The sequence below is a fragment of the uncultured Granulicatella sp. genome (assembly GCF_963528315.1).
Classification (GTDB): domain Bacteria; phylum Bacillota; class Bacilli; order Lactobacillales; family Aerococcaceae; genus Granulicatella.
In genome coordinates this window covers 1-57333 of record NZ_CAURVV010000008.1, presented here as the reverse complement: position 1 = coordinate 57333, position 57333 = coordinate 1, and the positions used below count along the sequence as shown (strand labels likewise).

Sequence of the window (57333 nt, the reverse complement as noted above, 5' to 3'; positions counted from 1 at the left end):
TGATTCAACCAACAAATGTACTATATGTAGTTGGATTTATGATTGTGGTATTAGGGATTGCATTAACGATTGCCAGTGTGAAAACATTTAGTAAAAATCCTAAAGAATTATTAATGGATGTTGAATAGAAGGTTAAAATTACGGGAGAAAAGTTTGAACTTTTAGAAAACAGAAACTGTAAAAAGCACCCCAAAAGTTAGATTTTTTATGTCTAACTTTTGGGGTGCAGTACATTCCAAAAGCTTTTTTAATGTTATAAACTCATTAAAACAACTCCCAGTAAGTTGTGGAATGTTTTTTAGTCTGTGTCATATAAAAATAAATAAAATGAATAGCTATAGCTAGAGCTAAAATTGTTGTAATACTCACTACTATTATAGGATTAGAAGCAAAGATTAAAGAGAGCATCAACGCAGCCAGATAAAGTGTCTCTTGGACACAGTAGAAACTTTTCGAATAGCGAAGATAGTGTTTGTTATAAGGCCCATTTGCTAGGACAGCAACTTGGAAGAGGCCAATTCCGATATAAAAGAAACTGGTTGCAAAGAGAAGATTAGCTCCAGGATCCAGAAGGAAACTCATCGAAACAGTCATTATCATAAGTCCAATGAAAATAGGATAGTGACTGTAAATTAGAAATAGTCCCTTTTGATTAGATTTTTCATCAATAGCATGGTCGAATTGACCAAAATAAAACAAGAACAGAGAAAGCATAATAATGAAATAAAGAACCGAATAAATCGAGAAATTCTCGATTGTAAAGAAGTTAGTTAGCTCCATAATCATCTCTCCAAACGTAATAATGACAAGAAGGGAGATGCGCTCGATTAAATGGGGGAGATTTACCTGGTAATGCTTATCTTTACTAAACAAGAAAATTGGTATAATAAATGTTAGCAGAATATTAGCATAAAGGATATAGACTCCAACGTAAATAGGAAGAATAGCTGCTAGATAGACTTCTAAACTTCCTAGACCTGTTATCCATAGAAAACCTTTGATACTTTCCCGATAAACATTATCGGTTGATTTTCTAAAAAACTCAACCAAATTTTGAAAAAATAAGGTAAGGTTTAATGTACCAACAGCCCAACAGATATAATGAAAATATTGTTGCCAATCATTTTCAATCATATTGGATATAAAGAGTAAAAGTCCCATATTGATAAACATGATTACCATGTTAAATAAAGAGTTCTTTCCATAGCGATTAGTATAAACGGTTTGAATCATCCAGACATTGATGAGAAGCAAGACAGACATGAAAAAATCGAGGAAAGAATTCCAAGTCAAAATACCGTTATGAAGATGGTGAATTAAAGCAGTTGCTTTTGAAATCGCAAAAACAAAAACTAGGTCATAAAAAAGTTCTGAATAATTTACACGTTTATGTTTAATAAGAGTTGTCATATTAAGTCCTTTCAATTTTAGAAATATAATTTATTTTAACAGAAAATGTCAATGAGAGAAAAGGAGATGCTTAAATAACTTCATGTGGCGCGAATTGTAAAATGACAAGGACAGAAATAAGAAAATCATTTATAATAAGAATGAGAGGAGATGAAGCTGTGAGAATTTTAATGGTCGAAGATGAAGCACCAATTCGTGAAGGAGTCTGTGATTATTTAAGTGAATGTGATTATGAGATGATTGCTGCAAGTGATGGACAAGAAGCAATCGATTTATTTGATTCAAGTGAAGTACATTTAGTGCTATTAGATATTCAATTGCCGAAAAAGAATGGATTAGAAGTTCTAGAATATATTCGAAGAAAAAGTTCAATTCCTGCATTAATGTTAACGGCTTTTAGCGATGAAGAATACCAATTAAAAGCTTTTAGTCAATTAGCAGATGGATATATTGAAAAGCCATTTTCCTTACCTGTTTTAAAAGCGAGAATTGATGCTTTAATGAAACGGTATTATCCAGATACAGAAGTGTTTACTTATCAAAATACGAGTGTGAATTTCTCTAGTTATACAGCAACTCTTTTTGGTGAAAAAGTAGATATGAATGCTAAAGAAATTGAAATTTTAAAATGTTTAGTCGATCATGAAGGGCAAGCATTAAGTAGGCAACAAATTATTGATCAAGTTTGGAAAGAAACAGACGAAATTCCTTATGATCGAGTGATTGATGTCTATATGAAGGAATTACGTAAAAAATTAGCATTGGATTGTATTATTACAATTCGTAATGTGGGATATAAATTGGAGAGACTATGAAATCATTAAAAATATTTCCAAAAATTTTAGCGACTACTTTTTTTATTTTAAGTATGTTAGTCATCGGTATTCATGTTTCGATTTATTTTATTTTTCCCAAGACTTATCTTGAAACGAAACAACAGGAACTAAGTATAAAAGCAGACCAAATTTCGTCCAATTTAAACTTAAAAGAAGAAAGTCAAATTATGGATTTTGTGAACCTGTACTCGAAAGGAAATGATATTACTTTGATGGCAGGAGCTGAAACAGTCTCTAATGAATTTGAAATTAGTCAAGGGATACCAGCTGATTTTTCAAGTTATACTAATTCTTTAGTCATTGAAGAGCGACAAATTCAAACAAAAACTGGAGATAATTTAAACTTACAATTTATTACAACGACTGATTTACAAAAAGAAGCGATTTCTTTAAGTTGGAAATTTTTACCGTATACATTGTTCCTATCCTTTGTAATGTCATTGATGATAGCTTGGATTTATGCGAGAATAATAACGAAACAAGTTCAACAGATGAAAAAGACAATGAGAAAAATGAAGGAATTGGATCGTCATGCATTGTTAGAAGTTCAAACGACTGATGAGATTGGAGAATTAAAAACGCAAATTAATCAATTGTATATTAATTTATTACAAGTGATTGATGATGTAGAAGAAAAGAATGAAACGATTCTTCAATTAGAAAAAATAAAATATGAATTTTTCCGTGGACGTTCGCATGATTTAAAAACTCCTCTAGCAAGTTTAAAAATTATTTTAGAAAATATGAAATATCATGTTGGAAAATATAAAAATCGTGATTATTATATTGATGAATGTATTCAAATTGTGGATGGTCTTACAGAAAAAGTAGTGACACTATTAAGAGAATCTAAGGAAGCTCTAGGAGAAAAAGCAAAATGGATTTCCCTCGAAGAGGAAATTCAAAAAGTTACTCAGGATCATCATTGGATTGCAATGAAGAGAAATTTAACAATTCATAGTCATATTGTTTCAAAGCAATTATTAATCGGACAGGAAGCTTTTAAAATAGTACTATCCAATATTTTTAGTAATGCCTATCAATATGCTAAAAAAGGTTCTATTATTCGAATTGTTTCCGATGAAAATTGCCTCATCATTCAAAATGAAGTAAATGATGAGATAGAAGAAATGAATGATCTATTAGAAGAAAATCAAAAGAAAACAGGCATTGGTTTATTAGTTGTTCAAAATTTATTAGAACATTATGGGTTTAAATATCGGCTAAAACAGAGCGAAAAACAAGTAACGGTTACAATAGTGTTTCCAAAAATTATAGAGTGAACGTTGAAGTACATTTCCAACTATAAGGAAGTGTACTTCTTTTTTATGAGAATAGTTGCGTTTCCTTAAAAGAGTTAGTAAACTAATTTTATGAGAATAGTAGGTGAGAGAATGAAAACAAGTTATGCAGTAGTGGATTTAGAAACAACGGGGCCTAAATTTGAAGAAGGTGGAAGAATTTTTCAATTTGGTTGTTCCATTATTGAACAGGGAGAAATTGTTACTCAAGTAGATTTGTATATAAATCCAGAAACAACGATTCCTTATGAGATTCAACAATTAACAGGAGTCGATAAGAAAGAAGTGAAGCAAGCCCCGTATTTTGATGAAATTGCCTCAACTATTTTTCAATTATTGGAAGGAAAAACATTTGTAGCTCATAATATCAGTTTTGATTATTCCTACTTAGTAGAAAGTTTTAGAGAATTAGCAGGAATTGAATGGAGTGCTCCCTGTGTTGATACTGTTCAATTAGCGCAAATTTGTTATCCAACAATTGAAAGTTATCGCCTGCAAGATTTAACGCAATTATTAGAGATTCCACATCAACAAATTCATTCAGCAGGAAGCGATGCGTATGCAACTGCTCAATTATTTTTAAACTGTTTAGAGGAATTAGAACAATTACCCGCTCCTACTTTACAGCAAATGTCTTTATTTGCGGATAGTTTAATGGCTGAAACTGGGCAAGTGATTCATGATTGTTGTCAAAATACTTCATCATCCTTAAAAGAATTTTCTTTTATAGATGGCTTTGCATTGAATCCTATTGTTGAAAAAGAGGAAGATGATGAGCAGATACAAAAATGGAATGCTCTGGAACTTTATCATCAATTAGTCGAGAAAAAGGTTATTCAGCATCAACCTTTACAAGTACAATTAATCGAATTTATGTTGGAAAGATTAAATTATGGACATTCGATTAGTTGGGTAGAGGCGGAGCCTGGACTTGGAAAAACATTAGCTTATTTACTAGTTTCTTTACAAGTACAATCACAAAATCATCCAATATGGATTGCCACTTCGACGATTTTACTACAACAGCAATTAGTAGAACAGGAAATCAAACCATTAGAAGAATATTTAGGAATTTCACTCCCATTTGCAACTGTCAAAGGACAAGAGCATTATCTTTCATTGTCAGGACTAGCTGAAGTTTTAGAAAAATATGAACAATACCAAAATCAGAAAAGTGCTTTAACAGTGATTGCTTTATTAAAATGGCTAGCATATACAACTTCAGGAGATTTATCTGAATGTAATTCGTTATTTTACCATCGTGAAATATGGGAGAAAATTACTAGAAAAGAAAGACAGTTCTCTAAGATGGATTTCTATCGTAGAGCGATACGACATGCGAGAAAGGCTAAAATGGTAATTACTAACCAAGCATTTTTAGTCCAATATTTAAAACAAGCTCCTCAAAGAGAGAGTTTTGATAAACCAATTGTGATAATGGATGAAGTACAACAATTGGAGCAAGTTTTAGAAAGCCAAGAACAAAAATTATTGGAATTTGATGCATTATGGCAACTACAAATGGAGTGGAACGAATATCATTTAGAAAGTTATTTAGAAATGTCGAGTGCTCAAGAACATCAATCTAGACAAATTAATCGTCGATTACTGGAGATTTGTGACTTATATGAAGAATGGATGCAAATGATTCGAAAAGAAAGTTATCCTACTTCGGTAATATTGCTATCTGCAGAAGAATGGGAGAAGAGTATCCATCATCAAACATTAGCAGCGGTAAAATCAGCTTGTATTGATTTATTAAAACGAACATTTGATTTTAATGGCAATGATGAACTGGTTCAAAAAACTCATACTTGTTTACAAAAACTTGTACAAGAAATGGTTCTCTTATTAAAACAAGAAGAGGGATATGTAGCCGTTTCTTATGTGTTGAAAAAAGGGCAATATAGTTTACAACTAGAAAGTATGAAATCTGCATTAAAAATGTGGAGAGAAATTCAATCCTATATCCATCAATTTATAGGGATTTCTGCAACTATTCCAATCTTCACGCCACTATTTCATTCAATCATAAAACAAGAAGAAGGATTATTTTTACCAAAAACGTATCAAAATTTTGAACACCATATATTGATACCGACAGATTTACCGACTCCTTCCATTATTGTGACACCTGAAAGAGTGGAATTATTAGCGAGACAATTACTAGATATTTATCAAAGAAAACAAGGAAGATGTCTAGTGTTGGTTCATTCCATTGAAATGCTAGAGGAATTGGAGCAAGTGTTATTAGAACATCCTGATATTCCGTTATTAGTCCAACGAACGAATCAGTCGAGCAGAAAGGTTCAGCGGAAATTTCAACAACAAGAATCTGTCTTATTATTAGGTGTGTATAGTTTTTGGGAAGGTTTTGATAGTGGAGCGGTATCGATTGATCAATTAATTATTCCAAAATTACCTTTTCCAAATCCAACACAATTACAGCAAAGAGTCATTGCTGAGGAAATGAAATTACAAAATCGTCATTATTTCCAAGATTATGCTTTGGAAAAAATGTTACAACAATTTTATCAAGGATTAGGAAGAATGAATCGTCCGCATCAAGAAAAAGCAGAAATATGGATTTTAGATACACGTTCTATCAATTCTCCTTATGCAAATCGAGTGATGGAATGTATTCCAAATCGAGCAAAGATTTATTCTCAAACTTTTAGAAAATTAATTCAAAAAACAATGAAAGAATAGAAAAATCAAAAAACGGCAGTCGTAAGGACTGTCGTTTTTATTGTTCCTGTAAAGTTCATTAAAAAGTAAAAAACAAAACAATATTATAGTTTAATTTGTGATAAATAAGAGTATAATAGGAAATAATCAGTGAATTTTATTTCAAACTGATTAGATGCAAGTTCCTATTAACCTAAAAAGGAGAATGATGATGAAAGTTCTATTTATCGCTGCAGAAGCATCCCCTTTTGTAAAAATTGGCGGACTAGGAGATGTGATTGGATCACTTCCCAAAGCGTTACAAGCCGAAGGAGTAGAAGCAAGAGTAGTATTACCACTTTACTCAAGTATCAATCGTGAAAAATTTCCTTTAGTATATAAAAAACATATTTTTGTTCAATTAGGCTGGAGACAAGCTTATTGTGGTATTTTTGAGTGTAATATCGATGGAATTACGTATTATTTTATTGATAATGAACAGTATTTTAATCGCTCAACGGTTTATGGACAAGAAGATGATGGTGAGCGTTTTGCATTCTTTTCAAAAGCTGCATTAGAAATTTTACCTCATATTGATTATCAACCTAATATTATTAATGCGAATGATTGGCATACAGCATTATCCATTATTTATTTAGATGATTTCAAATCAAGAGAAATGGAATTTTATAAAGGAATGCAAACGGTATTGTCTATCCATAATATTGAATTCCAAGGAAAATTTAATCCGTATAGTATGGGAGATTTATTTGGATTAGATAATAAGTATTTTGATGCATTGATTTATAATGGTGATTTGAACTTATTAAAAGGAGCGATTCAATTAGCAAATCGTGTGAATACAGTCAGTCAAACTTATGCAAAAGAAATTTTAAATCCATATTTTTCATACGGTTTAGATAAAATTTTACAAGTGGAGCAAGGAAAATTAGTAGGAATTGTGAATGGACTAGATACAGATACATTTAATCCAGAAACAGATACTCATTTAGAAAAAAATTATTCATTATCCTCAATCACTAAAAAAGTGGAAAATAAATTAGCGTTTCAAAGACAAATGGCCTTAGAAGAAAATCCTCATAAGATGATGGTAGGAATGGTTACGCGATTAACGCATCAAAAAGGAATTGATTTAGTATTAGAGGTAGCAGATCAATTGTTAGACTTAGGAATTCAGTTGGTAATTTTAGGAACAGGTGATGCACACTATGAATCAGCCTTACGTTCATTAGAATATCGTAGACATGATGTTGTTCGAAGTTTAATTATGTTCTCAAGTGAAATGTCTTCGAAAGTCTATGCTTCCTGTGATGCCTTTTTAATGCCTTCTAAGACTGAACCATGTGGGTTATCACAATTAATTTCTATGCGTTATGGAACAGTTCCAATTGTTCATCGTGTAGGTGGATTATATGATACTGTTCAACCATTTGATGGAGTTCATGGAACAGGATTTACATTTGAAAGTTTTAATTCTGGAGATTTATTAGATGCAGTAAGACGAACAAAAGAAGTTTATGATTACCAAAAAGAAAACTGGGCTTCAATTGTATCTCAAGCAATGAGCAAAGATGTTAGTTGGAATCAATCTGCGAAGCAATATGTTTCATTATATCAATCAATTTTATAAAAAGGGTTAAGGTGATTTTTGTGAATTCATTAAATTTTCAACAACGTATAGAACAAACATTACAAATTCAATTTGGTGTAACAATTGATCATGCTAGTAAACGTCAAGTATACGAAGCTATGATGAGAAGTGTTCGTGAGATTTTATCTCAAAAGAAATTTGGATATGAACAAGAATTAAAAAAACGTAGAGTAAAACGTGCATATTACATGTCCATGGAATTTTTAGTGGGAAGAACGTTAAGAAATAATTTATTTAATTTAGGAATTGAACAAGAAATTCAAACATATTTAAATAAACATCATATTTCTTTAGATGAAATTTATCAAATTGAACCTGATCCAGGTCTTGGAAATGGTGGGTTAGGTCGTCTAGCTTCTTGTTATTTAGATGCATTGACGAGTCAGGATTATCCAGTTACAGGATTTTCTATTTTATATGAATATGGCATTTTCAAGCAAGTGATTAATAATGGTTGGCAACAAGAGTTTCCGGACCACTGGTTAGATTTAGGGAAATATGGTTTAGTCTATCGTAGCGATGAAGAAGTAGAAGTTCGTTTCTATGGAAATATTAAAGAAGAAATGACACCAGAAGGATTCCGCGTGACTCACGAAAATTATACGGCGATTCAAGCGGAACCTTATGATTTATTAATTTCAGGATATGACACAGATACAGTTAATACGCTAAGATTATGGGAAGCAAAAGCGAAAACTGGATTTAATATGAAATTATTTGAACGTGGAGAATATTCTCGTTCTTCAGAAGCAGAAGCAATTGCGTCTTCTATTTCTAAATTATTATATCCAGCAGATAGCACAAGGGAAGGAAAAGAATTACGAATTAAACAACAATATTTCTTCATTAGTGCTTCACTACAACAACTAGTGAAAAATCATTATCGTGAATTTGGAACTTTAGAGAACTTCCATGAATACGCAGCACTTCATATTAATGATACTCATCCAGCAATGGCAGTAGCAGAATTTATGAGATTATTAATTGATGAATACCATTATTCTTGGGAAAAATCATGGGAAATTACAACAAAAACATTTGCTTATACGAACCATACTATTATGTCTGAAGCATTGGAAAAATGGGCTGTGGATTTATTCCAACCAATTCTTCCAAGAATTTATTCTATTATTGAAGAAATAAATCGTCGCTTCTGTCAATGGGTCATTGATATGGGCTATGAAATGACCTTACCAGAAACAGCTATTATTTATGATGGCATGATTAAGATGGCGAACTTATCGATTGTTGGTAGCCATTATGTTAATGGTGTATCGAAATTGCATAGTGATATTTTAGTCGATTCTACTTTCCGTGCGTTTTATGCTTTATATCCAGATAAATTTGGCAATGTGACAAATGGTATTGCACATAGAAGATGGTTAGGACAAGCCAATCCTGAGTTAACGAATTATTTAGAATCTTTAATTGGTATTGATTTTGTAAAAGATTTATCTAAAATTTCTAAGTTATTAGAGTATAAAGATGATGAAAAAGTTTTACATGAGTTAAAAAATATTAAACATCAGAAGAAACAACAATTAGCAGCTTATATTCAAGATACATTAGGAATTACAGTAAATCCTAATTCAATTTTTGATGTACAAGTGAAGAGACTTCATGAGTATAAACGTCAATTATTAAATGCTTTGCATATTGTTTATTTATATCAAGCCATTAAATACCAAGGATTAAGACCTACTCCAAGAACATTTATTTTTGCCGCTAAAGCTTCATCAGGATATGATATGGCAAAAAATATTATTAAGTTTATCCATTCAATCTCTCAATTAATTGAATGTGATGAATTAGTAAGAGAATATATTAAAGTAGTCTTTATTCCAGATTACAAAGTAAGTCTTGCAGAAATTATTTTACCTGCAGCGGATGTGAGTGAACAAATTTCTCAAGCAGGTAAAGAGGCTAGTGGTACTGGTAATATGAAATTAATGTTAAATGGAGCAATTACATTAGGAACATTAGACGGTGCCAATGTTGAAATTTTAGAAGCGGTTGGTGAAGAAAATATTGTTATTTTCGGATTAAAAACAGAAGAAGTGAATCAATTAGTTGCAGAAGGGTATAAACCTTGGGAATGGTATAATCGTTCTGAAAGAGTGAAACAAACACTTGATTTCATTCGTACAATGACTGTTGGCGGTATGAACTTTAATTTCTTAGTAGATTATTTATTAAATGATGATCCATTTATGTGTTTAGCAGATTTTGAATCGTATATTCATGCGCAACAACAAATTGAAGAAGCTTATAATCACGAAAAACAATGGCAAAAGATGAGTTTAGTCAATACGGCAAAAGCTGGTATTTTCTCAGCGGATCGTGCCGTAAAAGAATATGCAGATAGAATTTGGCACATTCAACAAGTGAAATAGAATAGAAATGGACTTCTTTGAAGTAGCGAAGGACGGCAGCAGCCCTGTACTAGAAGCCGATGTGGCTTCTAGTACTAACGCTACTGCGATAATTCCTTTCTATTTTGAATGTAAGCTTATGAGGGAGTAACTACGACTTGACTTCTCTGAAGTAACGAAGGACGACAGCAGTCGTCTTTTTTTTGTACAAAAAATTAAGAGATAAGACTTGACAAAAGCTGAAAAAAAGGTTATTTTATAAAACGTAATATTTACGATTTAAAAAGGAGATAAATATGAAGCCAACTAGAAAACAACTTTGGATGGCAAGCTTAAGTAGTGTGATTGCACTTAGTACAGCAGCTTGTGGACTATTTCAAGGACAAACAGATAATAATTCTCAACAACAAGTTGAAGAGACAACTGTGTCAAATGCTCAAATGACTAAATTTGAAAAACTTGCAGAAGAAATTAAAAATAACAAACCAAAAACAATTGTGGGAGAAGTATTCGAAAATGGATACTTAAAAAAACATGGAGATCATTACCATTTTGTATACGGAGCTCCACCAGCAGATGCTATTTATGAACAAAAAACTTCTGCAACTGCAATTAGTTCTGCAGATGATGGATATGTTTTTAATCCAAATGATATTGTAGAAGAAAATGAAATGGGATATGTTGTTCGTCACGGAGATCATTTCCACTTTATTTATAAAAATAATGCTCAAAAAACGATTGCTACAACAATGGCTACAAATTCAGTAGCGCATGAACATCATGAAGAAGTTGAAGATGGTTATGTTTTTGATAAAAAAGATGTAGTTAGTGAAACAGAATCAGGGTATATCGTTCGTCATGGCGACCATTTCCATTATATTTATAAAGATAAACAAGGAAATCCAGTAGTAACTACAGAGCACCATGAACACGATGGCGAACACCACGATCACGAAGAAGAACACCATGATCATGACCATGATGGCTATGTATTTGATAAGAAAGATGTAGTGAGTGAAACAGCAGAAGGTTATGTAGTTCGTCATGGCGATCACTTCCACTTTATTTACAAGGATAAAGATGGGAAACCAGCAGCTAGTGCTGAACACCATCATCATGAAGGAGAACACCACGATCACGAAGGAGAACACCATGATCATGATGGAGATAAACATGATCACGAAGGAGAACACCATGACCATGATCATGATGGCTATGTATTTGATAAGAAAGATGTAGTGAGTGAAACAGCAGAAGGTTATGTAGTGCGCCATGGCGACCATTTCCACTTTATTTATAAAGATAAAGATGGGAAACCAGCAGCTAGTGCTGAACACCATCATCACGAAGGTGACAAACATGACCATGAAGGTGAGCATCACGGCCATGAAGGTGACAAACATGAGCACGAAGGAGAACACCACGACCATGATCATGATGGATTTGTTTTCAGAAAAGAAGACATTGAAAGTGAAACAGAATCAGGATATGTCGTTCGTCATGGAAATCATTTCCACTTTGTTTATAAAGATAAAAATGGAAAACCAATTTTAGACAATCACCACCATGATCATGACGGAGACAAACATGAGCATGAAGGAGAACACCACGATCATGATGGAGATAAACATGAGCATGAAGGAGAACACCATGATCATGACGGAGACAAACATGAGCACGAAGGTGAGCATCACGACCATGATGGAGATGACCATGTTTCTACAATTCCAAACGAAAAAGATTTAACAGAAAAATCTCCAGAAGTTCAAAAATATTTAGACTATATTACTTATGCCTATGGAGTAGAAAGAGATACGATTAAATTAGAATCTGCATATAAAGATGGAAAATATGTTGGAAAAGTATTTGCTTTCCAAAATATGGAACAAGGTCAAGATAAAACACATATCCATCCTTGGGCGATTCCACTACGTAATTTTGAAGTTCCAAGTTCAGATGAATCAATTGACCCTGAATTACGATTTGCTCAAGAAATTGCTTCACTTGCAAAACGTATGGGAATTTCTGTAAAAGATATTCGAATTTTAGGCGATAAATTTGAAGTACCACATGGAGATCATAGTCACTCTCTAAAAATTCAAAATATTGAAGGTGCTAAAAAATATGTTGCGAATAAATTAAAAGAAATTACACCAACATATATCGCAGGAGATTTAGATACTAAAGCAGTAGAAAATCAAATTGAAGCTTTAGCGAATAAAGCATCTGAAAAATATAAAACTCAACCTGTTGAATTAAGTCGTATCCTAACAAGCTTAAGAGAAATTAAAGAACGTTTAGATGAAAAAGGAAATTCAACTCAAGGATATTTAGAGTTATTAAAACAATTTGATGAAAAATATATTGAAAAAGCATCAACAGTAACAACACCAGAACTTTCTAAAGAAGAGAAAGCTCTAAACGCATTACATGAAAGTATTATTCGTACAATTAATGATTTAGAGTTGAATGATTATAATGTTACAAAAGATGAATTAAGAGCTGCAGCGAATAAAGCAATTGAAGCAAAAGATATGAAAGCCTTAGAAGCTGTAAGAGACTATGTTCAAGCTTTACAAGATGCGAATAAACGTCTTGGAATTGAAGGAATGAAATATTTATACTTCTTTACGCAACATGTTAAAGATAAACCATTACCTTTTGAATTAAGAGAAAAAGTTTCTGGTTTAATTGCGAAATTATCAAAAGCTAAATTCATTCCTGGTGAAACAGAAATTACTGAAGGATTAATTAGTCCATCATACTTTGCAACAAAAGAAATCAAAAAAGCTCATGAAAATCCATCAGAAAAAGTGGATACAAAAGTTGGAGAAAATTATAAAGCCATTGCGAAACCAGATGATGAAGAATCTATGAGCAAATTAGATGAAATGAAAGAAATGGCTGAAATTGCTTTGGATTCAGAAGATAAAGATAATTCAATCCCAACTTCAGATTTCACAGAAGAATTATCTGAAGAAGGGAAGAAAGATTTAGCAACACCAAAATCTAAAGATAAAGCGACTTCAGAAAATGCAACAACTCCAAAAGTAGAAGAAACTACTGCTCCTGCAGCAAGTACTACAACTGAAACAGTAAAACCAGTGGTTACTGACAAAGCAGAGGAAACTGTAGCACCTGCTACTGCAACAACTGCTTCACAACCGGCTGCATCAGCTAGTGAACAACCACATGCTTAATTTGTCGATAAACTGATAGCCAAACTACTTGTAGAACATACATATAGTGGCAATCGAAAAAGAACCGAATTTTCGAATTCGGTTCTTTTTTTATATAATCATTATAATTATTATAAATTAATGAAAAATATTGATTTTATAACAAAGAAAGCGTATTCTGCAATTGGTTAAATATTATTTTAATCATAAAAGATTCTTTATAAAAGAGGGGATAGCTATGAATAAAAAAGTTAGTAAGACATTATTATCTACAGTCCTTATTGGACTTGTGTTATCTCAACAAGCTGTTGAAGCTTGTTCTGCATTTATTATTGGTAAAGGTCTAACAAAAGATGGTTCTTTCTTGTATGGACGTACGGAAGATTATCCATCTTACCATCCAGATGGTACACAACAACATACTCATAATAAAAATTTTTTTGTCAATCCTGCTAAGGATTATAAAGAAGGCGAAGTTTTATTAGATAGAACAAATGGAACTGAATATCCTCATTTAAAACATGAGTATAAATATACAGTAGTAGCCGATGATTCAAGAGATACAGATGCTGGTATTTTTTCTGAACATGGTTTTAATGAACATGGTGTTTCAATGACTGCAACAGTAACTGCTACACCACGTAATGAAGTTGTTGGTGGAAAAGCACCAAAAATTGCTGCTGACGGAAGACCATTAGAAGGACCAGAAAATGAAATTGATTATCCAGCAATTGATCCATTAGTTGAAACTGGAGTTAGTGAAGCTATAGTAACAGATTTAATTTTACCGCGTGTAAAAACAGCTAAAGAAGCAGTTGAATTACTAGCAAAAGAAATTGATGAAAAAGGATCTACTGAAGGAAATATTATTGTTTTTGCCGATGAAAATGAATTATGGTATGTGGAAATTTATTCTGGACATCAATATGTAGCCTTTAAATATCCAGATGATAAATATTCTGTATTCCCTAATACTTATTTCTTAGGTAAAGTCAATATTAATGATAAAGAAAATATTATTGCTTCAAAAGGAATTATTGAAACTGCTAAAAAGGCAGGAGTATTTGTTGGAGATGAAAGTAAAGGGGAAATTGATTTAGCAGCTACTTATGCGCCACCTTTAGAAAATGGGGACCGTTCTCGTGTGTATGCAGGAATTAAGTTACTAAATCCATCTTCTAATGTAACCTATCAAGATAAACGTTATGAATTTTTACAAGATAGTCCAAGGAGAGATTTCACTGTATTAGATGGACTAAATGTTCAAAGAAATCGTTTCGAAACATTAAATGGAGAATTAGTACCTGATGATCAAGTTCCAGGTTATGATACTAAGAAAGATTATTATAGAAAACAAGCAGATCCATCAGATCCAAACTATGGAAAATATGCTTATGCTCCAGGGAACGAAAATGTAATCGATCCACACGTTTATCAAATTAATCAAAAATTACCACAATCATTAGGTGGAGTAATGTGGTTAAGTTTAGGTCGTTCTCGTAATACACCATATGTTCCTTATTTTGGTAGTATTAAAGATACATTTGAAGCTTATAAAGTAAGAGGAGACAGATATAAACCTGATTCTTGGTATTGGGTAGCTACTAATATTGATACAATGGTAATGGATCATCCAGAATTATTTGGAAAATCTATTCGTACGAACTGGGAAAAAATGGAAGCATTACTAATGGATTATCAAAACCAATTAATTGATGAATATACAGGTAAATCTGATGATTATGTAAAAGAACATGCTGATGAATATACTGCTAAATCAATTGCAGTTGCAAAATCTGTCTTCCAATTAATGAAAGATGTAGAAGCTAAGATGGAAAAAGCTGTTGAAACAAAAACACCATTAGTAAGTCCATTTATCGATGTGACACCATTAAAAGAAGTATTAGATCGTCTACAACCTACTGCACCTCAACCAGCTGAACCTGCTGAAACAACAGTTGCACCAACGACAAATACGAATACTTATGTTGCTTCAACTAACAACTCTTCAGCATCTTCTAATACGACTCAAACAACAACTATTAAAAAGAAAGGTTTTGATGGTAAACATTATATTAATGAAGAAGGGCAAAAGGTAAGCAATCAATGGGTTTATGATGTGACTTATCAAAGTTGGTTCTTTATTGATTCTAATGGAGAATATGTTGAAAATAAATGGGTTGGAGATTATTATGTAAAATCTGGTGGATACATGGCGAAGTCAGAATGGATTTACAATCAGAAATCCAATACTTGGTACTATGTAAATTCTGAAGGAAAATATTTAAAAAATACTTGGGAAAAAATTGGTAATAAATGGTATTACTTTAATGGCTCAGGTAAGATGGAAAGTGATTGGGTATTCTTAAATGGAAAATGGTTCTACTTAGAAGAAAGTGGAGCAATGAAAGAAAACCAATGGTTTGAAGTCAAAGGAAAATGGTACTATGTTGATGCATCAGGTGAATTATTAGTAAATACAACAACTCCGGATGGATATCATGTAAATGAAAATGGAGAATGGGTATAATTCTTAAGTGAAAATAAGGAATCCATTAGAATTGCTAAATTCTAATGGATTTTCTAGTTTAATAGGGGTATACTTGTAGCAGTATTGCTATAAGGAGCTAGAACAAATGGGTGTTATCATAAATGTTATCGCTATTGTGATTGGTACAATTATTGGACTACAATTAAAAAGAGGAATGTCACTAAAAATGTCTACGCATATCATGCAGGGATTAGCATTAAGTACGTTTATTATCGGATTAAAAGGTGCTTTAGTAGACCAAGATATGATTTTGATGATTGTATGTATTTCTCTTGGAGGTTATCTTGGGGAAATGATGCAATTAGAGGAGAATATTCGAAAATTTGCAGATTGGATTCAAGAAAAATTTTCCAAAGAAGGGTCTCAAAATCAATTAGCAGAAGGCTTTGTGTCAGCTGTACTAATCTTTTGTGTTGGAGCAATGGCAGTAATGGGTTCTCTTGAAGCAGGACTTCGAGATAATCATCAAATTTTGATTACAAAAGCGATTATTGACGGAATTGCTTCTATTATTTTAGCGACGACAAAAGGAGCGGGTGTCATGTTATCCGCATTAGCCATTCTTTTGTATGAAGGTGGAATTATGGTTCTAGCTCAATTTGTAGCACCGTATTTAAGTGAATCGATTGTCTATGCAATGTCTGCAGTTGGTTCATTATTATTGGTTGCATTAGGATTGAATTTATTAGAATTAACGAAAATAAAGGTCATGAACTTTTTACCGGCAATGTTTTTACCGATTGTGTTAATTCCATTATTTAGTTTTATTCGTGGATAAGATAAAAATAAGAGAGTGAAAAGGATACAAACTGTATTTCTATTCACTCTCTTTTATAATTTGAAAATTTTATGCTAGTTGAATGGCTCCAAAACTATTTGGTCCAACTACAATTCCGTAAGGAGTAGGGTAAAATTCTCCTTTTTGGTAACGAATCTCTCCTGAATAGTTTGCAATAAAATGCGCAGAATCATCTAAATTGATGATACATAGTAATTTGCCACGTTTATAAGCAATACAGCCATCTGTTACTTTAATGATGTCACAGTCTGCTTTAAAATCTTCTTGATATTTATGTCGGAAGTTTGTTAATTCTTGATAGAAAGCTAAAACTTCATCGTCTTTATCTTTAAGGTTGAAAGTTTGACGATTATAAGGATCTCTAAAACCATACATACCAATTTCGTCTCCATAGTAAATACATGGAACGCCAGGAAGCGTAAATTGGATAAAGGATGCAATATAGAATCTGTCTTTTGCTAATTGATACTCACTGGCAGTTAGTTTATAATCTGGACGTTTTTCAACAGGGAAGTCTTCAGGATTATCAAATGCTAAAACTGTTAAAATTCTCTCTGTATCATGACTTGATAATAAGTTCATTAAAACATCTAATGCAGGTTTTGGATAGTTTTCTAGTAATTCTAATAAAGCTAGAGAAAACTGATGGGCATCTTTTTGTTTGACATAGCGAATAATCGCATCTCTCCATGGATAATTCATGACACTATCAAATTGTTTTCCTAGGAAATATCTTCTACGTGTATTATAAGAGAATTTTGTGGTTGCATCTTCCCATACTTCTCCTAGTAAGAAGCAATCTGGATCTTCTTGTTTTGCAGTTTTTCTTAATTGATCAATGAAACAATCAGGGAATTCATCTGCTACATCAATTCGCCATCCACTAATTCCCAATCGTTGCCAATAAGGAATGACTCCATTTTGAGGATGGAACATAAATTCTTGATATTCTTTGTTTTCTTTTACAACAGTTGGTAAATTTGTAAATCCCCACCATGATTGATATACATTTGGAAACTCATTAAAAGTAAACCAAGGATAGTAAGGAGAATCTTGAGACTGATAAGCTCCTAAACTGTCATAATGCCCATAACGATTGAAATAAATACTATCTGCACCTGTATGGCTAAATACTCCATCTAAGGTAATACGAATATCCTTTTCTTTAAACTCTGAACATAAATCTTTAAAGTCTTGAACAGTTCCTAAATAAGGATCTACATTAAAATAATCAGAAGTAGAGTAACGATGATTTTCTGGACTTTCTACAACTGGGTTTAAGTAAATATTATCAATTCTTAATTGTTGGAAGTAAGGTAATTCTTCTTGAATCCCTTTTAAATTTCCCATAAAGAAATCTTGAGCCCGATAATTTTCATGAGTAATTGATGAATAAGGGATCTCATTCCAATGCTCATGTCTTACTCTAACATCTTCATTAGCAGCGACGGTTGCTGTATATTGTGGACTCTTTTTAAATCGATCTGGGAAAATTTGATACATAATACTTCCTTTCATCCATTCAGGAGTTTGGAAATCTGCATCATAAACAGTTAATTGCCAAGAAGCATAGGATTGTTCTTCCATTGTAAAAACGGCATCGAATTTATGTTTTTTCAAATATCCTATAGAGTCATCAAAAGTAATTTCAAAATCATAAAAATATAATCCAGTTTCTAATGGTGGAATAGTCACGATATATTTACGAGATTGAGCGCTTAGAATATTTGTAGGTTCTAACGTATAACTAGTTTTTTCATGCGTAAAATCATTTAATAAAACTAAAGAAATTTGTTTAAAATAAAAATCTTGGTGTACCCATACTTCAAAAAGAATATCTTGAGAAGAAGAGATTGCACCTTTAGGGTGTTTATCTTGAAGAGGATTAAATTTAAGCATGTTTTATCATCCTTTCTAAAATTGTTTTATCAATATAATTGTAGTATAAAATCCGAAAAAAAGAAACTATTTGTGAAAGAAATATTTTACTGAAATAAAATAATAAAACGCTTTATATTTTTTGAGAAAAATTGAAAAAAATATACGAAAATAATCAAGGATATGCTATAATTAAGCCATAAGTAAACGGAAATATGCGATTAAAAGCTTTTTATTGCACAAAATAATGAAAACGCTTATCGTAAAAAGTAAAACGGATTGATTTTGGAAGGGAGGTATGCGTATGGAACATACTTTGGACAAATATTTGTTTCATGAAGGAAAGAACTTTCATGCATATGAATTTTTAGGTTCATTCCTTGAAGAAAATCAATGTACGTTTAGAGTTTGGGCCCCACATGCACAACAAGTATTTGTTACGGGAGATTTTTGTGGGTGGAATCCAACAGCATATGAGTTAACAAGAATAACGAATGAAGGGATTTTTGAAGGGATTGTACCCAATGTTCACTCCTATGATGCTTATAAATATGTCATTAAGACTTCGGATGGAAGAATGTTGTGGAAGTCAGATCCTTATGCAAGACATGCACAAACTCGTCCTGAAACAGCTTCTAAAGTATATGAAAATCAAAATTATAGTTGGAATGACGAGAATTGGGTTAAAAATAGAACAATTCCTTATCAACAACCGTTAAATATTTATGAGGTTCATTTAGGTTCATGGAAGCATGGAGAAAATGGAGGATTTTGTAGTTATAGACAAATTGCAGATACTTTAATCCCCTATGTAAAACAAATGCATTATACGCATATCGAACTTCTTCCTATTACAGAGTATCCTTATGATCCGTCATGGGGATATCAAGTAACAGGATATTTTGCAGTAACATCTCGTTATGGAACTCCAGATGATTTTAAATATTTAATTGACAAAGCACATCAAAATGGGATTGGTGTGATATTAGATTGGGTACCAGGTCATTTTACAAAAGATGAATTTGGGTTATATGAATTTGATGGACAGTGTTGTTATGAATACTCTGATGAACGGAAGAAAGAACATAAATCTTGGGGAACACGAGTATTTGACTACGGACGTGGTGAAGTTTGTTCTTTCTTATTCTCGAGTGCTAATTATTGGATTGAAGAATTTCATCTAGATGGATTACGAGTAGATGCTGTTAGTTCAATGCTATTTTTAAACTACGATCGTCCAGAGCATTTAGCAGCTAAAAATATTTATGGTGGAAATGAAAATTTAGAAGTATTAGATTTCTTCAAAACTTTAAATCAATATGTAAGAGAAAATTATCCAGGTGTCATGATGATTGCGGAAGAAGCAACAGCATATCCTAAAATTTCCGCTCCAGTTGAAGATGGTGGACTTGGATTCCATTTCAAATGGAATATGGGATGGATGAATGATAGCTTGGATTATATTGAAACGAATCCAGTTTATCGTCAAGGATGCCATAATAAATTAACATTTTCAATGTGCTACGCATTTGTAGAGAACTTTATTTTGCCGATTTCTCATGATGAAGTTGTTCATGGGAAAAAATCATTATTAGATAAAAATCCTGTTTCTTATGAAGAAAAATTTTCTAATTTTAAAACATTTTTGGGATATATGTTTGCACATCCAGGAAAGAAATTAACATTTATGGGAACAGAAATTCCACAATTTATTGAATGGGATGAGAAACGAGAACTAGATTGGTTTTTATTAGATTATCCTCTTCATCAAAAAACGCATGATTATGTAAAAGAATTGAATCTTTTTTATAAACAAACTCCCGCATTTTGGCAACAAGATGGTGGTTGGGATGGTTTTGAATGGCATGTAGTAGATGATGCTGATCATAATATTTTTGCTTTTTCAAGAAAAGCAGAAAATGGGGAGGAAATTTTAGTTATCTCTAATTTTTCTGGAGTAAATTGGAATCAATATTGGATTGGATTTAATGATGAACGACGTTATCAATTAGTGTTAAACTCCGATGAAGATAAATTTGGAGGACAAGGAAATCAGGTTGAACAGTTAGAAACAATTGAGCAACGTTGTGGGGAATTTCCATACACACTTCAGATAGATATACCAGCTTTTTCAACAATGTACTTTGAAAGAATAAAATAATAATGTGGGGGATGTACATATGGCAAGAAAAAAAGAAATGGTCGCAATGTTACTAGCAGGAGGACAGGGCACTCGTTTACAAGTTTTAACTCAAGATATGGCTAAACCAGCTGTACCTTATGGTGGAAAGTATCGTATTATTGATTTTCCATTGTCTAATTGTGCAAATTCTGGAATTTCAACAGTTGGGGTTTTAACACAATTCAAGCCATTAGAATTGAATTCATATATGGGAAATGGACAACCATGGGATTTAGATAGAATGGATGGGGGATTGTCTATTTTACCTCCTTATACTGCTGGTAAAACAGGGGAATGGTATAAAGGTACAGCACATGCAATTTACCAAAATATTAAATATATCGAACAATATGAACCTGAATATGTTTTAATTTTATCTGGGGATCATATTTATAAAATGAATTACAACAAGATGCTTGAATTCCATAAGGAGAAAGACGCAGATTTAACAATTGCACATATTAATGTTCCAATGGAAGAAGCTCATCGTTTTGGTATTTTAAATACAGATGAAGATTTAAGAATTGTGGAGTTTTTAGAAAAACCAAAAAATCCAATTTCAACAAAAGCTTCAATGGGTATTTATATATTCAATTGGAGAGTTTTACGTGAATATTTAATTCGTGATGAAGCGAATCCAGAAAGTGAAAAAGATTTTGGAAAAAATATTATCCCAATGTTACTTGAAGAAGAAAAGAAAATATATGCATTCCCATTTGAAGGTTATTGGAAAGATGTGGGTACAATTGAAAGCTTATGGGAAGCGAATATGGATTTAATTAAAGCTCGTGAAGCTTTTGATATAGATGATAAAACTTGGAGAATTTATTATCGTCATGAAGGTAGACTTCCACAATATTTAGGGGAACATGCTGATGTTCAATCATCTATGATTTCAGATGGAACTTTAGTATTTGGTAAAGTAAAAGATTCAATTATTTCTTCAGGAGTCGTTATTGCAGAGGACGCTGTTGTAAAAGATAGTATTATTATGCAAAATGCTACAATTGAAAAAGGAGCTAGTGTCTATCACTCCATTGTAGCTGAAGGAGCCGTTATTAAAGCAGGTGTATCGATTGGACATGAAAAAATTGAATTAGGAAAAGATTTGATTACGGTTATTGGACGCAATGAAGTCGTCACTGAACCGAAGAAAGCGGGAGGTTGCTAAAATGATTAAAGCTTTTGCGATTTTATTTGCGGATAACTATAGACAAGATGATTTACATGGTTTAGTTCGTTCAAGAACGTTAGCATCTCTTCCTGTCGGTTCCAGATATCGTTTAGTAGACTTTATGTTATCATCTTTAGTAAAAGCAGGAATAGACAATATCGGAATTTTAACAAATCATAATTATAAATCATTAAGAGATCATGTTGGTTGGGGAAAAGATTGGGATTTAAATAGAAAAAATAGTGGATTAACATTACTAACACCGTTATCGAACTATTTATCTACTCGTATTCCTCAAAATAAAATTGAAGCATTAGTGAATACAATGGTTTATACAGAAAATTTAAAAGAAGAATATTGTATTTTAGCAGATGCGAATATTATTGGAACTATTGATTTTAAAGAAATGTTCCAATATCATGTTGATACTGGTTCAGATATTACAGTAGCTTATCATTACCGTAAACCAGAAATTGGGGAATCTCAAATTATTTTTGATAAAGATTATAAAGTATATGAATCTTTATATCACTTTAATGGTTCCAATGAAACTTGTGCTACACAAGCAAAAATTTATATTATGACAAAAGAATTGTTAAATGCCATTATTAAAAAAGGAATGACTCTTGGATGGGAAGATATCTTAAGAGATTATGTTTCTAAAAATTTGGATACTTTAAATGTTTATGCATATGAAATTAAAGGATATTCAAAAGTTATCAATAGCGTAAAAGATTATTTTGATTTTAATCAGGATTTATTAAAGCCAGAAACTTTAACGACAGTATTTGATAGTGGAACAGATATTTTAACAAGAGTTCAAGATAGTGTGCCTACGCATTATGGGGAACATTCTAAAGTGAAAAATTCACTTTTAGGAGATGGTTCAATTATCAATGGAACAGTTGAAAATAGCATTATTTTCCGTGATGTTATTATTGAAGAAGGAGCTGTTGTAAAAAACAGTATTATTATGGCTGACTCCATTATTAAAAAAGGTGCTAAATTAAATTATGTTATTACAGATAAAAGTGTTGAAGTTCCAGAAGATAAGGAATTATCAGGAACAAGTGAATGCCAAGTAATCGTTGAAAAAAATAGATGTGTTTAATCTTTAAGATAGCTTCCTATTCGGAAGCTATCTTTTTTCTTCAACTTTTATAAAATACTGGTGCTTTTTACTGGCTTATCGTATAATAAAGCTATCTGAATTTAAAAATTAGAAAAGGTTGTGCATCCATGAGAAGACGTACGATGTTGCTTTTCGTCTGCACGTTTTTAGTAATATTTTTTGGAGCTGCTCGAATTTTTTATTTAAGCCAATCAGAAAAATTAAAGGCTAAAGATTTAGCAGTAGAAATTGCTGCACAAAAAGTTCAGTTCACTAAGATTACAGATTTTTATTGGTTTAATACAGAGGAAACTTATTATTCATTAGCTGGAATTACGACTGAAGGTCAAACATTATATGCGATTGTTTCTCCAGATAAGAAAGAAGTGACCATATTACAACAGGATGCTGTTATTAATGAACAAGAAGCACGCTCTATTACAAAAGAAGCGAAACATACAGATGAGATTTTAGAAGCAAGATTGGGAATGATAAAAGACGAACCAGTATGGGAAGTCAATTATCGAACAAAAAATCAACGTATTGGATATTATTATATTTCTGCCAAAAATGGCCAATGGATTAAAGATATTGAAAATATTTAAAGGTAGGTTATTATGGTAAAAATCTCAGAACGTGTCTCTAAAATACTTCCTTCGGGAACTTTAGCGATGACACAAAAAGCAAGAGAATTAAAAGCAGCAGGACAAGATATTATTAGCTTATCAATTGGTGAGCCAGATTTTAATACTCCAGAAAAAATTACACAAGCAGCAATTGAATCACTATTGAAACATGAAACAGATCATTATACGCCTACTTTAGGGCTGGATGAATTAAAACAAGCCATTAGTGATTTTCATTTAAGAAAAGATGGTGTGAAAGTTTCAAAACAACAAGTAGCTGTTTTTGCTGGAGCAAAGTTTGCATTATATTCGGCATTTCAAACATTAATTGACCCAGGTGAAGAAGTGTTAGTTCCAGTTCCATATTGGGTGAGTTATGCAGAACAAATTACATTAGCTCAAGGGATTCCGGTCTTTGTTGAAACGAGTGAAGAGAATGCCTTTAAAGTAACAGTTGATTTGTTAGAAAAAGCTTTAACAGATAAAACGAAGTTATTAATTTTGAATTCTCCATCGAATCCAACCGGATTAACGTATTCAAAAGAGGAATTATACGAAATTAGTCAATGGGCATTAAAACATGAAGTGTTTGTCATTGCTGATGAAATTTATTATGAGTTAGTTCATGATGTGCCAAGTATTAGTGTGGCAAGTTTATCTGAAGAAATCCAAAATAATACATTAGTTATTAATGGATTATCGAAATCAGTTGCGATGACAGGTTGGAGATTAGGATATGCTTTCGGACCAATTGAAGTGATTCGTGCATTAAATGATTTAACTAGTCATACAACGAGTAATCCAGCTGCAGTCGTTCAATATGCTGCGATTCGTGCTTTTCAGAAAGATTTACAAGAAGATAAAGAAGCGATGCGTCGTCAATTCCAAAAGAGAATTGAATTATTCCATGCGCTCATTCAGGAAATTCCAGGTATGTCATGTGTAAAACCTGGAGGAGCCTTTTATCTATTTGTCAATATTCAAGAAGCGATGAAGATAGTTGGAGTTGAAACTTCAGATGCATTTGCATTAAAATTATTAGAGGAAGTTGGAGTGGCGACTGTATCAGGTGAAAACTTCGGTTGTACTGGTTACTTGCGTTTAAGTTGTGCAAGTAGTGAAGAAGAACTAAAAAATGCTGCTCAAAGAATGAATCAATTTGTTAGAAATTATTTGTAGAAAGAGGGATTATTTTGAAAAAAATCAGAATGAACCAAGCAAAAGATTATGTTGGACAAACAGTCTTAATTGGAGCTTGGGTAGCTAATAAACGTTCAAGTGGGAAAATTGCGTTCTTACAATTACGTGATGGAGCAGCTTATTTCCAAGGAATTGTTGTAAAAAGCGATGTTCCGGAAGAAGTATTTGAAATTGCTAAATCATTAACACAAGAAACAGCTGTTTATGTAACAGGTGTAGTTCAAGAAGATACTCGTTCAAAATTAGGGTATGAATTATTAGTAACAGGATTAGAAGTGATTGGGGAAAGTCATGAATATCCAATTACTCCAAAAGAACACGGTACTGACTTCTTAATGGATCACCGTCACTTATGGTTACGTTCTAGTAAACAACATGCGATTATGCAAATTCGTAATGCGATTATTTATGCTTCATATGAATTCTTTGATCAAAATGGATTTATTAAATTTGATAGCCCAATTTTATCTGGAAATGCAGCAGAAAATACAACTGAATTATTTGAAACAGATTATTTTGGAGATCCAGCTTTCCTATCTCAATCAGGTCAATTATACTTAGAAGCTGGTGCAATGGCATTCGGTCCAGTATTTGACTTTGGTCCAGTATTCCGTGCTGAAAAATCAAAAACTCGTCGTCACTTAACAGAATTCTGGATGATGGATGCTGAATATCCATTCGTGACTCATGACGAATCATTAGATTTACAAGAAGCTTATGTAAAAGCATTAATTCAAGGAGTGTTAGACCGTGCTCCTCATGCTCTTGAAACTTTAGAAAGAGATGTAGAATTATTGAAGAAATATGTCAGTGAACCATTTAAACGTATTTCTTATGATGAAGCAATCGATTTATTACAAGCTCATGAAGCAGATGAAGATACAGATTATGAACATTTAGAACATGGAGATGACTTTGGTTCTCCACACGAAACTTGGATTTCAAACCATTTTGGAGTGCCAACATTCGTTATGAACTATCCAGCTGATATTAAAGCATTCTACATGAAGCCAGTACCTGGTAATGAAAGCCGTGTACTATGTGCAGACTTATTAGCTCCAGAAGGATATGGAGAAATTATCGGTGGTTCTGAGCGTGAAGTAGACTATGATAAATTATATGAAAAAATTAAAGAGAATGGCTTAAATCCAGATGATTATGCATTCTACTTAGATTTAAGAAAATATGGTTCAGTTCCTCATGCTGGATTTGGACTAGGGTTAGAAAGAATGGTAACATTCGTTGCAGGAACGAAACATATTCGTGAAGCAATTCCATTCCCACGTTTATTAAACCGTATTTTCCCATAAAATAGACAATTTCAAACCGATTTTTAGAGTTTCTAGAAATCGGTTTTTATGTCAGAAAAAGAGGTGAAAATTTTGGAACAAACATTTCAACAATTTTGGATGTATCAAGGAGGAACGACCGTTCCAAATCCATTCATCCGATATTATCAACAATTACAATTAACGGCACAAGAATGCTTAATGCTTTCTTGGTGGTTACAACATTCAACTTCCGAATATTTCCCATTGAATGTCGAAGAAGTCTGTGATGTTTTTTCGATTTCTGAAAATACTTTATTTCAAATTATTCAGCATTTATTAGATCGACAAGTGGTATCCGTTACTCAAAAAGAAAATGAAGAAGGAAAAAGAGAGGAGTATTATAGTTTGGCTCCTTTATTCCAACAATTAGAAATTTTACATCGACAAGAAGTTGCTAAAAAGTCTGAAAATGATAATCCAAATTTAATTTTTGTGATTGAAAAAGAATTTGGTAGACCGATTAGTTCGTATGAGATTCAAATGATTAAAAGTTGGATTGATAAAGATGAATATTCTTATGAGTTAATTTTAGCTGCTTTAAAAGAAGCTGTTTTAAATCAAGTATTTACGTTGAAGTATATGGATAAGATTTTATTAACGTGGCAAAGAAAAGGGTTCAAAACGGTTCAACAAGTAATTCAAGATAAGAATCGTTCAAGAAATGGACAGTTTACAGCAAAACCAAAAGAAACAACTCAGATTCCTCAAGTGCCATTAGATAATTGGTTGGATTAATGGAGGAAGGCTATGTTATCAAAAACAAAAACAATTGAAGCCGTTCAAACGATGGGAGATTTATTTCCAGATGCTCATTGTGAGCTAAACCATCGCAATGCTTTTGAATTACTGATTGCTACGATTCTAAGTGCTCAAGCAACGGATGTAGGTGTGAATAAAGTTACTCCTAAATTATTTGAGAGATTTCCAACTCCTGCTCATTTAGCAACTGCTAGTGAGGAGTCAGTAATTGAATGTATTCAGTCATTGGGATTGTATCGAAGTAAGGCAAAAAATATTCGTCTTTGTGCACAGCAACTTTTGGAACGATTTAACGGAGAAGTTCCTCAAACGAGAGAAGAATTAGTGAGTTTAGCTGGTGTAGGTAGAAAAACTGCCAATGTCGTGATGAGTGTTGCCTTTAATATTCCAGCATTTGCAGTAGATACTCACGTTGAGAGAATTTCCAAAAGATTACAGATTTGTAGACAAAAAGATACCGTGTTAGAAGTAGAAGAAACTTTATGTCGTAAAATTCCGAAAGAATTATGGTCTAGAGCGCATCATTGGATGATTTTCTTTGGACGATATCACTGCATTGCTCGAAAACCAAAATGTCATGAATGTCCATTATTAGAAATGTGTGCATTTGGAAAAAGAGAAGTGTAAAATCATTCATCGATTATTTAACATAAAAATTGAAACGTTAACAAAAGTTCCTAACAACTTCGTCTTTATTTCCTAAAAATGTTATAATAACAATGTTTTTATGACTTTTCAACTGACAATAAACTTCTTTTGTGCTATACTAAGATTAGTAATATTGTAGATGTGTTGGATTTGGAAGGCCCGTGGGAAGAGGCGATAGAGATGGCACTTAAAGTGACAAAAAAAGTTCAAGGAATCGTTGAAACGGAACTTCGTAAAGGAACTAGCAAATCTCGTATTGCACATATATTGGGTATATCATATGATGAAGTTCTTGTTGTCATTAAACGAGTTAAAGATTCTATTCGCCCAGATGTAGGAGATCGGATTCATTTTACGTTTAGAGAACAACAAATGTACGGTGTGATTTATAAGTTACTTTCCAATAGTGCAGTCGTGATTATTGACTGGGAATCTTCTACGACCGTTATGAAAGATATTTGTGAAGACCGCACCATCGTAAATTTTAAAGATATTATTGAATTTTTACCAGATGATGCTAAGGCAGACTAATCTTGGATTAGTCTGTTTTTCTTTTGAAGAGGAGGAAAATAATGGGAAATACAATTGAGTTTCCAAATCAAGAAGAATTTTATATACAAAAAGCGAATCAATGTCAAAAAGAAGAGGATTCAATCGGAGCTATTGATTGGTTAGAGAAAGGATATATTAAGACAAATTCTAATCAATTATTAGAAAAATTATGGAATTTATTATGTCGCAGTCAAGACTGGAATGAAATTATTTGGCTAGTAGAAGAGTTTGAGTTAAAGGAAGAAAAATACTTATCGGTCTATATTGAAGCGTTAATTTTTATGAATCGATTTGAAGAAGTAGAAGAGTTATTAAGAGATTCTCAGCATTTAGAGTATCCTTGGATAAACACTCTTCAACTGAAAATGATGAATCAAAAATTGAAAAATCAACAAGATGAAATTCAGCAGTTACAAGAAATAGGAGAAGCATTACAAAACCAGGATAAAATTTTTTCTGTAGAAGAAATGCATTATATATCTCAAGTTTTAATTGATTCTACATTGCAACAAAAAGAGTATGTGATTCAATCATTTTTAATTCATCCACATACGCCAATGTTTGATAAAGCAATTTTATTAGATGAATGGTTGGAATCAGGGACATTTAAGACCATCCAAATATTATGGAATGGTGAAATGAAACGAATCGAACGAGATAAATTGTCATCTATTTCGAAATCACCATTGTATAAAGAAGAATCTGTGTTGTTCAATGAATTGATGAATCACTGTTCAATGGAAGAAGCTACGATGTTAGCTCAAAAATGGATGCAAGACACGATTCGATTATATCCGTTTCAAGAAGAGTATATTTCTTCATTTGAGGAATGGATAAACTATTTTTCAAAAAAAGAAGACTTAATGCAAACTTTCTTTTATGATGATGCTACTTTTGTTAAACAATATGATGATTTTCGAGAAAATAAATACTGAAAATAGACTTGAAACAAATCATTTTAAAAAAAGAATTAGAACGTATATAATGAGATAAAAGCTGTCTAATGATAGAAAAGGCTGGAGGTTTTCATAATGAAAAAAGGAATCGTAAAATGGTTTAGCAATGAAAAAGGCTATGGTTTTATTTCGGTCACTGATACAGATGAAGATATTTTTGTTCACTTTACTGGCATTATATCTGAAGGATTTAAGACTTTAAAGGAAGGACAAAGAGTAGAATTTGAAATTGCACAAGGTGCTCATGGACTTCAAGCTACTCATGTAAGTGTAGTAGTTTCTGAATGATTCGAGTAAGAACAGATGCAGCTGTAAATGGAAATCCAGGAAAAGTTGGAATTGGAATTGAAATTTTATACGAAAAACAACAATTTTTATTTAAGGAAAATACTGACCAATTAATGGATAATCATCAAGCAGAATTATGGGCGATTTATCGTGCCTTAATCATTCTTCAAGAAAAAGAATGGCATCATGAAGTGATTTTTTTGAATTCTGATTCGAAATTTGCCATGATGGCGATTGAAAAAAATTATACGAAACAAGTAGCTTACCAAGAGATTCTAAAAAAAGTGCAGGAAGAACGTAAAAAAATTCCGCAACTATTTTTAGAATGGATTCCTGAAAAGGAAAACCGAGGTGCTGATCAATTAGCAAGACAAGCTTTACAACAAATTTTAGGAAGATAGGGAGTTTTTAAGATGGAAGAACACGTATTATATTTTAGTAGCTTATGCCCAGATACTAAAGCATTTGTAGAGGAGTTACAAAGACAAAATATTAGCTATCGTGAGGTAGATATTACTGCAAGTATGGCAAATTTAAAAGAATTTATTCGTTTAAGAGATGATAAACCACAATTTGAAGGTCGTAAACAATGGGGAATGGTAGGTGTTCCTTGTTTAGTGACAAAAACTGGACAATACATTTTTGAAATTGGTCAATTAAATGGAACTAGCTGTGAGGCTGTACCAGTTGAGTAATATTCCGTCGCTATTTTTAGGATATGTGCTATTGATAAATCTTTTATTATTTCTTTTGATGGGAATCGATAAGAGAGCAGCTAAACGAAAAAAATGGCGAATACCCGAGAGAAGATTATTAACATTAGGAATCATTGGTGGGGGAATTGGTGGAATACTAGGAATGTTAGTTTTCCACCATAAAACTCACCGAATTTATTTTAAAATTTGTTATGGTATAAATGTGTTTTGTTTGGGAATTGCTTTCCTATACTTTATACAACAATAGTTAGGGGGAAGTGATGAAACAACAAAAAGGAATATTATTTGCGATGTGGATTGGACTTCTAAGTGCCCTTTCAGGATTTGTAAATATTACAACATTGTTATTATATGAGAAGCCTACTACTCATATGACGGGAAATGTTTCAGGATTTTTGATTCATGCGATGTCAGGCGAAACGAGTCATGCACTTACATTACTATTGATTATTATTAGTTTCCTACTAGGTGGAGTTTGTTGCGGAATGATTTTTTCTGAAAAAGTTTTCCGATTTGCAAACCGATATGGAATATTACTTATTGTATTAGGTTTGTTATTAGGAATTAGTTTTTGGTTAAAATTAGAAGTTTTATGGATTTATCAATTAGCTTTTACAGTCGGTGTTCAAAATGGTATGTTTATTTATTACCGTGGAATGATTGTCAGAACTTCTCATTTTACGGGATATTTAACGGATACAGGATTTGCGATTGGTAGATGTTTAAGAGGTCACCGCAAGGATAAAATAAAAATAGTCTTTTATAGTTTAAGTATGTTGTTCTTTTTATTTGGAGGAGCATTAGCTTTTGAAATGGCGGCATGGTCTAAAGAGTTATTACTTTTCGTCATAAGTATTAGTTATGTATTAGTAGGTGGATATTATTTCTTATTCCGTCATTTATACGAATACTATCATTTGTTGGAGGATCAATCATGACAGATATTTTAGTTGTAGTGGATATGCAAAAAGATTTTGTAGATGGAGTCTTAGGAACAAAAGAGGCAGTAGCGATTGTTTCTAATGTAGCGTCAACAATTCGAGAATTTCCTGGGAAAGTCTTTTATACCTTGGATACTCATCAAGAAAATTATTTAGAAACAGAAGAAGGTAAAAAATTACCAGTCGTTCACTGTGTAAAAGGAACTCCGGGTTGGCAATTAGATGAAACTGTAAAAGAAGCACTTTTAGATAAAAATGCTATTGGAGTTGAAAAGCCTACTTTTGGATCCACAAGATTAATGGAATTATTACAAGAGATTCCTTCAATTAGATCTATTACATTTTTAGGGTTATGTACGGATATTTGTGTTATTAGTAATGTTTTATTAGCAAAAGCGAATTTCCCAGAAGTACCGATTTATGTAAACTCAACTTCATGCGCAGGGGTAAGTCCTCAAACTCATCAGCAAGCATTAGAAGCTATGAAAATGTGCCAAGTGAATGTAGTAGAATAAAGTGTAGGTGAAAGAATGGATTCTAAAGAAAAATTAAAAGAATTAAATGTCCTGAATGCCATTATGTTAGTAGCAATTCTAATTGGGATTGTAATAGGCATTATCATTCAAGAATTAATCGGTGGAGTAGCAATTGGAATGCTTGGTGGATTTATCACACGATTGATTTATTTAAGAAAAAAATATAAGGATATTAATCCAAAATAAGGAGAAATCATTATGTCACAAGAATTTTTTGAAGCAGTAGAAAAATTTGAAAAAAAATCTATTAAAGAAGTTGAAAGTTTAATCTCAAGTGGAGAAGAAGTTGTTCTATTTATCGGACGTCCAACTTGTCCTTATTGCCGTCGTTTCGCTCCAAAAATGAATGAAGCACGTCAAGCTTTAAATAAACCAGCTATTTTTGTTAATAGTGAAGATGTTACACAATTAAATGATATTCAATCATTCCGTCAAAAATATGGTATTCCAACAGTACCAGGTTTATTAGTAGCTAAAGGTGGAGACGTTCGAGTAGTTTGCGATTCATCGATTAGCGTAGAAGAAATTGTTGAGTTTGTAAATTGTTAATTAGTATTTCAATTAAAAAGAGGAGGAGACTTGTATGAACGAAATTAAATGTCCGCACTGTCAAAAAGTTTTTACGATTGATGAACATTCTTATGCAGATATTGTACGTCAAGTTCGTAATCAAGAATTTACACAAGAAATTCATCAACAATTAGAATTCGCTAAAAAACAATTTGAAACAGAACAACAATTACAATCACAACAAGCTCAATCTCATTTTGAAGAGAAACTAGCAGACTATAAACAACAAATTGCTCTATTAGAACAAGAGTTAAAACAGGCTAGTCAGCAAATGGAATCACAAGTTGAAAAAGAAAAACATAAATTGGAAATAGAATTATCCAAAATTCAACAAGAACAAGTGATTTCAAAGCAAGAATTATCGCAGCAATATCAAGAAAAAATTGCACAACAAGAACAAATGATTCAGTCACTTCAAGCGAAAATTGATGCACAAGAAACAAAAGAAGCCTTACGAGTTTCACAGTTATCTGCAGAAAAAGATCGTGTCATTGCTGATTTAGAAGCGAAAAATCATTTACAAGAAAAAGAACAAGAAGTTCAAGCAGCTGCTTTAAAAGAAAAATATGAATTGGAATTACGTCAAAAAGACGAAACGATTGCCTTCTATAAGGATTTTAAAGCAAAACAATCGACAAAAATGGTCGGTGAAAGTTTAGAACAACATTGTGAAATTCAATTTAACCAGTTGAGAATGACTGCTTTTCCAAGAGCTGAGTTCGGAAAAGATAATGATGCCAAAACAGGAAGTAAGGGCGATTATATTTACCGAGAATATGATGATTTTGGAAATGAAATTTTATCGATTATGTTTGAAATGAAAAATGAAAATGATCAAACAGCAACGAAAAAGAAAAATGAACATTTCTTTAAAGAATTGGATAAAGATAGACGTGAAAAAAATTGCGAATATGCCATTTTAGTTTCTTTATTAGAAGCAGATAATGAACTATATAATAATGGAATTGTAGATGTCAGCTATGTTTATGAGAAAATGTATGTTGTAAGGCCTCAATTCTTTATTCCAATTATTACGTTATTAAGAAATGCAGCGTTAAATTCTCTAAAATATAAACAAGAATTAGCGCAAATGAAAGAACAACAATTAGATATTACGCATTTTGAAGAAGACTTACTAGCATTTAAAACAGCCTTTTCTAAAAACTATGAATTGGCAAGTAAGAAATTTAAAACAGCAATTGATGAAATTGATAAAACAATTTCTCATTTACAAAAAACAAAAGATGCGTTGTTATCATCTGAAAATAATTTAAGATTAGCGAATAATAAAGCAACTGATTTAACCGTTAAAAAACTTGTCAAAAATAATGCAACAATGAAACAGAGATTTGAAGAATTAGAATAGAGGAATGGAAAATGACAAAATTTATCGTAGAACCAGAATTTTGGGAATTATTTCCAGAAGGACAAGTAAATGTTTTAGTACTAAAAGGAATTAATAACTATGTAGATGAAACGGAAGATCCTTATTTTGAAGGGATTTTACAAGAAGCTTGTCAAAAAGCTCAAGTTCATTTTACAGAAGAAGTGTTTAGTGATAATACTGTTATCCAACAATGGAGACAAGCCTATTCTAAGTTCAAAACTAAAAAAGGAGCTCGTTCTTCGATTGAAGCATTGTTAAAACGTGTCTCTCAAGGACATCAATTCCGTCTGATTACTCCATTAGTCGATATTTATAATAGTATTTCTATTGAATATGCTGTCCCATTAGGGGGAGAAGACTTAGATAAAATCCAAGGAGATTTACGTTTAGGTAAAGCTAAAGGCGGAGAAAGTTTCTTCCCGTTAGGCGCTGAGGAAGATGCTCCAGCATTAGAAGGTGAAATTTGTCACTTCGATAATGAAGGAGCCGTATGTCGTTGCTTGAACTGGAGAGAAGCAAAGAGAACAATGTTGCAAGAAGAAACAACCAATGCTGTTCTTGTTATGGAATCTGTCACAAAAGATCAAGCAGAACGAGCAACAGTTGCTATGGAGGCATTAAAGAAACGTTGCGAAGAGTACTTCAATGTAACAGGTATAAGTTATATTGTAACACCACAAAATAGCGAAGTTGAATTATAATAGGAAAGTGGTAGAGCGAAATGTTCTGCCACTTTTTGAATGCTTTAGAAATACAAAAGGAAGGAGGAAACGAATGCGTAAAATATTACATATTGATATGGATGCCTTTTTTGCATCAGTGGAACAAATGGATCATCCGCAATTAAGAGGAAAACCGATTATCGTTGGTGGGAAAGTCAATCAACGTGGAGTAGTGGCAACTTGTTCTTATGAAGCAAGAGCATTTGGAGTACGATCTGCAATGCCGACGAGTAAAGCCATCCGATTATGTCCCAAAGCCATTATTGTTCCTCCGAATTTTGAAAGATATCGACAATTAAGTTTACAAATTCGAGAAATTTTTCATAGATATACTCCATTAGTAGAACCGATGTCGATTGACGAAGCTTTTTTAGATGTTACAGAGAATTCAAAAAATCAAACTTCTGCAACAATGATTGCTAGAGAAATCCAAGAAGCTATCTATAAAGAAGTAGGATTAACTTGTTCAGTTGGTGTGTCATTTAATAAATTTTTAGCGAAAATTGCTTCTAGGCAAAGAAAACCAGCTGGAATTACAGTAATTGATCAAGAATCATTTCCAGAATTTATTAAAAGATTACCTGTTGAAAAATTTTTTGGAGTAGGACATGCTACGGCAAAAAAATTACATCAGAAAAATTTATTCACGGGAGAGGATATTCTGAATTGTTCTAAAGAGTTTTTAATAGAACATTTCGGAAAGCAAGGAGAAGCACTATATCGACAAGTAAGAGGAAAGTCCAATGATCAATTAACATTGTATCGGGAAAGAAAATCTTACGGTAAAGAAGAAACTTTATTAGAAGATACTACAGATGAAGAAGTACTACAGAAATATATAGAGCAATTCTCAGAACAAATATCTAACTGGTTAAAGAAAAATAAACTAGCAGCTAAAACAATAACAATAAAATTAAAACAAAGCGATTTTGAAACTAAAACAAGAAGCAAGACATTAGAAAACTATGTCCAGAGTAAAGAAAAATTAGCTTTAGCAGCTTATCACCTATTAATGGAAGAGTATAATAATGAATCCATTCGTTTAATTGGACTTACTAGTTCTCAGTTTGAACAGACGAATTATTTATTTGAGCAAGTTAAACTGTTTTAAAAATATTAGTACAGTTTTAGTAACACCATATAACACAGAATAAAAGATATATTTTCCAACTTTTTTCATTTGAAATGAAAATTGATAAATATTTTGCACAAAAAAACATAAATAAATACTTTATTTATAAACAAATAATTGTAATATAGTTCACAAAAAATAAAAAATAAAACTCGAACTTAATTACTTGCATAACTAAAAAAAGCATGGTAAATTAGTATATGAAAATAATAGAAATGATACAGAAATAAAATTCTGTTTCTTCATTTTTGTTATGAAGCACAATTTCTTAAAGAAAAGGGGAAACAAAAAGTATGGCAACGAAGAAAAAATTCGATCTCGATGCGCTTTTCACACCAGATAACTTGAATTTTGAAATGGTTCAAGTATTAGATGAAGAAGGAAAAGTTGTAAATCCAGATTTAGTACCAGATTTATCTGATGATGAATTAGTCGAATTAATGACTGATATGGTATGGTCACGTATTTTACATGAACGTTCAACAGCGTTAAACCGTCAAGGACGTTTAGGTTTCTACGCTCCAACAGCAGGTCAAGAAGCTTCACAATTAGCTTCAATTAAAGCAATTGATAAAGGTGATGTATTATTACCAGGTTACCGTGATGTACCTCAATTAGTAAAACATGGTTTACCATTATCACAAGCATTCTTATGGTCTCGTGGACATGTTGCAGGGAACATGTATCCAGAATCATTAAAAGCAGTACCACCACAAATCATCATTGGTGCACAATATGTTCAAGCAGCAGGTGTTGCATTAGGATTACAAAAACGTGGTAAGAAAAATGTAGCTGTTACTTATACAGGTGACGGTGGATCTTCACAAGGGGACTTCTATGAAGGAATTAACTATGCTGGTGCATACAAATCACCTGCTATCTTCTTCATTCAAAATAATGGATGGGCTATCTCAACTCCTCGTGAATTACAAACAGCTGCTACAACTTTAGCACAAAAAGCTGTTGCTGCTGGTATTCCAGGTATTCAAGTAGATGGTATGGACCCATTAGCAGTTTATGCCGTAACTAAAAAAGCTCGTGAATATGCAGTTGCAGGAAATGGTCCTGTATTAATCGAAACAATCTGTTTCCGTTATGGTCCTCATACATTATCAGGGGATGATCCAACTCGTTATCAACCAGAAGGAATTCAAGATGCATGGGCTAAAAAAGACCCATTAATTCGTTTCCGTAACTACTTAACAGCTAAAGGCTTATGGTCTGAAGAAAAAGAAAATGAAGTTATTGAAGCAACTAAAGAAGAAATTAAAGAAGCAATCAAAGAAGCTGATAAACAACCAAAACAAAAAGTTTCATTCTTCTTGAAGACAATGTTTGAAGAACCAACAAACGTTATCCAAGAACAACTTGATTACTTTGAAGCAAAGGAGAATAAATAATTATGGCACAAATGACAATGATTCAAGCCATTACGGATGCATTGGCTTTAGAATTAAAACGTGATGAAAATGTCCTAATTTTCGGTGAAGACGTTGGTAAAAACGGAGGAGTTTTCCGTGCAACTCAAGGACTTCAAGATGAATTTGGAGAAGACCGTGTATTTAACACTCCTTTAGCAGAATCAGGTATTGGTGGTTTAGCTATCGGTTTAGCATTAGAAGGTTACCGTCCAGTTCCAGAAATCCAATTCTTTGGATTCGTATTTGAAGTAATGGATAGTGTTGTTGCTCAAGCAGCTCGTTACCGTTACCGTATGGGTGGAACTCGTCAAATGCCTATCGTATTTCGTTCACCATTTGGTGGAGGGGTTCACACACCAGAATTACACTCAGATAACTTAGAAGGTTTAGTAGCACAATCACCAGGTTTGAAAGTCGTTATTCCTTCAAACCCATATGATGCAAAAGGTTTATTAATTTCAGCGATTCGTGACAACGATCCAGTTGTTTACTTAGAACATATGAAATTATACCGTTCATTCCGTGAAGAAGTGCCAGAAGAAAGCTATACAGTTCCATTAGGAAAAGCAGCTGTAACTCGTGAAGGTACAGATGTTTCTATTATTACTTACGGTGCTATGGTTCGTGAATCAGTTAAAGCAGCTGAAAACTTAGAAAAAGAAGGCATTTCTGTAGAAGTTATCGACTTACGTACAGTTTCTCCATTAGACTTAGATACAATTTTAGCATCTGTTCAAAAAACTGGACGTGTTGTAGTTGTACAAGAAGCTCAACGTCAAGCAGGTATCGGCGCAATGGTAATGTCTGAAATTTCAGAACGTGCTATTTTACACTTACAAGCTCCAATTGGACGTGTTGCAGCACCAGATACAATTTTCCCATTTGGTCAAGCAGAAAATGACTGGTTACCAAATGCAAGTGATATTGAAGCAAAAGTTCGCGAAACTTATAATTTTTAATTCGTAAACCATTCACTAAAGAGCAAAAAGCCCTTCAAAGGTGATTTGCTCTTTAGAATATTTAAGTAAAAATTAAGAAGGGATGTACAAGCATGGCTTTCCAATTTAAAATGCCTGATATCGGTGAAGGTATCGCAGAAGGCGAAATCGTAAAAATCGACATTAAAGTCGGTGACACAATCCAAGAAGATGATATTTTATTCGAAGTACAAAACGACAAATCTGTAGAGGAAATTCCATCTCCAGTAAGTGGTAAAGTATTAGAAGTTAGAGTTCAAGAAGGAACAGTAGCTCGTGTTGGAGACATTATCGTTGTTATCGATGATGGTTCAGGTCCAGCAGAAGCAGCTCCAGCAGCTAGTCCAGCAGCAAGTGCGCCAGCGGCTCCAGCAGCAGGTGTCTTCCAATTCAAATTACCAGATATCGGTGAAGGAATTGCAGAAGGTGAAATCGTTAAAATTGATGTTAAAGTAGGCGATACAATCGCTGAAGATGATATTTTATTTGAAGTACAAAATGACAAATCTGTAGAAGAAATTCCATCTCCAGTAAGTGGAACAATTACTGCAGTTTTAGTATCTGAAGGAACAGTAGCTCGTGTAGGGGATGTTATTGTTGAAATCGCAGCAGAAGGAGTTGCACCAGTTGCAGCGCCATCAGCACCAGCGGCTCCAGCAGCTAGTCCAGCTCCAGCAGCGGCACCAGCGGCTCCAGCACAACCAACAGGAGTTCCAGCAGCAAGCAATCCTGGTAAATTAGTATTAGCAATGCCTTCAGTACGTCAATATGCACGCGAAAAAGGTATTGATATCACAGTAGTTGTTCCAACTGGTAAAGGTGGACGTGTAACTCGTGAAGATATCGATAACTTCGGTGGAGCACCAGTTGCAGCTCCTGCAGTAGAAGCAGCACCAGCAGCTCAAGCGGCAGCACCTGCTTCAGCACCAGCACCAGCGGCTCCAGCTGCTAAAGCAGAACCAGCTAAACCATTTGTAGGTTCAGCAGAACGTGAAGAACGTGTGAAATTAACTCCAATGCGTAAAGCAATTTCTAAAGCTATGGTAAATAGCAAACATACAGCTCCTCACGTAACATTACATGATCAAGTTGAAGTTTCTAAATTATGGGATCACCGTAAGAAATTCAAAGATGTTGCTGCAGCACAAGGTACTAAATTAACATTCTTACCATATGTTGTTAAAGCATTAGCAGTAGCAATGAAGAAATTCCCAGTATTAAATGCTTCAATTGATGACGCTACACAAGAAATTGTTTACAAAAACTACATCAATATCGGTATTGCAACTGATACAGATTTAGGATTATTCGTTCCAAATATTAAAGATGCAAATACTAAGAGCATGTTTGGAATTGCTGATGAAATCAATGCATTAGCAGCTAAAGCTCACGAAGGTAAATTAACTGCAGCTGATATGGGACACGGAACAATTACAATTTCAAATATTGGTTCAGTAGGTGGCGGCTGGTTCACACCAGTTATTAACTACCCTGAAGTAGCTATCTTAGGTGTAGGTACAATCGTTCGTGAACCAGTTATTAACGAAAACGATGAAATTGTAATCGGACGTAACATGAAATTATCATTAAGTTTCGACCACCGTATCGTGGACGGAGCTACTGCTCAAAAAGCAATGAACGAATTAAAACGTTTATTAGCTGATCCAGAGTTATTATTAATGGAAGCTTAATTATAAACTAGTAGTACGACGTAAACCCTTCGGTCTACGTCGTATCACTATTGAAAACTTTTAAGAGGTGAAAAAGATGGTAGTAGGCGATTTCGCTATTGAACTAGATACAGTCGTAATTGGTGCCGGCCCTGGTGGTTACGTTGCTGCAATTCGTGCAGCGCAAGAAGGACAAAAAGTTGCGATTATTGAAAAAGAATATATTGGTGGTGTGTGTTTAAACGTTGGATGTATTCCATCTAAAGCATTAATTTCTGCAGGACATCATTATCAAGAAGCTCAACATTCTGAAGTTTTCGGAGTAACTGCAAAAGAAGTAGTATTAGATTTTGCAAAAACTCAAGAATGGAAAGATAACCAAGTAGTTAAAAAATTAACTTCTGGTATCGAATACTTATTAAAGAAAAATAAAGTTGAAATTATTCGTGGGGAAGCTTTCTTAGTAGATGACCACACATTACGTGTTGTGACAGAAGATTCTGCTCAAACATATTCATTCAACCATGCAATTGTTGCAACTGGTAGCCGTCCAATCGAAATTAAAGGCTTCAAATTTGGTGGACGTGTCATCGACTCAACTGGTGGTTTAGGATTAAAAGATGTTCCTAAAAAATTAGTTGTTATCGGTGGTGGAGTTATCGGTTCAGAATTAGGTGGAGCTTATGCTAACTTAGGTTCTGAAGTAACAATTTTAGAAGGTGCTCCAAGCATTCTTTCTATGTTTGATAAAGACATGGTGAAATTAGTTGAAGATGATTTCGCTAAAAAAGGTGTTACAGTTATTACTTCTGCAATGGCTAAAGAAGCTGTTGATAATGGAGATAGCGTAACCGTTAAATTCGAAGTAGATGGTAAAGAACAATCAATTGTTGCTGATTACGTAATGGTTGCTGTAGGACGCCGTCCAAACACTGATGAATTAGGATTAGACGTTGTAGGTGTTGAAATGACTGAACGTGGTTTAGTAAAAGTAGACAACCAAGGACGTACAAATATTAAAAACATTTTTGCAATCGGGGATATCGTTCCTGGTGCAGCATTAGCTCATAAAGCAAGTTACGAAGGAAAAGTTGCTGCTGAAGCAATTTCAGGTAAACCAGTTGCTGTTGACTATCGTGCAATGCCAGCTGTTGCCTTCACTGATCCAGAATTAGCTTCTGTTGGTTATACTCAACAACAAGCTAAAGATGCTGGATTAAAAGTGAAAGCTTCTAAATTCCCTCTAGCAGGAAATGGTCGTGCTATTTCATTAAATGCAACAGAAGGTTTTGTTCGTTTAATTACAACAAAAGATGACAACGTAATCGTTGGTGCACAAGTTGCCGGCGTTGGTGCAAGTGACTTAATCGCTGAATTAGGTTTAGCTGTTGAAGCTGGTATGAATGCAGAAGATATCGCATTAACAATCCACTCACATCCATCATTAGCTGAAGTAATTATGGATACAGCTGAATTAGCATTAGGTATGCCAATTCATATTTAATCTAGATGATGTTAAGAAGACCGAGTTTTCTCGGTCTTTTTTGTGTTTCTAGAACATTTTGAGTTGCGTAACATTCCTAATAGGTATAAAATAGAAAGTACTTTTTAAAGAAGGAGAGATGGCATGGAAGAAATTATAGATCAGAAGTTTAATAAAACGGAATTAAGAATGAATATTTTTCATATTGTATGGCCTGTTTTTATTGAAGTGTTATTAGGCTCTTTATTTGGAATGGTCGATATGATGATGGTAGGTCGTATTTCAGAACATGCAGCTCAAGCAGTATCTGCTGTTGGAATGACGAACCAACCCGTTTTCTTAGGATTGAGTTTTGTACAAGCATTAAATGTTGGGGGAACAGCCATCATTGCTCGTTATTATGGAGCGAAGAAATATAAAAATATTAGTTTAGTATTAAAACACGTCATGTTACTAGCAATGGTAGGATTTGTGCTTCCTATTTCAATGTTAATGATTGTATTAGCTCCCTATGTATTATCCTTTTTAGGGGCAGATTCTTCTGTTATTGAAGTTGGGTCAGGATATTTTAGAGTGATTATGCTTGGATTTATTTTTCAATCCTTTTCATTTACGATGACTGCCGCTTTGCGTGGAATTGGTGAAACAAAAATTCCGATGCGTAATAATTTAATTGCGAATAGTTTGAATGTACTTGGGAATGCTGTATTAATTTATGGTTTATTTGGTTTTCCAGTGCTTGGAGTAACTGGAGCAGCGATTTCAACAGCATTAAGTAATGTCATTGCGATGTCATTAAACTTAAGGTATGTGTTATCTAAAAAGAGTGTTTTATATTTAGATTTTAAGGAAAAATTTGAATTTCGTTTTGAAATGATGAAAGATTTAATTCGAATCGGATTGCCGACAGCTTTAGAACAATTAGCATTAAGAGTGGGGATTATTTCATTTTTAAATATTGTTTCTGGCTTGGGGACAAATGTTTATGCGGCGCATCAAATTTCATTAAATATTTTAAATCTAACTTATTCACCTGCCCAAGCTTTTGGGATTACAGCTTCCACTTTAATGGGGCAATCTCTTGGAGCGAAAAATGAACAATTAGCAAGAATGTATACAAGAATGTGTCAACGAATAGGTTTTGTGATTGCCATCGGGATGTCACTATTTATCTTTTTCGGTTCGAAAACTTTAGCAGAATTTTACTCCACAGACACTGAAATTATTAGAAATACAATGATTGCCTTAACAATTGTAGCATTTGTTCAACCGTTCCAAAGTCATCAATTAATTACTTCTGGTGCACTAAGAGGAGCAGGGGATACTGTTTGGCCTTTGATTGCCATTTTTGTAGGGTCAGTGCTAATTCGAGTTAGTTTAGGTTATGTATTTGTCAATATATTTTACCTTGGTCTAGCAGGAGCTTGGTATGCGGTATTTATTGACCAATTTATTCGTTGGCTTATTATCTTGTTCCGATTTAAGTCAGGAAAATGGAAGAATATTCGCATTAACTTAGACTAGCAAATGAAGGATATACCTTTTTATTTTCAGGAAAAAGGTGTATACTGAATTGTATACTTTTTTGAGGAGGAACTCATTTGGCAAATTATAGTTATCCATTAGACTTGGATTGGACTCACCAAGAAATGTCAACGGTCATTGCATTATGGAATGCTGTAGAAGATGCTTATGAACGTGGAATTGAAACTGAAGTATTTATCAAACGATATAAAGATTTCAAAACTATTGTAAAAAGTATCGGCGAGGAAAAGAGACTTGGTAAAGAATTTGAATCGGTTTCTGGATATAGTTTATATCGCGTGGTTCAAATGAGTAAAAATACTTCAAAAAGAATTAAAATGGAACAATAGAAAGGATGTTAGTTATGGATTTATTTGCAACACATTTATTAGTTAACGATTGGATTATGGAGGCTGGAAATAAAATTCGTCATAGCTTTGGTGAATCAATTACAGTTGATACAAAAACTAGTCGTAATGACTTAGTAACAAATGTTGATAAAGAAATCGAGCAATTTTTAATTTCAAAAATTCGTGAACAATTCCCAACACATAAAATTATGGGAGAAGAAGGATTCGGTGACGAATTAACTTCAATGGACGGATATGTATGGTTAATCGATCCAATCGATGGCACATTAAACTTTGTAAAACGTCAAGAAGATTTTGGGATTATGGTTGCCTTATATAAAGATGGCGTTGGTTTATTAGGTTACATTTATGATGTTATGCGTGACCGTTTTGTTTATGGTATTAAAGATTACGGTGCTTATTGCAATGGACGTCGTTTATCTAAACCTGAAGTTCATAGCATTGGTGATAGCTCTATTAACGTAAATGGATTTATGTTATTAGAAGCAAATGAAAAAGAAGCATCAATGATTCGTAAAGCAATGGTCACTCGTACTTATGGAGCTTCTTCAATTGAACATATCCAAGTAGTATTAGGAAAATCTGTCGCTTATGTATCAACATTATTAGCACCATGGGATATTGCTGCTGGTATGGTAATTGCAAAAGAATTAGATTTACACTATAGTACAGTAGATGGAAAAGAAGTTGACTTCTTAGTACCAAACAAAAAGACTACAGGGGTTATCTGTTCAAAAGATATTGCTGAAGAAATTATTGCAGCATTTAAATAATAATAATCGAGTCGTAAGATTTTACGACACTTTTTTATAAGGAGAATGTATGAATATTGCAGTTTATTGTGCCGCTAGTCAGAGTAATGATTCAACTTTTGATGAAAGAACAGAAGAACTAGGGAACTGGATAGCGAAGAATAACCACACACTTGTATACGGTGGAGGAAATACTGGTTTAATGGGAGTTGTTGCTTCAGCTGTTATGCAAACTGGTGGAGAAGTTATTGGTATCATGCCAAAATTTTTTGTAGAGCGAGAAATTGCTAAAAAAGATATTACAAAACTTCATATTGTTGAAACGATGTCACAACGTAAAAACAAAATGATTGAATTAAGTGAAGTATATATTGCACTTCCCGGAGGACCAGGAACACTAGAAGAAATTGCAGAAGTCGTTTCATGGATAAGAGTCGGTCAAACGAATGGAATTTGTATTTTCTACAATATGGAAGGCTATTATGATCATTTAGAGGCTTTTTTCAATCACATGGTAACGACAAACTTACTAAGTCAGGAAGATAGAAATCAAATCTATTTTGTAAAATCACTAGAAGAAATTGAAAAATTAATCAAAAACTACGAAAAGCGTTAGAGGAGAGTCTGACGCTTTTTAATAATAAGAAAAGTTGGAAAAAAACAATTTAAATATTGTTTTTTTCCAAAATTAGTGTTATACTTCACATGTAAGAACTTAAGGAGGGATTATTTATGGTAAATATTAATGTAGACTTGATAAAAAGATTGGAAAAACCCAAAGGAAAAGTGGATGTTGTGTTAGATACGGACGCTTTTAATGAAATAGATGATCAATTTGCTTTAGCTTATTTAATTCAATCTTCAGAAAAGTTAAATTTGAAAGCGGTTTATGCAGCTCCTTTTGATAATCATCATTCATCAGGGCCTAAAGATGGAATGGAAAGAAGTTTTGAAGAAATATTTAAAGTGTATGATTTAATGAAAGAAACCAGATTCCACGATGTCACCTTTAAAGGTTCAACTCAATTTTTAGAAAATAATGTAACTTATTGTGATTGTGATGCTGTAAATGATTTGGTTGAACGTTCAAAATCATATACTAAAGAGAATCCATTATATGTTATTGGAATAGCAGCAGCAACGAATATAGCATCAGCTATTATTAAAGATAAAACGATTGTAGATAGAATAGTAATTTTATGGCTTGGAGGATTAAGTTATGATTGGCATGATAATCGTTCATTCAATTCAGGTCAAGATGTCATTGCAGCACAAGTTTTATTAGATGCACATGTACCGTTAGTACAATTTCCAGGGAAAGGAGTTATTGATCATTTTACAACTACGGGTCCAGAGTTGGAATATTGGCTAAAAGGTAAGAATGATTTTTGTGATTATATGATTGAAAAGACAGCAGAAGAAGCAAGAATTACTTATGGTGGTAAAGTTTGGTCTAGAGCAATATGGGATGTGGTTCCGGTTGCCTGGTTGTTAGATGGAGAATTTATGTTAGATAAATTAGTAAATAGTCCTATTATGCAAGAAAATCATTATTATAGTAATGATCCGAGAAGACATTTTATAAAGTATGTTTATAATGTCAATAGAGACAATCTAATGAACGATTTATTTGAAAAAATGGCACGTTTTAACTAGGGGGAAGTATTATGGTATCAAGTTTTTTTAACAAAAGATTATTTCAAAAAGTTGAACCATATCTATATTTATTACCAGCATTAATAGTAATATTGACATTTACATACTATCCTTTTTTGCAAAATGTCATTAATAGTACTTATATTGTTAATGCTGCTGGTTTAAGAAAAAACTTTGTTGGGTTAGAAAATTATAGAAAAATTTTAACGAATCCTGTATTTTTACAAGCTATAAAAAATACAATTATATTCGCAGCTTGTACAATTCCTTTTTCTTTGATTGTAGGACTGATTTTAGCATTAATTGCTAGAGAAAAAACTAAATTGTCACCTGTATATGAAGCGTTATTTTCATTACCAATGGCAATGTCATTGTCAGTTATGGCTGTTATTTTTCAATTAATGTTGAATCCAACACTAGGTATTGTAAATAGAACACTTGGACTAGAAATTAATTGGTTAAGAGAATCTTTGACAGCGTTACCTGCATTAATTGCTATGGAAGTTTGGCTTAATATCGGATTTAATTTTTTATTCTTATTGACTGCAATAAGAAATATTCCTGAAGAAATTCTTGAAAGCGCTAAAATGGATGGTGCTAATAGATGGGTAAGACTATATCAGATTATATTACCGTGTATTTCACCTACTATGCTATTTTTAATAGTTTCTTCAATTGCTAAAGAAATGATTGCTAGTGGATTAACATTGATACTAACACAAGGCGGACCTGATGGTAAAACAGAAACAATTGTATCTTTTATTTATAAAAATTCAATTTTAAATCAGAATTATAATGTTGGATATGCTGCTTCAGTAATAGGATTTGTTTTAACATTTATATTTGTATTGATCAGCTTTATTTATGAGAAGAAAGGGGTACATTACGTATGAAAAAGATAAGTGTATTAAGTTATCAGTTATTTAGTTTAGTAATTGGTTTAATCGTAATATTCCCTGTTATTTACGCAATATGTGTATCTTTTATGCCTGCGGAAGAAATTTTATCCACTACAGTCCATTTATTTCCAAAGCGATGGACTATTGAAAACTATGTTCAAGCATTTACTAAAGCTCCATTATTAAGGTATTTGTTAAATTCATTAGTAATGACATTAGGTGCAACAACAGTTAGATTATTTACAGCTAGTACTGCAGCTTTTGCTTTCTCATTTTTTGAATTCAGAGGTAAAAAATTTTTATTTCTATTTTTTATTGGAACAATGATGATACCTAGTGATTTATTGATTATTAAAAATTATAGTACTGTTGCTAAACTAGGACTTGTAAATACTTATTTAGGTATGATGGTTGTATTTTTTGTAACTATGGTTAATATTTTTGTAATGCGTCAATATTTTTTATCTTATTCTAAATCAGTTAGAGAAGCTGCTTTAATTGATGGATGTACAAATTTTATGTTTTTTAGAAAAATTTTAATTCCATCCTCAAAACCTGTATTTATAACAACATTTATTTCTTCTTTTGTAGGAGTATGGAATCAATATTTGTGGCCTTTATTAGTAACTAATAGAAATCAAATGAGAACTGCTCAAGTTGCCGTAACTTTGTTAAATTTTCCAGATGCCAGTCCTCATGGAATTGTAATGGCTGCAGCAATTATTATTGTTTTACCTTCAGCAATCATATTTATTATATTCCAAAGATATATTAAAAAAGGAATGATGGCTGGAGGAGTTAAGGGATAAAATTTAAACATATTAAAATAACTAATAAATTAGAAAGGAGTATTAGTTATAAAAATGTAAAAAAAGAAAAGGAGTATTAATATGAAAAAGAAAATATTATTAGCAACAATTTTTAGTATGTTTGGGTTAGTCGGATGTAGTCAAGTTTCAGAAGATACTACTACAACGAAAGTTTTAGAGAACAGTTCAACTACTCAATTAGTAGATAATATTAAACCTACAGAAATTACTTTTTGGCATGCAATGAAGGGAAGTAATGGAGAAGCAATAGAAAGAATTGTGAATAGTTATAATGAAACCCAAGGAAAAGAAAAAGGAATTAAAGTTACCGCAGTATTTCAAGATACAAAAATTGCTAGTAAAGTAAAATTAGCATCTTCTACTAAGGATATGGAAAATGCTCCAGATGTAATTCAGACTGTCGGAAGTGATATTCCTGGAATCTCTGCATTACCGGAAATTATTCCTGCAAGTCATATTTTTGAACAAAAAAATAATACACTGAAACAAGATGATTTTTATCCACATTTATTAAGAGCTTTTACTTATGAAAAAAATGTAATAGGAGTTCCAATGAATGCTTCTACTCTTTTATTGTATTCAAATATGAATGCGCTTAAATCGGTAGGAGTTACTGAGCCTCCAAAAACGATTGATGAATTAGCAGAAGTCACAAAAAAATTAAAATCAATGGATGGTAAAAATGGGTTTAATTCAGAGATTGCTCGATATCAATTAGTAAATTTTGTTGTCAGTCAATCTGATAAAAACTTTGTTGGTGATAATGAAGGTGGACGTGCTTCACGAATGACAAAATATGTAATGGGAGAAGATGGTAGTTTAGATAAATTTTTAACTGAATGGCAAAAAGTTATTGAGACAGGAAATTATAAATTTACAGAAGATAATGCTAATGAAGAATTTTCTACAGGATTAAATTCAATGGTATTGTTATCTTCTGCTCGATTGGGAGCAATTAAAAAATTAGTTGGAGATTCATTTGAATGGAAAACATCATTTATACCTAAAGTGTCAAAAGATGATACCAGTGGTGCAAGTATTGGAGGTAGTTCTTTAGTATTATATAGCCATGATGATGCTAATCGTTTGTCTGCAGCTTGGGATTTTATTTCTTACGCAACTTCACCAAAAGTTCAAGCTGAATGGTCTAAAGCGACAGGTTATATTCCTGTTAATATTAATACAGAAAAATTACCTGAAATGATGAAATTTTATGAAGAAAATCCAAATTATAAAGTTGCATTAGAACAAATGAAAAATGCAAGTCCAATGTCTCAAGAACCATTTGATCTAGTCAATTGGGAAGTGAATGATATTATTAAAGATGTAATGAAACGTTTTGCACAAGGTAATATTAGTAAAGATGAAGCAAAAGATGAAATTATCAAGAAAAGCAATGATGCACTTTCTGAATATAATCGTGTAAATAATTAATAATTAGAGAGGAGGAGGGGTTCAGTTTAAAGAAAATTGAATTGAACCCTCCTTTTATGATAGAAGATAAATACAAAAATATAAAATTAATTAGTTGTGATATTGATGGAACATTAATGAATACTAATAGAATGTTATCTGAGAAATTTGTTGAAATAGTTAAAGATTTAAAAGATTTAGGAGTTCAATTTACCTTTGCATCTGGTAGACTTCCATACAAAATTATGCCTTTGGTTTCTCAAATTAATAGTGATTTGCCATTTGTTGCATGCAATGGTGGTTGTATATATCAGAATGAAAAATTCTTGTTTAAAAAAATGTTTTCTATAAGGATATTGAAAGAAGTAATAAATTTAGCGGAAATATTAGATGATACGATATTGTATTCGTTTGATGGTATTGAGTATTGTTTAAGGGAAACTAAAGAATCAGCGTTAAAAAGACAAAAAAGAGGAAATTATTATCCTATTAGGAGTATAAAAAATGAAGAATGGGATAAGTTAAAAATTTTAAAGCTGAATATTTTATCTAATAAATCAATTTCATTACTTAAAAATCAATTAGATGCAATTAAAGATGAGGTAGATATTACTTATTACGGGGATTTTGGTGCAGAAATTGTCCCAAAAGGAGTAAATAAACTAACAGGTATTAAACAAATAATAGGACATATGAATGTATCCTTAGATGAAGTAATTGCAATTGGAGATAATGAAAATGATTTAAAATTGTTGAAGAATGTTGGAATTGGTGTAGCAGTACAGAATGCTACTCAAGAAATTAAAGAAAGTAGTAATCTTGTTACTGAAAATTGTGGTGAAGAGGGAGTAGTTGAGTTTTTAGAAATATTAAGAACTTTCTTAAAGGGGTGAAAATATGGAATTATCAATTTCTACAAACGTAATATTTGAACGAAAAAATGGATATGATACAGATATTGAGAGAACAATAAAATTATGTAGTAAAGCAGGATATAAAATTTTAGATTTCTGTTTTCATGATTTAACACGATTTGATAGTCCAATTTTTACAGAAAATTGGAAAAATTACTTTAAATCTTTAAGAAAATTAGCAGATGAATTAGATATAAAATTTAAACAAGGACATTCAGTTGTTTATGATTTCTGTAATCCAAATATTGATCATAAACTTTATAAAGATCTAACTGAAAAATGTATTATTGGTGCAGAAATTTTAGGAGTAGAATGGTTAGTTGTACATCCATCAACTGATTTTTCAGTTCCTGATTATATTCATAAATCAAAGCTGAATAATATTGACTATTTTAAGAAACTAGTAAGTTTTGCTTCTAAGCATAATGTGAAAATTGCAGTTGAGAATATGTGGGATCTGCATATTGCACCCAAAAGATTATATTGTACATCAATTGAAGAGTTAATAGATTTAGTTGATTCCGTTAATGGATTAGGAATTTGTTTTGATGTGGAACATGCAGCAATTATGGAAATGAATCAAATTGAGTGTATGAAATTAATAGGAAATCGTTTGAAAGTTTTACATGTTTCTGATTATTTAAATGTTAAAGATATACATCTATTACCTTACATGGGCAAAAGTAATTGGAAGGAAATAATGGAAGGATTGAGAAATGTAAACTACGATGGTTTGTTTAATTTTGAAATCCATCGTTTTCTAGTCAATATTCCAGAAGATTTATATTTACTTTCATTGAAGTATAGTTTTGAAATAGGAAAAAAATTACTTCATATTAATGAAGAGATGAAACAAAATGAATAAATTCGATATTCTTACAATAAAAAAATTCCCTAAAGTTGAATTACATTGTCATTTAGATGGATCAGTAAGTGGATTACAAGTGTATGAAAATGTAAAATTATTAGGAATCAATGCAACTAAAGATGAAATTTTAAATAAGATAATAGCTCCTGAAATTTGTCAAGATTTAACTGAATATTTAAGTTGTTTTGAATGGCTAACAAAATGTTTGAAAAATTCCACTTTAATTTTTTTAGCTATTGAAGATATTTGTAGACAAGCTATTGAAGAAAATATAATTTATTTAGAATTAAGATTTTCCCCATATCATTTGTCTAATGATAAGTTTACAATGAAGCAAGTTGTAGAGGCGGTAATTGAGGCAGTTAATAAAATGAAAGATAAATATCCTTTGAAAATTGGTATTATTTTATGTCTTATGAGAGGAAGAGAAGAATCGATAAATAATCAAGTCATAGAATTAGCGAATCAATTTCGGGATAAAATTGTAGGATTGGATTTAGCAGGAAATGAAAGTAAATATCCTACAAAGATGTATTTAAAACAATTAGCATTTATTAAAGATTTAGAAATTCCATTCACAATTCATGCAGGAGAGACTGGTAATTTTGATAATATTCGAGATGCTATTTTAACTGGTGCTAAAAGAATTGGTCATGGGATAGCAGCAAAAAAAAGCGAAGAAATAGTTTCATTAATCCGAGAAAGAGATATTACTTTGGAAATGTGCCCAAAATGCAATATACAAACTAAAGCAAGTAAAAATTGGAATGATTATCCGTTTGATACATTTTATCGTAAAGAAAAACTACTAGTGACAATCAATACGGATAATAGAACAGTTTCAAACACTTCATTATCACAAGAATTTGAATTATTAAATAATTATTGTTCTGAATTAAATTTAAATGATTTATATCAATTGACAATTAATGCATTAAATGCTAGCTTTTTAAATAATTTAGAAAAAGAACAATTAAAAGAAATAATAGAAACGGAATACAATAATTTCTGTTTTGAGGAGTCATTATGAAAGTACAAAAAAGACAAGAAGAAATATTGAAAATTTTATCAGAAGTCCCAATATCTACCATTCAAAATTTAGCAAATGAATTAGCTGTCTCTGCTGAGACGATACGAAAAGATTTAAAACAGTTGGCAGATGAAGATAAAATTATACAAACACATGGTGGTGTGGTTTTAAAAGGGAAAAAAACAAGTTATTTTCCATTTGATTACCGTGTTAAGATTAGCACTTCAAAGAAAATAAAAATTGGTAAAGAAGCTAGCAAATTAATTGAATTTGGAGATACTATTTTCTTAGAAAGTAGTACTACCTGTTTGGCTCTAGTACAAGAATTATGTCAAAAAAAAGAAATATTAAATAGTTTAACAATAGTAACTAACTCACTTAGTATAGTAGTTTTATTAGAAAAAGAGGAAGTTAGTTCTAAAGTCCTTTTTGTTGGTGGATGGATAGATTTTTCACAACATTCAACAAATGGATTTATGGCGATGGATTTTTTGGAAAAAGTGTATGTAAATAAAACTTTTATATCTGGTGCTGCTTTGAGTAGAGATTTAATGGTAACTGGTTATTATGAACAAGATATTTTGTTACAAAGAAAAATGATGGAACATGCTGAACAAAATATATTGATGGTAGATGAAAAAAAATATCCAAAACAAGGTTTTCTTCAATTAGCGCAAATGAGTGAATTTGATTTTGTAGTTTCAGATATAAATTTTGGTAAAGAGGTAGTTGAGAGTATTCAACATAATAATGAAAAATTAGGAAAGAGTTGTCATATTATTACAGCAAATTAACTTTTGAAAGAAGATGATTTAAAATGAAAAAATATAGCGTGGTAATATTTTCAATATTAATGATTTTAGTTTTTCCGCAGTTTGTTAATGCAAGTGAAAATAAATTAGAAATTACAGTACCTTCTGTTAAACAAGAAAGAATTGCTCCAGGTAGAGATTTTTACATCATGGGTAATTTAAATTTACCGGTTAATGAGGGTGATGAATTAGAAATTAATTTATATCCTAATTTTTATAATATTCCAATTAGAACAGTTAAAGTTAAGAAAAATTCAGGAATTCAATATGTAGATTATCCATTATTATCATATTATGGAAAGGATAGAAAAGAATTGTTAAATTCTATGATGCCTGATATTGAAATTCCAAAAAGAAATATGGGATTATTTACTGAACCTAGTTTAAAAGCAGTTTTATCTGATAAATCTTTTACAGCTGTTTTTCATGGTGGCATTTATAGTAATGATCTGGATATTTCTAAGTTAGAAGGTATCACTAAGGGTGAATATCGTTTAGAAGTATTACTAAAAGATAAAGTTGGTAAAGTGAAGGCGAATCAATCGAAAGCTATACAGATAAATCATGCTGAAAAAAGAATTTTAGCTAGATTTAGTCCATCAGAGCATTTTGATAATGTTAAAGAGTTTGCAAACAATGAATCTTCTGAAATATTTTTAGATCCATTTCCAGGATATTGGAGTCCATCAAATTATTTAGCTGAATTTAATGGGAAAAATTTATTTGCAGAAATCTTACCTAAATGGAGATTAGCAGATTTATTAGAATATCAGTCAGGTTTGTCTCAATTCATTGTGTATAATGTTTCAGAAAATAGTGCTACAAATAATGTTGAAATTGGAACATTAGAAGAACAACAAGTAATAAATAATGACGAAAGAATAAAATATTATTATTATAATTTAGGAGATATTGTTGTTAATGGTAAACGAAGTAAAATAGTACCATTTAGAAAAGAAGATAAATTACAACTTACACGTGTTGATTTGGATGGAAAAGATAAAATTGAAATAGACGAAGTAGCTAAAAAGGCTGAAACTGATATAGATTTAACTGATGGTGTGTTAGTTAAAGCAAATCATAATATTTTCTTTAATGGGGTAGTAACGCCTATTCAAAATAAAAGAGATGAGTTGAAAAAATATCCGGATAATCATTATGAAATAAAAAATAGAATTAATAGTTTGGAATATACGTTTTACAATGAAAATGGTAAAATTTTGTTAAAGAAAGATTTTTCTGTTGGGTTATCTAGAATAATAAATGGAAAAGAAAGAAATTCTATATATGAATTTAGAAATCAGTTATTCATTCCAAATGAATGGAAAGGAAAAAAGGTTTTAGTTCGTATAGATGGTTTTGATAAAAATCACAAATTAGTTGCTGGAACACATGAAGAATTACATTTAGAAGTAGCAAATTAATAAAAAATTAAGAGTAATATAATTCATCGTGTGTATTTAACTAGTTATTATTTAATTAATCTAGCCAATGAGATTTGCTTTTTCTAAAAAAAAAGTAAATTTTGTTGGCTTTTTTATTTTATTTAAAGTATCAAAAATATAGAAATTAACAGATTTAAACTTAGATTCATCGTATAATTGGAAAGAAAAAATTTTGAACTTTAAAATGAGGTGGATATTCAATGAAAAAGAGTATTATTCTTATATTGATATTAGTTGCCTGTATTTTTGCGTTTAATCATTTTGCCCAGAACAATAGAAATGAGCTTTCTGAATTACAGGCTCCTGTGCAAAATATAAAATTGGAGTATAAAAGTGAGAGAGGATTTGGCAACGACAAGTTTGATATTTATTCCTTTTCTGTAGAAGGTGAGATTAACTTTAATAATGAGGATAGTAATCTTGAAGCGATTTACCAAAAAGAATTTAGAAATATCTTAAATATAGAAAGTAAAAAGAATGAAGAATTAAAAGAAAAACAAAATCAAATAGAAAATTTATTAGAGGAGAAACGTTTTGTTCATAAATTTATTAATCTAGAAGGCACTAAAAAATTGTATTTGTATGATTTAGTATCAAACAAAGGATATTGTTTCATACTAATAATTTGATTTTTGTCGTATAATCATTCATGTGATTGTAAAATGATTAAATGAAGGAGACTTTATAGTGAGATACATTCTTTTGTTACGTGGAATAAATGTTGGTGGTAAGAATAAAGTAGTAATGAGTGAATTGAAAGCATTATTAGAAAGCTTAAATTTTCAAAATGTTCATTCCTATATTAATAGTGGGAATTTATTTTTTAGTAGTACTGAAACACTTGATACTTGTATTTGCAAAATCAAAGATTTGCTAGAAAGTCATTATGAGTTTTCAATTCCTTTTGCTTTACTGACGAAAGAAGAATATTTAAATGAAAAAGAAAACTTACCAGAGTGGTGGAATGAAGAGTTGGCAAGAAGAGATGTATTATTTTTTTCTTATCAATTAGATAAAAGTTCTATACTAGAGTTTCTTAGCCAAGCAAACTTTCATAATGAGATTGTCCATATAGGAAATCATGCTGTATTTTGGGGGAAATTTGATGAAGCAGAGTATTTAAAGACAACTTACCATAAACAGTTATTAAAGCAAAATTTTTATAAAATGATTACGATTCGAAATGGAAACACGTTTGAAAAAATAGCTCAAATTTTAGAAGCTGAAAAATAGTTCTAATTTTCATTGCAATTGGCATAAACGCTAGTTTTTGTTATAATTAGAAAGTGAGTTTAAGGACAGGAGGATGGCAATGGAAATTGAAAAGACAACTCAGATGAATTTGTTGTTAGAATTTTATGGCAAACTTTTGACTGAAAAACAACTAGGATATATGGAATTATATTACGGGGAAGATTATTCTCTTGGAGAAATTGCAGAAGAATTCGAGGTTAGTCGACAAGCCGTATATGATAATATTCGACGATCTGCTCAATTATTAGAAGATTATGAACAAGAATTACATTTAGTAAATGATTTTTATAAAAGACAAGCTATCTATGATGGAATTGAACAGCATATCAAAGAACATTATCCAAATGATCATCAATTGCAACAATTGATGACAGACTTACAAGAAATGAATAAATAGCCTGATTGAGGAGTGAGAAAATGGCATTTGAAGGATTATCAGATCGCTTGCAAAATGCGATGGGTTCGGTAACAAAAAAAGGAAAAATTACCGAAGCTGATTTAAAACAAATGATGCGTGAAGTTCGTTTAGCGTTATTAGAAGCAGACGTTAACTTCAAAGTTGTAAAAGATTTTGTACGAAAAGTAAATGAACGTGCATTAGGTTCTAATGTATTAGAAGCTTTATCTCCAGCACAACAAGTTGTAAAAATTGTTAATGAAGAATTAACCGAATTAATGGGGGGAGAACAAGCTCCATTCCAATTTTCACCTAAGCCACCTACTGTTGTGATGATGGTCGGTTTACAAGGGGCAGGTAAAACAACAACTGCTGGTAAATTAGCTTCATTTTTAGCTAAACATGAAAACAAACGTCCATTATTAGTAGCAGCCGACGTATACCGTCCAGCCGCTATTGATCAATTACAAACGTTAGGAAAACAATTAAATTATCCAGTATTCTCATTAGGAACAGATGTTAATCCTGTTGAGATTGCTAGACAAGCAATTGAACGAGCAACGATTGAAGGTCGTGATTTAGTCATCATCGATACGGCAGGTCGTTTACATATCGATGAAGCTTTAATGGAAGAATTACAAAACATTAAAGCTGTTGCGAATCCAAATGAAATCTTATTAGTTGTCGATGCAATGACAGGGCAAGATGCTGTGAATGTTGCTGAAACATTTAATGAACGTTTAGATATTACTGGGGTTATTTTAACAAAATTAGATGGGGACACTCGTGGTGGTGCGGCTTTATCGATTCGTTCTGTAACAGGAAAACCAATTAAATTCTCTGGTCGTGGAGAAAAATTAGAAGATTTCGAAATTTTTTACCCTGAACGTATGGCTTCTCGTATTCTTGGTATGGGCGATATCATGACTTTAATTGAAAAAGCTCAACAAGATTTTGATGAAGCAAAAGCTCAAGAAATGGCAGATAAAATTAAAGCTAATACATTTGACTTTAATGATTTTATCGACCAATTAGATCAAGTGAATAAAATGGGACCTTTGGAAGATATCTTAAAAATGATTCCAGGGTTAAATAAAATTCCAGGATTAAATGATTTAAAAGTGGATCCAAAAGATACAGCACGTATGAAAGCTATTGTCTTATCAATGACACCAGCAGAACGTGAAAATCCAGATATTTTATCTCAAGCAAGACGTAAAAGAATTGCAGCAGGTTCAGCTCGTCCATTAGCAGAAGTAAACCGTTTGATTAAACAATTTAATGAATCTAAAAAAATGATGAATCAAATGTCAAATGGAAATATGCAAGCAATGGAATCGATGATGGGACAATTGGGCATGGGTGGAGGCCGTAATAAATTAGGTCAAATTGCTATGCAACAATATGCTCGTCGTCAAAAACAAAATAAATTGAAAAAATTAAAGAAAAAACGTTAATAAATAGAAGGAGAGTTTGCAATGTCAAAACAAGTATTATTCATTAATGGTTCATTAAGAAAAGAATCTTTTAACCAAACTATTATTGATTATGTACAAGAAAAATTAGTTGAAAAAGGCTATCAAACAAAACAAATTAGTTTTAAAGATGTACCATTTTTCAGTCAAGATATTGAATTTCCCGCTCCTGCTATTGTAGAAGAGTATCGTGGAGATTTTGAAGCGTCTCAAGCTGTTTGGATTGTATCTCCTGAATATAACGGAAGTTTACCAGGAAGTTTAAAAAATGGTTTAGACTGGATGTCTCGTTCATTAGATATTACTTCTTATGCACCTCCGGCTTACATTGATAGCAAATTAATTGCGTTCAGTAGTGCAGCAGGACATTCTGGTGGAGCAAATGTTTTACGTGCTCTAACAGAATTAGCTACTAAAATGCGTATGACGCCACTAGAAAAAACAGTGGGACTTCATATTGAATCAGGATTCCAAACAGGTGTTTTAATTCTAACAGATGAAGATAAATCTGAATTAGATAAACAAGTGGAATTATTAGTGGAAGCATTAGAAAAATAACGATTGAATGAATAGAAACGACCAGGCTTTTGTGGTTGTTCGACAAATCCTGTTGGTGAGAAATTACCGACAGGATTTTTTATATGCA

General features: G+C 32.1%; 53 protein-coding genes. 51 read left to right on the top strand and 2 right to left on the bottom strand.

All coding sequences use genetic code 11. The annotated features are described in order from the left end of the window. Window positions 1-264: 264 nt before the first annotated feature. Window positions 265-1410, bottom strand: a complete 1146-nt coding sequence (locus RYK07_RS03530) for a low temperature requirement protein A (RefSeq protein ID WP_314852428.1) — start codon at window positions 1408-1410, stop codon at window positions 265-267. A 158-nt stretch (window positions 1411-1568) separates the two neighbouring features. Between RYK07_RS03530 and RYK07_RS03525 the strand changes: the two genes are divergently transcribed. The 8 genes from RYK07_RS03525 to RYK07_RS03490 all read left to right on the top strand — a co-directional run bounded on the left by RYK07_RS03525 (window position 1569) and on the right by RYK07_RS03490 (window position 16766). Further along, window positions 1569-2225, top strand: coding sequence for a response regulator transcription factor (locus RYK07_RS03525; RefSeq protein WP_314852427.1), 657 nt, complete (start codon window positions 1569-1571; stop codon window positions 2223-2225). Next, complete coding sequence (locus RYK07_RS03520; protein ID WP_314852426.1) at window positions 2222-3529, top strand: HAMP domain-containing sensor histidine kinase; 1308 nt, start codon at window positions 2222-2224, stop codon at window positions 3527-3529. The genes RYK07_RS03525 and RYK07_RS03520 overlap by 4 nt, the downstream gene beginning before the upstream one ends. 111 nt (window positions 3530-3640) lie before the next feature. Next, on the top strand, window positions 3641-6256 hold the full coding sequence (locus RYK07_RS03515) for a helicase C-terminal domain-containing protein (protein ID WP_314852425.1): 2616 nt from the start codon (window positions 3641-3643) through the stop codon (window positions 6254-6256). A gap of 190 nt (window positions 6257-6446) precedes the next feature. Beyond that, complete coding sequence (gene glgA, locus RYK07_RS03510; protein ID WP_314852424.1) at window positions 6447-7865, top strand: glycogen synthase GlgA; 1419 nt, start codon at window positions 6447-6449, stop codon at window positions 7863-7865. A gap of 20 nt (window positions 7866-7885) precedes the next feature. Continuing rightward, window positions 7886-10279, top strand: a complete 2394-nt coding sequence (locus RYK07_RS03505) for a glycogen/starch/alpha-glucan phosphorylase (protein WP_314852422.1) — start codon at window positions 7886-7888, stop codon at window positions 10277-10279. Window positions 10280-10554: 275 nt separating this feature from the next. Then, on the top strand, window positions 10555-13458 hold the full coding sequence (locus RYK07_RS03500) for a pneumococcal-type histidine triad protein (RefSeq protein ID WP_314852421.1): 2904 nt from the start codon (window positions 10555-10557) through the stop codon (window positions 13456-13458). A 217-nt stretch (window positions 13459-13675) separates the two neighbouring features. Further along, the gene (locus tag RYK07_RS03495; RefSeq protein WP_314852420.1) at window positions 13676-15967 is read left to right on the top strand and encodes a C69 family dipeptidase; all 2292 of its coding nucleotides are present in this window, start codon (window positions 13676-13678) and stop codon (window positions 15965-15967) included. A 106-nt stretch (window positions 15968-16073) separates the two neighbouring features. Further along, window positions 16074-16766 carry a DUF554 domain-containing protein gene (locus RYK07_RS03490; RefSeq protein ID WP_314852419.1) on the top strand — a complete coding sequence of 231 codons (693 nt, stop codon included), beginning with the start codon at window positions 16074-16076 and terminating at the stop codon, window positions 16764-16766. Between the two features lie 69 nt (window positions 16767-16835). Here the strand turns inward: RYK07_RS03490 and RYK07_RS03485 are convergent, their stop codons facing one another. Then, window positions 16836-18686, bottom strand: coding sequence for a glycoside hydrolase family 13 protein (locus tag RYK07_RS03485; RefSeq protein ID WP_314852418.1), 1851 nt, complete (start codon window positions 18684-18686; stop codon window positions 16836-16838). 283 nt (window positions 18687-18969) lie between these two features. Between RYK07_RS03485 and glgB the strand changes: the two genes are divergently transcribed. The 43 genes from glgB to RYK07_RS03270 all read left to right on the top strand — a co-directional run bounded on the left by glgB (window position 18970) and on the right by RYK07_RS03270 (window position 57245). Beyond that, entirely contained in the window at window positions 18970-20826 is a 1857-nt protein-coding gene (gene glgB / locus RYK07_RS03480) for a 1,4-alpha-glucan branching protein GlgB (RefSeq protein ID WP_314852417.1), read from the top strand. A gap of 19 nt (window positions 20827-20845) precedes the next feature. Next, window positions 20846-22018 carry a glucose-1-phosphate adenylyltransferase gene (locus RYK07_RS03475; protein WP_314852416.1) on the top strand — a complete coding sequence of 391 codons (1173 nt, stop codon included), beginning with the start codon at window positions 20846-20848 and terminating at the stop codon, window positions 22016-22018. Between the two features lies 1 nt (window position 22019). Then, window positions 22020-23132: a glucose-1-phosphate adenylyltransferase subunit GlgD gene (glgD, locus tag RYK07_RS03470; protein WP_314852415.1), complete on the top strand. Its 1113-nt coding sequence runs from the start codon at window positions 22020-22022 to the stop codon at window positions 23130-23132. 128 nt (window positions 23133-23260) lie between these two features. Further along, a complete protein-coding gene (locus tag RYK07_RS03465; protein ID WP_314852414.1) occupies window positions 23261-23737 on the top strand; it encodes a DUF5590 domain-containing protein in 477 nt (158 codons plus the stop codon). A 12-nt stretch (window positions 23738-23749) separates the two neighbouring features. Beyond that, window positions 23750-24937, top strand: coding sequence for a pyridoxal phosphate-dependent aminotransferase (locus RYK07_RS03460; RefSeq protein ID WP_314852413.1), 1188 nt, complete (start codon window positions 23750-23752; stop codon window positions 24935-24937). A gap of 29 nt (window positions 24938-24966) precedes the next feature. Then, window positions 24967-26268: an asparagine--tRNA ligase gene (asnS, locus tag RYK07_RS03455; RefSeq protein ID WP_314852429.1), complete on the top strand. Its 1302-nt coding sequence runs from the start codon at window positions 24967-24969 to the stop codon at window positions 26266-26268. A gap of 48 nt (window positions 26269-26316) precedes the next feature. Beyond that, window positions 26317-27024: a DnaD domain protein gene (locus RYK07_RS03450; RefSeq protein ID WP_314852412.1), complete on the top strand. Its 708-nt coding sequence runs from the start codon at window positions 26317-26319 to the stop codon at window positions 27022-27024. 12 nt (window positions 27025-27036) lie between these two features. Further along, window positions 27037-27675, top strand: a complete 639-nt coding sequence (gene nth / locus RYK07_RS03445) for an endonuclease III (RefSeq protein WP_314852410.1) — start codon at window positions 27037-27039, stop codon at window positions 27673-27675. Between the two features lie 201 nt (window positions 27676-27876). Then, a complete protein-coding gene (locus RYK07_RS03440) occupies window positions 27877-28227 on the top strand; it encodes a DUF2187 domain-containing protein (RefSeq protein ID WP_314852409.1) in 351 nt (116 codons plus the stop codon). 41 nt (window positions 28228-28268) lie between these two features. Beyond that, window positions 28269-29183 carry a hypothetical protein gene (locus tag RYK07_RS03435; protein ID WP_314852408.1) on the top strand — a complete coding sequence of 305 codons (915 nt, stop codon included), beginning with the start codon at window positions 28269-28271 and terminating at the stop codon, window positions 29181-29183. Between the two features lie 96 nt (window positions 29184-29279). Next, window positions 29280-29492, top strand: a complete 213-nt coding sequence (locus tag RYK07_RS03430) for a cold-shock protein (RefSeq protein ID WP_006702438.1) — start codon at window positions 29280-29282, stop codon at window positions 29490-29492. Next, a complete protein-coding gene (locus tag RYK07_RS03425; RefSeq protein WP_314852407.1) occupies window positions 29489-29893 on the top strand; it encodes a ribonuclease HI family protein in 405 nt (134 codons plus the stop codon). Before RYK07_RS03430 ends, RYK07_RS03425 begins: the two co-directional genes overlap by 4 nt. A gap of 12 nt (window positions 29894-29905) precedes the next feature. Further along, window positions 29906-30187, top strand: a complete 282-nt coding sequence (locus tag RYK07_RS03420; RefSeq protein ID WP_314077977.1) for a glutaredoxin — start codon at window positions 29906-29908, stop codon at window positions 30185-30187. Next, the gene (locus RYK07_RS03415; RefSeq protein WP_314852406.1) at window positions 30153-30455 is read left to right on the top strand and encodes a DUF1294 domain-containing protein; all 303 of its coding nucleotides are present in this window, start codon (window positions 30153-30155) and stop codon (window positions 30453-30455) included. The genes RYK07_RS03420 and RYK07_RS03415 overlap by 35 nt, the downstream gene beginning before the upstream one ends. 13 nt (window positions 30456-30468) lie before the next feature. Then, complete coding sequence (locus RYK07_RS03410) at window positions 30469-31146, top strand: DUF1275 family protein (protein ID WP_314852405.1); 678 nt, start codon at window positions 30469-30471, stop codon at window positions 31144-31146. Then, on the top strand, window positions 31143-31664 hold the full coding sequence (locus tag RYK07_RS03405; RefSeq protein WP_314852404.1) for an isochorismatase family cysteine hydrolase: 522 nt from the start codon (window positions 31143-31145) through the stop codon (window positions 31662-31664). Before RYK07_RS03410 ends, RYK07_RS03405 begins: the two co-directional genes overlap by 4 nt. Window positions 31665-31679: 15 nt before the next feature. Continuing rightward, entirely contained in the window at window positions 31680-31871 is a 192-nt protein-coding gene (locus RYK07_RS03400) for a hypothetical protein (RefSeq protein WP_006702444.1), read from the top strand. Between the two features lie 12 nt (window positions 31872-31883). Continuing rightward, a complete protein-coding gene (locus RYK07_RS03395; RefSeq protein ID WP_314852403.1) occupies window positions 31884-32234 on the top strand; it encodes a thioredoxin domain-containing protein in 351 nt (116 codons plus the stop codon). A gap of 34 nt (window positions 32235-32268) precedes the next feature. Further along, window positions 32269-33621 carry a DUF2130 domain-containing protein gene (locus tag RYK07_RS03390; RefSeq protein WP_314852402.1) on the top strand — a complete coding sequence of 451 codons (1353 nt, stop codon included), beginning with the start codon at window positions 32269-32271 and terminating at the stop codon, window positions 33619-33621. A gap of 11 nt (window positions 33622-33632) precedes the next feature. Beyond that, window positions 33633-34343: a phenylalanine--tRNA ligase beta subunit-related protein gene (locus RYK07_RS03385; protein WP_314852401.1), complete on the top strand. Its 711-nt coding sequence runs from the start codon at window positions 33633-33635 to the stop codon at window positions 34341-34343. Window positions 34344-34416: 73 nt separating this feature from the next. After that, on the top strand, window positions 34417-35475 hold the full coding sequence (gene dinB, locus RYK07_RS03380; RefSeq protein ID WP_314852400.1) for a DNA polymerase IV: 1059 nt from the start codon (window positions 34417-34419) through the stop codon (window positions 35473-35475). Window positions 35476-35789: 314 nt separating this feature from the next. After that, window positions 35790-36896: a pyruvate dehydrogenase (acetyl-transferring) E1 component subunit alpha gene (pdhA, locus tag RYK07_RS03375; protein ID WP_314353775.1), complete on the top strand. Its 1107-nt coding sequence runs from the start codon at window positions 35790-35792 to the stop codon at window positions 36894-36896. Window positions 36897-36898: 2 nt separating this feature from the next. Continuing rightward, window positions 36899-37876: an alpha-ketoacid dehydrogenase subunit beta gene (locus RYK07_RS03370; protein WP_006702450.1), complete on the top strand. Its 978-nt coding sequence runs from the start codon at window positions 36899-36901 to the stop codon at window positions 37874-37876. A gap of 92 nt (window positions 37877-37968) precedes the next feature. Beyond that, window positions 37969-39585 carry a 2-oxo acid dehydrogenase subunit E2 gene (locus RYK07_RS03365; protein WP_314852399.1) on the top strand — a complete coding sequence of 539 codons (1617 nt, stop codon included), beginning with the start codon at window positions 37969-37971 and terminating at the stop codon, window positions 39583-39585. A 76-nt stretch (window positions 39586-39661) separates the two neighbouring features. Continuing rightward, a complete protein-coding gene (lpdA, locus tag RYK07_RS03360; protein ID WP_314680337.1) occupies window positions 39662-41068 on the top strand; it encodes a dihydrolipoyl dehydrogenase in 1407 nt (468 codons plus the stop codon). A 123-nt stretch (window positions 41069-41191) separates the two neighbouring features. Beyond that, window positions 41192-42571, top strand: coding sequence for an MATE family efflux transporter (locus tag RYK07_RS03355; RefSeq protein ID WP_314852397.1), 1380 nt, complete (start codon window positions 41192-41194; stop codon window positions 42569-42571). Between the two features lie 77 nt (window positions 42572-42648). After that, window positions 42649-42921 carry a UPF0223 family protein gene (locus tag RYK07_RS03350; protein ID WP_314680335.1) on the top strand — a complete coding sequence of 91 codons (273 nt, stop codon included), beginning with the start codon at window positions 42649-42651 and terminating at the stop codon, window positions 42919-42921. 14 nt (window positions 42922-42935) lie between these two features. Next, window positions 42936-43715 (top strand): inositol monophosphatase family protein, encoded by a 780-nt coding sequence (locus RYK07_RS03345; protein WP_314680334.1) that lies wholly within the window; start codon window positions 42936-42938, stop codon window positions 43713-43715. 49 nt (window positions 43716-43764) lie between these two features. Next, window positions 43765-44310, top strand: coding sequence for a TIGR00730 family Rossman fold protein (locus RYK07_RS03340; protein WP_314852396.1), 546 nt, complete (start codon window positions 43765-43767; stop codon window positions 44308-44310). Window positions 44311-44426: 116 nt separating this feature from the next. After that, window positions 44427-45350: a nucleoside hydrolase gene (locus RYK07_RS03335; protein ID WP_314852395.1), complete on the top strand. Its 924-nt coding sequence runs from the start codon at window positions 44427-44429 to the stop codon at window positions 45348-45350. Window positions 45351-45361: 11 nt separating this feature from the next. Beyond that, window positions 45362-46243: a sugar ABC transporter permease gene (locus RYK07_RS03330; RefSeq protein WP_314852394.1), complete on the top strand. Its 882-nt coding sequence runs from the start codon at window positions 45362-45364 to the stop codon at window positions 46241-46243. Beyond that, window positions 46240-47058: a carbohydrate ABC transporter permease gene (locus tag RYK07_RS03325; RefSeq protein ID WP_314852393.1), complete on the top strand. Its 819-nt coding sequence runs from the start codon at window positions 46240-46242 to the stop codon at window positions 47056-47058. Before RYK07_RS03330 ends, RYK07_RS03325 begins: the two co-directional genes overlap by 4 nt. Window positions 47059-47139: 81 nt before the next feature. Next, window positions 47140-48513, top strand: coding sequence for an extracellular solute-binding protein (locus RYK07_RS03320; protein ID WP_314852391.1), 1374 nt, complete (start codon window positions 47140-47142; stop codon window positions 48511-48513). Between the two features lie 56 nt (window positions 48514-48569). After that, entirely contained in the window at window positions 48570-49385 is an 816-nt protein-coding gene (locus RYK07_RS03315; protein ID WP_314852390.1) for an HAD family hydrolase, read from the top strand. 4 nt (window positions 49386-49389) lie between these two features. Further along, the gene (locus tag RYK07_RS03310; protein WP_314852389.1) at window positions 49390-50271 is read left to right on the top strand and encodes a sugar phosphate isomerase/epimerase family protein; all 882 of its coding nucleotides are present in this window, start codon (window positions 49390-49392) and stop codon (window positions 50269-50271) included. Then, on the top strand, window positions 50264-51304 hold the full coding sequence (gene add / locus RYK07_RS03305) for an adenosine deaminase (RefSeq protein WP_314852388.1): 1041 nt from the start codon (window positions 50264-50266) through the stop codon (window positions 51302-51304). The genes RYK07_RS03310 and add overlap by 8 nt, the downstream gene beginning before the upstream one ends. After that, window positions 51301-52098, top strand: coding sequence for a DeoR/GlpR family DNA-binding transcription regulator (locus RYK07_RS03300; protein WP_314852387.1), 798 nt, complete (start codon window positions 51301-51303; stop codon window positions 52096-52098). Before add ends, RYK07_RS03300 begins: the two co-directional genes overlap by 4 nt. 23 nt (window positions 52099-52121) lie before the next feature. After that, window positions 52122-53540: a hypothetical protein gene (locus RYK07_RS03295; protein ID WP_314852386.1), complete on the top strand. Its 1419-nt coding sequence runs from the start codon at window positions 52122-52124 to the stop codon at window positions 53538-53540. 221 nt (window positions 53541-53761) lie between these two features. Next, window positions 53762-54190 carry a hypothetical protein gene (locus tag RYK07_RS03290; RefSeq protein WP_314852385.1) on the top strand — a complete coding sequence of 143 codons (429 nt, stop codon included), beginning with the start codon at window positions 53762-53764 and terminating at the stop codon, window positions 54188-54190. 58 nt (window positions 54191-54248) lie between these two features. Next, window positions 54249-54794, top strand: coding sequence for a DUF1697 domain-containing protein (locus RYK07_RS03285; protein WP_314852384.1), 546 nt, complete (start codon window positions 54249-54251; stop codon window positions 54792-54794). A 79-nt stretch (window positions 54795-54873) separates the two neighbouring features. After that, window positions 54874-55212 (top strand): putative DNA-binding protein, encoded by a 339-nt coding sequence (locus tag RYK07_RS03280; RefSeq protein WP_006702459.1) that lies wholly within the window; start codon window positions 54874-54876, stop codon window positions 55210-55212. A gap of 20 nt (window positions 55213-55232) precedes the next feature. Next, window positions 55233-56669, top strand: coding sequence for a signal recognition particle protein (gene ffh / locus RYK07_RS03275; RefSeq protein WP_314112167.1), 1437 nt, complete (start codon window positions 55233-55235; stop codon window positions 56667-56669). Window positions 56670-56690: 21 nt separating this feature from the next. Beyond that, window positions 56691-57245 (top strand): NADPH-dependent FMN reductase, encoded by a 555-nt coding sequence (locus tag RYK07_RS03270; protein ID WP_314852383.1) that lies wholly within the window; start codon window positions 56691-56693, stop codon window positions 57243-57245. Window positions 57246-57333: the final 88 nt, after the last annotated feature.

Coding starts and splice junctions, on each gene's coding strand:
- RYK07_RS03530 (WP_314852428.1), bottom strand. CDS start 1,410: ATGACAACTCTTATTAAACATAAACGTGTAAATTATTCAGAACTTTTT.
- RYK07_RS03520 (WP_314852426.1), top strand. CDS start 2,222: ATGAAATCATTAAAAATATTTCCAAAAATTTTAGCGACTACTTTTTTT.
- RYK07_RS03515 (WP_314852425.1), top strand. CDS start 3,641: ATGAAAACAAGTTATGCAGTAGTGGATTTAGAAACAACGGGGCCTAAA.
- glgA (WP_314852424.1), top strand. CDS start 6,447: ATGAAAGTTCTATTTATCGCTGCAGAAGCATCCCCTTTTGTAAAAATT.
- RYK07_RS03500 (WP_314852421.1), top strand. CDS start 10,555: ATGAAGCCAACTAGAAAACAACTTTGGATGGCAAGCTTAAGTAGTGTG.
- RYK07_RS03495 (WP_314852420.1), top strand. CDS start 13,676: ATGAATAAAAAAGTTAGTAAGACATTATTATCTACAGTCCTTATTGGA.
- RYK07_RS03490 (WP_314852419.1), top strand. CDS start 16,074: ATGGGTGTTATCATAAATGTTATCGCTATTGTGATTGGTACAATTATT.
- RYK07_RS03485 (WP_314852418.1), bottom strand. CDS start 18,686: ATGCTTAAATTTAATCCTCTTCAAGATAAACACCCTAAAGGTGCAATC.
- glgB (WP_314852417.1), top strand. CDS start 18,970: ATGGAACATACTTTGGACAAATATTTGTTTCATGAAGGAAAGAACTTT.
- RYK07_RS03475 (WP_314852416.1), top strand. CDS start 20,846: ATGGCAAGAAAAAAAGAAATGGTCGCAATGTTACTAGCAGGAGGACAG.
- glgD (WP_314852415.1), top strand. CDS start 22,020: ATGATTAAAGCTTTTGCGATTTTATTTGCGGATAACTATAGACAAGAT.
- RYK07_RS03465 (WP_314852414.1), top strand. CDS start 23,261: ATGAGAAGACGTACGATGTTGCTTTTCGTCTGCACGTTTTTAGTAATA.
- RYK07_RS03460 (WP_314852413.1), top strand. CDS start 23,750: ATGGTAAAAATCTCAGAACGTGTCTCTAAAATACTTCCTTCGGGAACT.
- asnS (WP_314852429.1), top strand. CDS start 24,967: ATGAACCAAGCAAAAGATTATGTTGGACAAACAGTCTTAATTGGAGCT.
- RYK07_RS03450 (WP_314852412.1), top strand. CDS start 26,317: ATGTCAGAAAAAGAGGTGAAAATTTTGGAACAAACATTTCAACAATTT.
- nth (WP_314852410.1), top strand. CDS start 27,037: ATGTTATCAAAAACAAAAACAATTGAAGCCGTTCAAACGATGGGAGAT.
- RYK07_RS03440 (WP_314852409.1), top strand. CDS start 27,877: ATGGCACTTAAAGTGACAAAAAAAGTTCAAGGAATCGTTGAAACGGAA.
- RYK07_RS03435 (WP_314852408.1), top strand. CDS start 28,269: ATGGGAAATACAATTGAGTTTCCAAATCAAGAAGAATTTTATATACAA.
- RYK07_RS03430 (WP_006702438.1), top strand. CDS start 29,280: ATGAAAAAAGGAATCGTAAAATGGTTTAGCAATGAAAAAGGCTATGGT.
- RYK07_RS03425 (WP_314852407.1), top strand. CDS start 29,489: ATGATTCGAGTAAGAACAGATGCAGCTGTAAATGGAAATCCAGGAAAA.
- RYK07_RS03420 (WP_314077977.1), top strand. CDS start 29,906: ATGGAAGAACACGTATTATATTTTAGTAGCTTATGCCCAGATACTAAA.
- RYK07_RS03415 (WP_314852406.1), top strand. CDS start 30,153: ATGGAACTAGCTGTGAGGCTGTACCAGTTGAGTAATATTCCGTCGCTA.
- RYK07_RS03410 (WP_314852405.1), top strand. CDS start 30,469: ATGAAACAACAAAAAGGAATATTATTTGCGATGTGGATTGGACTTCTA.
- RYK07_RS03405 (WP_314852404.1), top strand. CDS start 31,143: ATGACAGATATTTTAGTTGTAGTGGATATGCAAAAAGATTTTGTAGAT.
- RYK07_RS03400 (WP_006702444.1), top strand. CDS start 31,680: ATGGATTCTAAAGAAAAATTAAAAGAATTAAATGTCCTGAATGCCATT.
- RYK07_RS03395 (WP_314852403.1), top strand. CDS start 31,884: ATGTCACAAGAATTTTTTGAAGCAGTAGAAAAATTTGAAAAAAAATCT.
- RYK07_RS03390 (WP_314852402.1), top strand. CDS start 32,269: ATGAACGAAATTAAATGTCCGCACTGTCAAAAAGTTTTTACGATTGAT.
- RYK07_RS03385 (WP_314852401.1), top strand. CDS start 33,633: ATGACAAAATTTATCGTAGAACCAGAATTTTGGGAATTATTTCCAGAA.
- dinB (WP_314852400.1), top strand. CDS start 34,417: ATGCGTAAAATATTACATATTGATATGGATGCCTTTTTTGCATCAGTG.
- pdhA (WP_314353775.1), top strand. CDS start 35,790: ATGGCAACGAAGAAAAAATTCGATCTCGATGCGCTTTTCACACCAGAT.
- RYK07_RS03370 (WP_006702450.1), top strand. CDS start 36,899: ATGGCACAAATGACAATGATTCAAGCCATTACGGATGCATTGGCTTTA.
- RYK07_RS03365 (WP_314852399.1), top strand. CDS start 37,969: ATGGCTTTCCAATTTAAAATGCCTGATATCGGTGAAGGTATCGCAGAA.
- lpdA (WP_314680337.1), top strand. CDS start 39,662: ATGGTAGTAGGCGATTTCGCTATTGAACTAGATACAGTCGTAATTGGT.
- RYK07_RS03355 (WP_314852397.1), top strand. CDS start 41,192: ATGGAAGAAATTATAGATCAGAAGTTTAATAAAACGGAATTAAGAATG.
- RYK07_RS03345 (WP_314680334.1), top strand. CDS start 42,936: ATGGATTTATTTGCAACACATTTATTAGTTAACGATTGGATTATGGAG.
- RYK07_RS03340 (WP_314852396.1), top strand. CDS start 43,765: ATGAATATTGCAGTTTATTGTGCCGCTAGTCAGAGTAATGATTCAACT.
- RYK07_RS03335 (WP_314852395.1), top strand. CDS start 44,427: ATGGTAAATATTAATGTAGACTTGATAAAAAGATTGGAAAAACCCAAA.
- RYK07_RS03330 (WP_314852394.1), top strand. CDS start 45,362: ATGGTATCAAGTTTTTTTAACAAAAGATTATTTCAAAAAGTTGAACCA.
- RYK07_RS03325 (WP_314852393.1), top strand. CDS start 46,240: ATGAAAAAGATAAGTGTATTAAGTTATCAGTTATTTAGTTTAGTAATT.
- RYK07_RS03320 (WP_314852391.1), top strand. CDS start 47,140: ATGAAAAAGAAAATATTATTAGCAACAATTTTTAGTATGTTTGGGTTA.
- RYK07_RS03315 (WP_314852390.1), top strand. CDS start 48,570: ATGATAGAAGATAAATACAAAAATATAAAATTAATTAGTTGTGATATT.
- RYK07_RS03310 (WP_314852389.1), top strand. CDS start 49,390: ATGGAATTATCAATTTCTACAAACGTAATATTTGAACGAAAAAATGGA.
- add (WP_314852388.1), top strand. CDS start 50,264: ATGAATAAATTCGATATTCTTACAATAAAAAAATTCCCTAAAGTTGAA.
- RYK07_RS03300 (WP_314852387.1), top strand. CDS start 51,301: ATGAAAGTACAAAAAAGACAAGAAGAAATATTGAAAATTTTATCAGAA.
- RYK07_RS03295 (WP_314852386.1), top strand. CDS start 52,122: ATGAAAAAATATAGCGTGGTAATATTTTCAATATTAATGATTTTAGTT.
- RYK07_RS03290 (WP_314852385.1), top strand. CDS start 53,762: ATGAAAAAGAGTATTATTCTTATATTGATATTAGTTGCCTGTATTTTT.
- RYK07_RS03280 (WP_006702459.1), top strand. CDS start 54,874: ATGGAAATTGAAAAGACAACTCAGATGAATTTGTTGTTAGAATTTTAT.
- ffh (WP_314112167.1), top strand. CDS start 55,233: ATGGCATTTGAAGGATTATCAGATCGCTTGCAAAATGCGATGGGTTCG.
- RYK07_RS03270 (WP_314852383.1), top strand. CDS start 56,691: ATGTCAAAACAAGTATTATTCATTAATGGTTCATTAAGAAAAGAATCT.